Origin of the sequence: Haladaptatus sp. T7 (assembly GCF_026008575.1) — an archaeon.
Taxonomy (GTDB): Archaea; Halobacteriota; Halobacteria; order Halobacteriales; family Haladaptataceae; genus Haladaptatus; species Haladaptatus paucihalophilus.
In genome coordinates this window covers 926,012-981,472 of sequence record NZ_BROP01000001.1, presented here as the reverse complement: position 1 = coordinate 981,472, position 55,461 = coordinate 926,012, and the positions used below count along the sequence as shown (strand labels likewise).

Below are 55,461 nucleotides of genomic sequence, written 5' to 3'. Positions count from 1 at the left end.
TCGCGTTCCTCGCCGTCGCGGTTCAGCGTCACCGACACGGACCGACTCTGGATGTCGGCGAGTTTGTCGTTGAGGTCGCCGTTGCTCTCCACGGCCGTCCCGTTGACGGCGACGATTCGGTCGCCGCGCTGGACGTTCGCGGTGTCCGCCGCGGACCCCGGGAACACCCCGCCGACCGCCGCGCCCGAGGCGACGGAAATCGAGGCCATCACCGGGCCGAACAGGAGCAGGAAGGCGACGATGGTTATCGCGAAGTTGTTCGTCACGCCCGCCGCGAACATGCGGCTTTGACTTCCCCTGTCCGCGTCCTTTCTGCTCTCCTCGTCCGGTTCGACGAACGCGCCCACCGGGAGGAACGCGAGGAGCGCCAGTCCCATCGACCGGATTTCGATGTCCTCGACGCGGCAGAAGATGCCGTGGCCCCCCTCATGGACCACGAGTCCGATGAGGAGGCCGAGCAGGATTTCGGGGGCGACCGACAGCGGCAGGAACTCGTTGACGCCCGGGATGACGAGCACGTTCCGGGGCTGAGTAACCGCCGACGGTGCGGGTGGATTTTGCACCACGACGATGGCCTGCACGACGAGCAGGAGGAAGGTCCCGACCATCACGACGAGCGCGATTCCGAGACCGAAGTTCCCCCACGCCCGCCAGAACCGTTTCGGCCGTGCGAGGCGGTCGATGAGTTTCTTTCCTCGTTGCGTGTGAAGGGTCAGCACCGGCCCCTGCATGCCGATATAGGAGGGCAGCATATCGTTCGCCCGTAGTCCAAGCAGGATGAACCAGTAGGCGGCGAGTCCGAGGAGGACCCAGAGGAGCGTATCCATTGGTGAAACGAAGGGGGCCGTCGCTCAAAGGCGTTTGGGAACGAACGTGAAAAAATTCCGGACGGTACTCCGTTATTCCGCGGTCTGCCAGTCTTCTTCGAGTTCCTGCTGCTCTTCGTCCGTACCGCCCCGTTTCTGCCGGAGCTTTCGGACCGCGGCGAGTCCGGCGGCGGTGCCACCGAGGACGGCCGCGCGGCGGGCGAAGGTGCGGACTTTGCTGCCGCCCTTCGTCTCCTCGACGTCCGTCTCTTCCGCTTCCGCTGTTTCGGTTTCCGTTTCTGGTTCCTCGGCCGTCTCGACCTCGGATTCTTCGACGAGTTCGGTTCGCTTCAACGCTGGCTTCTCTAGATTGAGTTCTATCAGGGCCATGATATTATATCGGTTTAGTCGTTGACGTGATTGGTCGTCAATCCGACTCTACATTGTTTCGTACGACTGGGAGGTACTTTGTTATGTCCTTGTTAGTCGGACGTAATAGGGTACTACCTGCCAATCAACTTAACTCTGTTGGCAGCTAGCGTTCGCGTCGCAGACGCCCTAAGACGAACTCCTCGTCCAGATTCGAGAGGAACGGACCGAGTTTCGGACCCTGTTCCTCGCCGAAAAAGAGCTGATATCCCACGCCGAAGAAGTCGCCGATGTCGATGTCGTGGCGCTTTGCGGTCTCGTAGATTTCGCCCTGAATCTCCTCGCCGTCGTGGCCCGCTTCGATGAAATCCGCCAGTTCCGACAGCGCGGCGTCGGTCTCGGTATCGAGGTCCACGTTCGGCATCTCGGTTCGCTTCAGGTCGTAGTCGTACTCGTTGCCCGTTCGCTTCGCCCACGCCTCCGCCTGTTCGACGCGTGCGAGGGCGGCCTCGACGGCCCACTCCGGCGCGTCGTCCGGGATGTGGCCTTCGCGCCGCGCGATTTCCTCGCGGAGTTCGGGGTCGTCCGTCATACCCAAGATGGCGGCGAATGTGTACGGGATGCGAATCCGCTCTTCCCGCGGGTCCGCCACGACCATCGGGTACACCCGCTCGGCGAGCGCCTGCTCGCGCTCGTCGGCGTCCTCTTCGCCGAAGTAAATCCGCTCGAAGCGGTCGAACTCGTCCACCAGCAGGTCGAGGCGGCCGATGTCGAAGTCGCGCGCCTTGCTCGGGTCCTTGGTGAAGAAGTAACGCAACACCTCGGGTTCGAGCAGTTCCAGCACTTCCGAGACGAGCACGATGTTCCCTTCGGAGGAGGAAAACGGCTTCCCGTTCAGCGTGAACCACTCGTAGGTCATCGGCACCGGCGGTTCGAAGTCCATCACGTTGCGGGCGATGTCCTCGCCGCTCGGCCACGAGCCTTCAGCGTGGTCCTTACCGAACGGTTCGAAGTCCACGCCGAGCGTCTTCCACTGGGCTGGCCACTCGAAGCGCCACGGGAGTTTCCCGTCGCGGAGGGTCGCCGTCCCCTCGTGTCCGCAGCCGTCGATAACGTTGTCGCCCGCCTTCAGGTCGGTGCAGACGTACTCGACGGTGCCCGCGTCCACGTCGAACGCCGTCACCGTCTCCGTCACCTTGCCACACTCCTCACAGATGGGGTTGAACGGGATGTACTCCTCGTCCACCTTGTCCTGATACTCCGCGAGCACCTCGCGCGCGGTCTCGGCGTTGTCGAGGAGGTCGCGAGTCACGTCCTCCAACTCCCCGGACGTGTACATCTCGGTGTTCGACATCACGTCGATGGGGACGCCCAGTAGGTCCGCGCTCTGCTGGATGAGGTTCGAGAAGTGCTTCCCGTAGGAGTCACAGCAGTCGAACGGGTCGGGGATGTCCGTGTACGGTTTTCCGAGATTGCGCCCGAGCGCTCCGGCGTTCACGTCGCCCAACTCGACGATGTTGCCGTCCAAGTCGGCGAGTTTCCGCGGGAGCTTTCGGAGCGGGTCGCGGTCGTCGGCGGTGAACACCTGTCGAACTTCGTGTCCCCTGTCGCGGAGCACTTCGGCGACGAAGTAGCCGCGCATAATCTCGTTGACGTTGCCCAGATGGGGAACGCCGGACGGAGAGATACCTCCCTTGATCGTGATGGGGTCCTCGGGGTCCCGCGCCTCGATTCGGTCGGCCACCTCGTCGGCCCAGAAGACGTGGTGGTTTTCCTCGTCCACCTCGTCGCGGTCGTCGGTCGGTGCCGTCCCGGCGCTCATTCTTGTACCCAGTAGGTCATCTCGTCTTCCGCTCCCTCGGGGATGATGTCCGTACCGGTGTGGTCCCCGTTGAGGACGGCATCGGCGATTCGCTCCGGTTCAGTTCCGTCGAGGACGATGGTTCGAACGCCGGAGCGCCCGATGAGTTTCGCGGCCAGCAGGTCCACGGGTGCGGAACTGCCCGCGGTCATCTCGAGGTCGGCGATGACGTCCACGAGTTCGCTCGCGGAGAGTTCGTCGTACTTCGTCGCGTCCGCGACCTCGTTCGGGTCGTCGCTGTACACGCCGTTCACGCTCGTCGCGTAGACGAGCAGGTCGGCGTTGGTGTACTCGGCCAGCGCGGCGCTCACGGCGTCCGTCGTCTGACCGGGCATCACGCCGCCCATGACGGCGATGTCGCCGCGATGCATCGCGGTCCCCGCCTCTTCGTACGTCTCGGCCGGACTCGGCGCGGCTTGCTCGCCGAGCGCCGCGATGAGCAAGCGAGCGTTGAGTCGCGTCACGTCGATTCCGATATCGTCCAGTTCTATCTCGTTCGCGCCGAGGTTCCGCGCGGTTCCGATGTACTCTCGGGCGACGCCGCCGCCCCCGACGACCGCGCCGATAGTACACCCCTCCGTTGCGAGCGATTCGATGACTTCGGCGTGTCCGCGCACTCGTTGGGACTCCAGGTCCGGCGCGAGCACACTACCGCCGATAGAAACGACCACCTTCATTCTATCGCCGTCTTACCCGGACGCGGCCTTAAGCGTTCTCAACTTCCGACCGAAGGCTAAAAGCGACTCGCTCCCGCCTGTACGTTCATGAAGGTAGTGGGTGTCGTCGGCGACGAGGCGGATGCCGTCGCCGACCGACTTGCCGACCGATTCGCGGACCGAGGAAGAGTGGGAACCGTCCAGCACGAATCGCACGACTCGGAGGTTCCCGAGCCATCGGACGCTTCGAGCGCCGAGACCGCGTTCGAACTCGATGCCGACGGCTGGCGAGCACGCGGGGAAGACAAATCCGTGACCGACGTTCTCGATACGCTCGCACCGACACACGATTACGCCGTCGTCACCGGATTTCCGAACGCCGACCTGCCGACCGTCGTCCTCGGCGATGCGGACCACGCGGGAACGACCCTCGTCCGCGCGGACGGTTCCGCGGAACTCGACGTCGAAGCGGTCGTGGACGAACTCGAAGCGACCGAACCCTACGAGACGCTCGAATCGCTGGTCGCGCGGGCGAAACGCGACCCGAAGGCGGAGCGCTCGGGTGCCATCGCCACGTTCACCGGACGCGTTCGGGCGAAGGACTCGGACGACGACACGCCGACCGAATTCCTCGACTTCGAGATGTACGAGGGCGTCGCGGACGCCAAGTTGGACGCGATTCGCTCCGACCTCGAAGCACGAAACGGCGTTTTTCGGGTTCTCATGCACCACCGAACCGGTCGTATCGACTACGGTGAAGACATCGTGTTCGTCGTCGTGCTGGCCGGGCACCGCGACGAGGCGTTTCGGACCGTCGAGGACGGCATCAATCGGTTGAAAGCCGAGGTACCGATTTTCAAAAAAGAGGTGACGCTCGACGAGCAGTTCTGGGTTCACGAGCGATAACGGCGGAAAATTGTCCCTATTCTGTCCACTTTCCTCCCTTTCGGATAGCGATCTCTCTTCTCGGAAATAAAACGCGAGAAGCGATTTTAAACATTTAGAAGAGATTAGAGGCGTCCGTAAAACGTCGTTTTTACCCGCGTTCACGCTACTTTGCGTTCAATTCTCCTAAAGATTCCCGAAACTACCCTAAGCTTCCTCCCTTTATAACATATCCCCGCTCCATGGTGAAACCGGAGTCAGCACATGAGCGCTACCACCCAAGCCGCCACCGAAAGCCCTGAACCGGAATCCAAGGAAGCCCGCCTCAAGCAGTACCTCTGCGAGAAAGCGAGCGATGGCGAGCTCTACTTCAAGAGCAAGTTCATCGCGGACGAAGTCGGTCTCTCCTCCAAGGAGATCGGCGCGCTGATGGTCAAACTGACCGACTGTGCCGAACTCGAAGTCGAGAAGTGGTCGTACACGAGCGCGACCACGTGGCGCATCGCTCCCGCGTAACTTCGGCTCGCCGCTCCCCGCGTGCGCCCCGCAATCTCTGACCGCCCTCCGAATCTCACACCCACGACCCCCGACCTGAATCAACCCCGAACTCCACCACAGCCACACCCTCCACCCCAGAACACCCGTCACAACGACGCTCCGTCACCCCACATCGCAACCTGCTCAAAAACCCCGCACCCCCGAAACACTCCACACCCGCCGAATCGCTCCCCGAACTCGCAACCTCCCCCACCGTCCCCCGAACCGATTGCCCCTCGGTTCACGACCTGAAACGGTCCCCGTCCGCTGTCCCGAGTCTGCCACGCACGCCCTCCCTCTTACTCGTCCCCTTCACCCCGCTCTCCTCCGTTCCCTGCATTCCCTCCCGCCCGTTCCGTTCTCGTCATCTCTCCTCGTTATCTTCCCCCTGCCGCCCCTCGATGTTCCACCTCTTGCCGCCTCCCGCTTTTCCGCCTTCGACGCTTTTGTAGTCGCTCGTTGTTTTCGTTCGACCAGTGTCACTCCTCTCCGCGTTGACGTCCGCGATTTTGCCAGTTCTCGCCGTTGCCGCCGTCGGATTTCTCCTCGGAACCGTGCGCGACATCGAGGTGAGCGCCCTCGGAACGGTCACGATTTACGTTTTGACGCCCGCGCTGGTGTTCCACAGCCTCACGACCTCCTCGCTCGGCGGGGAAACGGTACTCACGCTCGCCGCGGGTGTGTTGGTCTTCACGGTCGGCATGGCCGTCGTCGCGGAACTGGTCGGCCGTGCGCTCGGCGAGACGGAACCCGTCCTCGGCGCACTCGTCCTGTCGAGCACGTTCCCCAACGCGGGTAACTACGGGATTCCGCTCTCGCAGTTCGCCTTCGATGGCGTCGGGCGGAGTACCGCGATTCTCTACATCGCCGCCCAGTCGGTCTTGACCTACACCCTCGGCGTCTACATCGCTTCGCGCGGCGACGAAACCTCGAACCTCGCCGCCGTTCGGGAGGTGTTCAAACTCCCGCTCGTCTACGCCGTCCTCGCGGCCGGGGTCGTCCGGTTCCTCGGCGTCGTCCCGCCCGCCGACTCGGCGATGATGAGCACGCTGAAACTGACCGGCGACGCCGCGATTCCCATCATGTTGCTCATGCTCGGGATTCAACTGGCGAACACCGATTCGGGGGCGGCCGTGGCACGCGTCGGCGTTTCGAACGTCTTGAAGCTCGTCGTGGCCCCGGTCTTTGCCGTCGGCGTGGTCTACCTGCTCGGGTTTTCGGACGCCACCGTCGCACGCGTGTTCGTCCTCGAATGTGCGATGCCCGCCGCCGTGACGCCGCTCATTCTCTGCATCGAATACGACCACGGGTCGAGCGGGGGGCTTTCCGGCCCGGAGTACGTAAGCACCGCCATCTTCGTGAGCACGCTCGCGAGCGTCCCGGTCCTGACGCTCCTCATCGCCGTCCTGCAGTCCGGCACCGTCGTCTAGGGGTTTATACCCATTCGTTCCGTAGTAGGACCGAATGGCTTCAACGGAGCCGCCCGAGGCAGGCCCCTCGCTAGAACGGTTACGCTCGGTGTTTCGGGTGTACGACGTTCGAACTGATGGCGAGCAGTTGGTTTATTACGGGGAACCCCTCGTCACCCAAGAGCGGCTGATGCAGACCGTCTGGCCGCTCTTTCGTGAACAGGGATACGAGGTCTCGCTTTCGACGCGGATGGGTGAGTACGTCCTCGTCGCCGAACCCGTGCACCTCGGCCCGAACGGAGTTCCGTGGAAGAACGTCGTCCTGTTTCTCGCCACCGTTCTCTCGACGCTGTGGGCGGGGACGCTATGGTACCACGTCAATCCCGTCTCGAACCCGGTCGGGGCCGTGATGACCGCGTGGCCGTTCACGTTCGCCGTCATGGGCGTGCTCGGGACTCACGAACTGGGTCACTACGTCATGAGTCGCTACCACGGCGTGGAGGCGAGTCTCCCGTATTTCATCCCCGTTCCGCTTTCTATCATCGGAACGATGGGTGCCGTCATCCGGATGAAGGGCCAGATGCCCAACCGGAAGGCGCTCTTCGACATCGGCGTCGCTGGCCCCATCGCGGGCCTCGTTGCGACCGTCGTCGTCACCGCGGTCGGTTTGACGCTCGACCCCGTGACCGTCCCGCAGTCGGTCATCAACAGCGCGAACACCATGGAAGTGCAGTTCGGCTACCCGCCCCTGCTCAAGGGCATCGCCGCCGTGATGGGGCAACCGCTCACCTTCGCCGACCCGTCGCGGTCGGTCAATCCGGTCGTCATCGGCGGGTGGGTCGGCATGTTCGTCACCTTCCTCAACCTCATCCCGGTCGGCCAACTCGACGGTGGCCACATCGTTCGCGCGATGATCGGCGAGCGCCAGGAAAGTATCGCGGCCCTCGTCCCCGCGATGCTGTTCGGCCTCGCCGCCTACGTCTTCTACGTCCTCGACGTGAGCAACGCGACCGTGCTGTGGGTCATCTGGGGCTTCCTGTCGATGTTCTTCGCGTACGTCGGCCCGGCGAACCCCGTCAACGAGGACGGCCTCGATGCAAAACGGATGGCGATCGGAATCCTGACCTTCATCGTCGGAGTCCTCTGTTTCACGCCGGTTCCCATCGAGATAATCGGTCCGTAGACCGAATCAGATAATCTGTCCGGTGACTGAATCGTTCACTCCCCGTGCGTGTAGCCGCGGTCGGGAAGCGCCTCGTCGTCCAGTTGAATCCCGTCCTCCGTCACCGACCCGACGACGGAAATCGGCGTCGGCGATGCCTCCCGCGCGTCCTCTACGGTCGCCTTCGGAACGGTGAACACCAGTTCGAAATCCTCGCCGAAAAAGAGGCTCAAGTCGCGCTCGTCGTCGGCGTCAGTTGCGACTTCCCGGACGCTCTCCGCGACGGGAATCGATTCGCCGTCGAGTTCGAACCCGCACTCGCTCGCCTCCGCGAGTTGGTGAACCGAGCGAGCGAGACCGTCGCTCGAATCCATCATCGCGGTTGCGAACGGCGCGAGCGCTCGTCCGGCGGCCACCCGCGGTTCGAACCGGAACAGTTCGTTCGCCCGCTCGATTTCTCCCGTTTCGAACAGTCGGAGCGCCGCCCCGCTCCGTCCGAGCGTGCCGGTTACGCACAGCGCGTCTCCCGGTTTCGCACCCGAGCGTAACACCGGGTCGTCGGTTTCCCCGAGCACCGTCGTCGACGCCGTGAACTCCTCGAAGGTGTCGAGGTCGCCGCCGACGTACCGCGCGCCGACCGACTCGCACACGTCGCTCGCACCCGCGACGAACGATTCGAGGTCGTCGGGGTCGAACTCCGGTGCGGCGTAGACGGCGACGCTCGCGACTGCGTTCGCACCCATCGCGGCGACGTCGGAGAGCGAGGCACCGACCGACCGCCAGCCAGCGGTGTACCGCGTCGTCCCGTCGGGGAAATCCGTCGTCTCGTGGAGCATGTCCGTCGTCAGCACGTGTCCATCGATGACTGCTGCGTCGTCCCCCGCGTCGGAGAGGGTTCCTTCGAGCAGACGGAGCGCGGCCCGTTCGTCCATACCCGACGTTTTCTCACGGTGGGGAAAAAGACGAACGGTCTTCGTTGGCTTCAAGCCACCCGGGCGTTATTGGAAAGTTGATGCGTCTCGACCTGGGTGACGTGCAGACGATTCTCGTCGGCTTCGTAGCCGCGCTTGCCGTCCTGCTCGTCATCTTCTTTCTCGCCGGTATCGACGAGGTGATGGCCACGCTCTCGATGGCCGACGGTCGCGTTATCGTGCTCGTCGCCGTCGTCGCCCTCGGTTGGCTCTTCGCGTGGTCGATGTCGCTTCGGACCGTCCTCGGCGTCCTCGGCATTCGTATCACCGTCCTCCGCTCGTTTTTCCTCTACGCGGGGGCGACGTTCGCTAACAACGTCACGCCGTTCGGGCAAGCGGGCGGCGAACCGTTCGCCGCGCTCCTCATCTCGCGGACGACGAACGCCGATTACGAGTCGAGCCTCGGTGCCATCGCCAGCGTGGACTCCATCAACTTCGTTCCGTCCATCTCGTTCGCGCTGGTCGGCGTGGCCTACTACACGACGGTGCTCACGCTCGGCGATACGGCGGTGATAATCGCGCTGTCCATCGTCGCACTCGCCGTCGCGGTTCCGACGGTCGCGGTCATCGGGTGGCGAAAGCGGGACACCGTCGAGTTGACCATCGCAACGGGCGTCGTTCGGGTCGTCGGCTTTTTCGCTCGGTTCGTGCCGCCGGTTTCCCCGACGACGAAACCCGCGGTGGTCCACCGACTCCGCGGGTTCTTCGACGCCATCGAACGGGTCGCCGGAGACCGCCGTAAACTCGCGCTCTCGGTCTTCTTCTCCGCGCTCGGGTGGCTCCTGTCCTCGGTCTCGCTGTGGCTGTCGTTCTACGCGCTCGGCTACACCGTCCCGTTCGCCGCCGTGTTGTTCGTCGTCCCCATCGGGAGCATCGCGGGTGTCGCACCGCTTCCGGGCGGTCTCGGCGCGCTCGACGCCGCGTTAGTCCTCTTGCTCGTCCCCATCGCCGGAGTTTCGGTGGCGACGGCGAGCGCGGCGGCGGTCATCCACCGCGGCGCGACCTACCTGCTCCCCATCCTCATCGGCGGCTCTACCACCGCGATGCTGGAAGCCGACAACGCGAGTACCGGCAGCGTCAGGAGCGATTGACGGGGAGACGCCCGCTCCCGTTTGAACTCCGTAACGATGGCTTTAAACGCCGCCGCACGGAAATCAGTCGTATGACGACGCTCTACGACGTTCCGGCGGATGCGCTTATCGAGGCGCTCGCCGACGAACTTGAGGATCGATTCGACCGACCGGACTGGGCCGAATTCACCAAAACCGGTTCCCAGCGCGAACTTCCCCCCGAACAGGAGAACTTCTGGCACATCCGTGCGGGGAGCCTCCTCCGAAAGGTCGCCATGAACGGCCCGATCGGCGTCGAGCGCCTCTCGACCGAATACGGCGGCAGCAAGGGCGGTTCGAACCGCTACGCCGTCGCACCGAACCACCGCTCGGACGGCAGCAAGAAGGTCATCCGCACCATCCTCCAGCAGCTCGAAGAGGAAGACCTCATCCAGTCCAACGAGCACCGCGGCCGCGAAATTACGGCGGACGGTCGAAGCCTCCTCGACGACACGGCTGGCGAAGTCCTCTCGGACCTCGACCGACCGGAACTCGAACGCTACGCATAAACTGAGTACCGTCTTTTTCGGTTGCCGTTTCTCCCCGGCCAACCACTCGTTTTCCGACGAGTCGTGCGTCCGCTCTCGGTCCTCCGCGGGACGGACGCCTCCGTAATTGTTTTTGGTCGTGCGCGGTAAACAACCGATAAGGCATGAGTGGAAGTCCCGACGATGACCGACTCGAAGAGCTTCGAAAACAGAAGATGGAGGAGCTACAGGACCAAAAACAGCAGGAGGAGGCCCAACAACAGGCCCAACAGCAGGCCGACGCACAGAAACAGGCGCTTCTCCGCCAGTACCTCACCGACGGTGCGCGAAAGCGACTGAACTCGGTTCGGATGAGCAAACCGCAGTTCGCGGATCAAGTCGAACAGCAGATACTCGCCATCGCACAGAGCGGCCGTATCAACGGCAAAATCGACGACCAGAAGATGAAGGAGTTGCTCCGAGAGCTGAAGCCCGACAAGAAGAGCTTCAACATCAAGCGCCGCTGAGATGGACCTCGGACTCCTCTACAGCGGCGGCAAGGATTCGACGCTCGCCGCCCTTTTGCTCGCCGACTTCTACGACGTCACCCTCGTCACCGCCCACTTCGGCATCACTGACGACTGGAAAAACGCCCGTGACACCGCCGAAGCGACCGGATTCGACTTCGAAGCGGTCGAACTCGACCACGACGCCGCGGTGACGGCGGTCGAACGGATGGTCGAGGACGGCTACCCGCGGAACGGCATCCAACACGTTCACCTCCACGCGCTGGAAACCGTCGCCGCGATGGGCTTCGACGCGATAGCGGACGGTACCCGCCGCGACGACCGGGTTCCGACCGTCTCGCGCGCGCAAGCCCAAAGTCTCGAAGACCGACACGACATCGACTACATCGTTCCACTCTCCGGCTTCGGTCGCGGGGCGGTCGACCGCCTCGTCGCGGCGACGCTCGACGTCGAATCCGGGCCGAGCGACGAGATTCGAAAGGCCGACTACGAGGCCGAACTCCGGACGCTCCTGGCACGCGAACACGGCGCGGAAACCATCGACGAGGTGTTCCCTGCCCACGAACAGACGTACGTTACGGGATTTACCGAGCGGCGTTAACTCGGGTTTCTGACTATATTTTGTCGATACGCCGCTCGAACGTCGGTCCTGTGTTTCGGTACGCGTTCTCAACGAGTTCGTGAACGCGCGGTAACATCCGACGAACTATACCCTCGGATTGTGTATAGATTGGCGATGCGTGCCTTTCGAGTCGCCTATGACGGCCGCCCGTTCTACGGATTTCAGCGCCAGCCGGACGTCCCGACGGTCGAGGATTCGCTGTTCGAGTCGCTTCGCGCCCTCGGCGTCGCGGACAGGGTGCCGGACGGCTACGCCGCCGCCGGACGGACGGATTCGGGGGTGTCCGCCCTCGCACAGACGGTCGCGTTCGAGTGTCCCGAGTGGCTCACGCCGTCGGCGTTCAACAGCGAACTTCCGGCCGAGATTCGCGTCTGGGCCAGCGCCGACGTCGTTCCCGCGTTCCACGCAACTCACGACGCCTACTATCGGGAGTACGTCTATCACTGCTATGCACCTCGTGCGAACCTCGGATTGGCGAAGGAGGCGTCCGACCGCCTCTCGGGGGAACACGACTTTCACAACCTGACGTCGGACACCGAGGGGACGGTCCGGGACCTCGGCATCGACGTGGTACAGGATGGCGAGTACCTCGTCTTCACGTTCCGGGCGGGCGGTTTCGCCAGAAACCTCGTTCGACGGGTCGTCTCCTTGATTCACTCGATTGCGACCGGCGACGCCGAGATGGCGAAAATCGACACCGTTCTCGCACCGGAACCGCTCGACGGGAGAGCGGGCGTCCCGTGTGCGTCGGCACACCCCCTCTATCTAGCCGACGTGGGGTACGACTGCGAGTTCTCGGTCGACGGCGCGGCGGTAAAAAGCGTCCGCGACGTGTTCGGCGACCTCCGCGTCGAGCGGCGGACGCGGAGTCGTGTAACGCGTGATATTTGTCGCGGCGTGGAATAATTTTATACTTCCTTTCGTCTTTTCTATCTCCATGGTTAACGATGAGCTGCTGTGGGAGGTAACGACGGATATCGTGCTCGGGATGGTGGCCGTCCTTCTCGGACAGACACTCGGCGGCATCGCGGCGAGCGTGTTCGGATTCCTCGGTATCCTTCTCTACGCGCTGTTCGCCCTCGGTTCGCTCATCGTCGGCGTCTATCTCGTCGTCCGCGGACTCGGAAAGCTCGTCGAGGAAATCGTCCGGCGCGAAGTCAGGTTCTGCGCTTAGTTCCAGCCCTCCGGCCAGATTCCCGCCGCCCGCATCCCCTCCTCGTACTCCTGTTCTCTGAGGTTCGCAACGATGTCCTCGGGTGTCGGTCTCGGAATCTCCTCGCGTGCGGCCACCTCTTGGACCAGCAGCGCCGCCAGCATGGCGTGTTCGCGGAGGTTGCGGTCGTCCACCTTGTCCCGCGTGTCGGCGTGGGTGTGGCCCCAGCCACGGCCGCGTTCGCCGGGTGCACTGCCGTCCGGTTCGCTGTGCAGTTGCAGCGCCGGAACGCCCGCCTTCAGGAACGGCCAGTGGTCGCTGAAGGGGTGGACCCCTTCCTGGAGCAGTATCGGCTGATTCGCCTCCTCGGAGACGGTCTCGACGACCGACCGCATCGTCTCGGAGCCGTGGAGGTAGGCGCGCATGTCGCGGAACCGTCCCGCGCCATCGACGTTGACGACCGCTCGGACTCGTCCGGTATCGAGCGACTCGACCAACGCCTCGCTTCCCAGCAGGCCGGTTTCCTCACAGCCGACGCCCGCGACTCGGACGCGCGTGTCGAGGTCCAGTTTCGAGAGCAGGTGTGCCATGGCGACGACGACGGTGATGCCACACCCGTTGTCGAGCGCCCCTTCCGCGATGTCGTGTGCGTCCAAGTGGGCGACGACCACGACCTCCTCGTCCGTCTCGGGACCGAGTTCGGCGACCGCGTTGTGGCTCGTTCCCGGTTCGGTGTTCGCGTCCACGACCAGTCGCGCCGTCGCACCTTTTTCCGCGTACTCGGTCAACCACGCGCCCGACTCCTTGCTGACGCCGACTGACGGAACCGCGGCCTCGTCGCCGAAGGTGAGCGAACCGGTCGGCGGTAGCTGTCCCGGCACGTGATTGTGGAAGACGAACCCCTCCGCACCCGCGGCGGCGGCGTGGCCGAACTTCTCCATCCGATGGATGAACCGACTGCCTTTCGGCGTCGTCGTGCTGGCGACCGCTATCTTCCCGGCGACGTCCTTTTCGTCTATCTCCTCGGGCATGCCGTGACCAACGTCCACCAGTTCGCCCCGCACGTCTCCCGCGAGCGAGTACGGAAGCGCGATGGTTTCGAAGGACCGTTCGACCGGTTCGGTCAGGGCGAGTTCCGCAGACCCGCGAGTCCAGCAGTTCATGTCGAACGGTTCGATGTGTGGGTTGCGCGCCCCGGCCCGCTCGAACCCCTCGACGACCAACTCCGCCGCTCGTCGCTCGCCGGGATGACCGCCCATCCTGTTTTCGAGTTCGGTCAGTTTCGTCAGGAATTCCCACGGGTAGTCATCGGTCCACGCATCGCCAAGCGCACGTTCGACGTCGCTCATACGACGAGACGTGTTGCCACGGGTCAAAAAGGTACGCTACCGCTCACGTCTCGTCCCCGTTCGCTCCGCCCCGACCGATATTTGCGCGGGTACCCCCTCGCCGCTCCCGGGAACGAAGTCGGCCACGAGTCCTTCCTCCGAGATATCCACTATCGGACAATGGCCCGTCGGTTTGATTCCCACCCTCACACCGAGTCCAACAGTCACTGTCCCGTAGAGGAAATAATCACGTTTGAATGTTTTGTTATTGGGTTGTTTTATCTCCGTCTTCCGAACAAATATATGCTTTATAATGTTATATTGGAATAATTCACACAAACTGGCATCAAAAGTCGAAGTTCACTGTTCTGACTTCACACCACTCGACCAGCGCGACGGGTGAGGACTTCCGAAAGCGACGACGGTTCCGAACCCTGACCGAGAACGCCCTCGTTTTTCGGTTCCGTCCCGGAATCGAATTCCGAATAACAAAGCCTTACAGTCTCGGTTTTCGTACATCGGACTATGAGTTCTGTTCCCGAACGGAGCGATATTGATGCCCAATACAAGTGGGATTTGGAAAGTATCTACGCGACCGACGAGGAGTGGGAGGAGGCGTACGAGGACGTCGAAGAGCGACTGAGCGAGTTGGAGGCGTACGAGGGACAGGTGACGGACGACGGCGAGACGTTGCTCACCGTGCTTCAACTCTCCGACGAACTCGGACGCGAAGTCTCCATGGTCGCCTCCTACGCTCGGATGCGGAGCGACGAGGACACGTCCGATCAGGAGTATCAGGCGCTCGCCTCGCGTGCCCAGTCGCTCGCTTCGCGCGCCGGGAGCGCGACGAGTTTCATCGAACCCGAAATCCAGTCGTTGGACCGCGAGGAACTCGACCGGATGATAGCGGAGACGGACGGGTTGGAGACGTACGAACACGCCTTGGACGACGTGATTCGGATGAAAGAACACACCCGTTCGGCCGAAATAGAGAATTTGCTCGCGGAGTTCGGGGAGGTCACGGGCGCGCCGAACGACATCTACAGCATGCTCTCGAACGCCGACATGACGTTCCCGACGGTCGAGGACCCCGACGGGGAGTCGGTCGAAATCACCCAGAGCAACTTCGTCAACCTCCTCAAAAACCCCGACCGAGAGTTCCGCCAGACGGTCTACGAGAACTACTTCGACGAGTGGAGCGACGTCCGCAACGCGGTCGGCGCGGCGTACAAAAACAGCGTCAAAGCGGACGTGAAATACGCCCGCGCTCGGAACTACGACACCGCACGAGAGGCGGCGCTCGACGGGCCGAACGTCCCCGTCGACGTGTACGATAACCTCCTCGACACCGTTCGGGACAACCTCGACAAACTCCACCGACACGCGGAACTCAAGCGTCGGAGCCTCGGCGTGGACGAACTCCGGATGTGGGACGTGTACATGCCGATGACCGACACCGAGAGTCCCGACCTCGACTACGACCAAGCGGTCGAGTACGTCGTGGACGCGGTGGGTGCGCTCGGCGACGATTACCAGTCGCGCGTCGCGGAGGGTATCGAGTCCCGCTGGATAGACGTGTACGAAACCCAAGACAAGCGGAGCGGTGCCTACAGCGGTGGGACGTACGACACCCAGCCGTTCATCCTGATGAATTATCAGGACGACATCTCCTCGATGTACACGCTGGCCCACGAACTCGGGCACTCGCTTCACTCGCAGTTGACGAGCGAGTCCCAACCGTACACGTACAGCAGTTACGAGATATTCGTCGCCGAAGTCGCCAGTACGGTCAACGAGGCGCTGTTGACCCACCATCTCCTCGAAACGGTCGAGGACCCCGACTTCCGACGACACGTTCTGAACGAGTACCTCGAACGGTTCCGCTCGACCCTGTACCGGCAGACGCTGTTCGCCGACTTCGAGTATCGGGCCCACAAACTCGCGGAGGACAACGAGGCGCTCACCCCCGACCGGTTGGACGGTATCTACGGCGACCTGAAACGCGAGTTCTACGACCCCGCCGTCGTCGACGACCGAATCGAGCGCGAATGGATGCGGATTCCGCACTTCTACCGCGCGTACTACGTCTATCAGTACAGTACGGGCATCAGCGCCGCCGTCGCGCTGGCGGACAAGATTCTGGAGGAGGGCGAACCCGCCGCCGAACGGTACCTCGACTTCCTCAGCAACGGGTCGCGCGAGTATCCGCTCACCCTGCTCCAAGGCGCGGGCGTCGATATGAGTTCGCCGGAGCCGATTCAGCGCGCGCTCGACGTGTACGGAAAACGGCTCGACGAGATGGAAGAACTCATCTAACCGCCGCGGAATCTCGGTTTTTCATCGCTCGGCTTCTCGTCACGCGTACGTCTCTCGGCGAGGCACGCCGATTTTCCAACCGATACCAATCTTCTGTATCGCCCGCGACCCAAAGGCACTTTTAATGTGGTCCCATACGCTTGAACAAGAAATGTCACGCAGCCCATCCGTCCCGGACCGACCAACGCTCGAACTGGACCCCGAGATGTCCGACGAGGAGCGCCTGTCCGCGCTCAAGGAACATTTCACGGACATCACGAAGGTCAACCAGAAACTGCGTGAGCGCGTCGATGCCGCGGCCGAGCGACGAGACGATCTCGCAAACGAGGTCGACCAACTCCAGCGTGAAAACGAGATGCTGAAGACGACCTCCCTGTACGTCGCGACCGTCGAGGACGTGACCGAGGACGGGGTTATCATCAAGCAACACGGCAACAATCAGGAGGTGCTGACAGACGTGGCGGTGCAACTTCGGGAGGACATCGAGGCTGGTGACCGCGTCGCCGTCAACGATTCGTTCACCATTCAACGGTTGTTGGACACGGAAAAGGACGCACGAGCGCAGGCGATGGAAGTGGACGCATCGCCGACCGTCTCGTACGAGGACATCGGCGGCATCGACGAGCAGATTCGGGAGGTCCGCGAAGCCGTCGAGGAACCCCTCGTCAACCCCGAGCAGTTCGAAGCGGCGGGTATCGAGCCGCCGAGCGGCGTTCTGCTCCACGGCCCGCCGGGAACCGGGAAGACGATGCTGGCGAAAGCGGTCGCCAACCGGACCGACGCCACGTTCATCAAGATGGCCGGGTCCGAACTCGTCCAGAAGTTCATCGGTGAGGGCGCGAAACTCGTCCGCGACCTCTTCTCCCTCGCGGCGGAACGCGAACCCGCGGTCATCTTCATCGACGAAATCGACGCCGTGGCGTCCCGGCGAACCGACTCGAAGACGTCCGGTGACGCGGAGGTCCAACGCACGATGATGCAGTTGCTCTCGGAGATGGACGGCTTCGAGGACCGCGGCAACATCCGCATCATCGCGGCGACCAACCGCTTCGACATGCTCGACAGCGCCATCCTCCGCCCGGGCCGCTTCGACCGCCTCATCGAAGTCCCGAACCCGACCGTGGAGGGTCGCCACCGCATCCTCGAAATCCACACCGGCGACATGAACCTCGCCGACGACGTGGACTTCGACCGCCTCGCCGACGAGACGGAGGGCTTCAGCGGTGCGGAAATCGAGAGTCTGACGACCGAATCCGGCATGTTCGCCATCCGCGACGACCGGTCCGAGGTGACCATGGCGGACTTCGAGGGTGCGCTCGAAAAGATGGAAGCGGGTGACAAGTCGTCGGTCCCGAACCTGCGGTACGCGTACTAACACCCACCTTTTGCTGCACGAGAAATCGCGGCACCGTCGCGATTTCTCGCTGGCAAAATCTGGACCAAAACCTCGGTGCTCCCTTCGAGGCACTTCGTGCCTCTCCGGTCCGCGCCGAGTCCGTTCGCTTCACTCACGGGGAACAACGAAGAACCCGCGGTTGTGTCGTCGGCCTATTTCTGACGGTTGTGAAAATACGGGTTTCTGGCGGTCGTGTCGGTGGCTGACTCTGGCGGTTGTGAAAATTCGAGAAACGACGACGTTGGTCGACGATTCCTTCTCGACGGAAAATCGACCTGCCATCCGAGAACTATTTTCCCGCGTCGAAGGAGGTGTCTTTTTCACGTCCGACGGTGCGGAGTTTCGTATGCGAGTAGACCTCGGCAACGCCCTCGACTCCGTTGCCTCGCCCGGCGTCTCGCGCGATGCACTCTCCCGTTTGGACGAGCGCGTCGCCGACGCCCACGAGCGAATCGAAACCGGACGAGCGAACGACGAACACGGCTACGCGGCGCTGAATCTCCCGGAAACGACGGATACCGACGAAATCCGCTCCGCGGTCGAACCGTTCGCCGACGCCGAGACGGTTTTGACGGTCGGTATCGGCGGCAGCGCGCTCGGTGCGGCGACGCTGGCCAACGGTCTCGACTCCGACGTGGACGCCTACTTCCTCGATAACGTCGACCCGGAACACGTCTCGGCCCTCCTCGACCGACTCTCGCTTTCGGACACGGCCGTCAACGTCGTCTCGCGCTCGGGCACGACGGCCGAGACGTTGGCCAACTTCCTCGTCGTCCGCGACGCGATGGAGTCCGCGAACGTGGACTGGACGGACCGCACCTTCGTCACGACGGGCGAGGAAGGGAACCTCAGGAATCTCGCCGACCGACACGACCTGCCCGCGCTCGACGTTCCCGACGGCGTTCCGGGTCGCTTTTCGATGCTCTCGACGGTCGGCTTGGCGTGTGCCGCCATTCAAGGTCACGACATCGACGCCGTTCTCGACGGGGCGCACGCCGAGGCGGACCGGCTTGCGGGGTCGCTGTTCGAGTCGCCAGCCTACGCCTACGGTGCGGCCACCTACGCGCTCGACGAACGCGGTGCGGGCATCAACGCGATGATGCCCTACGCGGAATCGCTCGAAACGTTCGCGGAGTGGTTCGCGCAGTTGTGGGCCGAGAGCCTCGGGAAGGACGGACTGGGCCAGACGCCGGTGCGGGCGCTCGGTGCGACCGACCAGCACTCGCAACTCCAACTGTACCGCGCCGGACCCAGCGACAAGATGGTGACGTTCGTCCGACCGACGGAGCGCGCCGACCGGTCGATTCCGGAAACCGACCTGCCCGGCCTCGAATATCTCGGCGCCGGCAGTTTGGGTTCGCTCCTCTCGGCCGAGTTCGAGGCGACCGAAGCGAGCCTCGCGGCGTCGGGACAACCGAACGTCCGCCTCGAAATCGACCGCGTAGACGAGTACGGACTCGGCGAACTCTGTTACTGTCTGGAAGCGGCGTGCGTCCTCGCGGGGGAACTCTACAGCGTCGAGACGTTCGTCCAACCGGCGGTCGAGTGGGGTAAGCGCGCCGCTCGCGGCCTTCTCGGTGGCGGCGACTTCGAGGAAGCGGACGAAGTTGCAGAAAAATCGACCCTTACCGTGGAATAGCGGCGTTCACAAAGCATTTACCGACCCGCAAACTTTCATTCTATATCCCTTGCGTCGAACCCTGAACGGCGCATTTTCAGTATGAACAGGCGACATTTAATTCGGATGGTGATTGTGGCAATCGTCGCTCTCTCGACCGTCTCGGGCGTGACGAGCGCACGCGGCGGTACCGCTCTCGACGCGACGGGAAAAACCCCGCTTAGCCACGACCAAACGACCGCGAACAACAGTTCGGTTTCGATTTATCACGAGGATGTTCCTCTCGTTCTCAATGCTGCAGGCAATCAGTCTATCCGTGGAAACACGACGCTCGACCCCGGCACGGAGCTCGAAATGCAGATTCACGCCACGAATCGGTTCTTCATGTCCCGATTGGTGACCGTGGCGTCCAACGGCACCTTCGCCGCGACGTTCAACTTCTCCGAGTACGAACCCGGCACGAAGTTCGGCGTCATCGTCGGCCGTCCGCAAAACAACTCGACGGACGTCGACGCGCTGACCGTCGTCGATGGCGTCCTCCGAAACCGGACGAACGAGTCGGTACAGCGTTCGACGACCACGGCGACGACGACCGAAGCCGCGACGATGACCTCGACGACCGCCGCGACGGACGGATCTGACGCGGCCGCCAGCACAACTCGGACGACGAGCACCGAAACCGAGATGGCGGCCGAGGCACCGACCGAGAGTGAAGGACAACCCGGATTCGACGTCTTCGTCGCCGTCGTCGCCCTCGTGGGCCTCGTCGGACTCGGTTTCGCCCGCCGAATCGACTGACCGGTCGGAGCACATTTACCGCCGGGGATACATTTTTTCGGTATGGAAGACGGTACCGCGGCGGGGGTCGGCGAGTCGTCTCCCCCGCGCTCGTTCGAGGGGATGGTGCGTGCAGTGCTCCAAAGCGGCGCGCTCGGATTCTCCGGATTGCTCGCCATCTCCATCTGGGCGTCGATACTCGTCTCGCTGGCGGGCGGTGAGAGCGTCGGCGTGATGGTACGCTCCGCGCTCAGCATCGTTTCGCTCGGCCTCGGAACCGGCACCGTCGCGCTCGTATTCCTCCGCGTACGGGGAATCGGTCGCTCGTATCTCGATTTCAAACTTCCGACCCGGCGCGACGTCGGCTACATCGTCGTGGGGATACTCTCCATCTTCGTCCTGATGTTCATCCTCTCGTTCCTGCTGACCGAACTCGGCATTCGGACGGCCAGTCACAGCGTCGAGCAACAGGCGAAAAGCGGCAACCCGGACATCCTGTTGCTCTTCGTCCCCCTCTCGTGGCTCGTCATCGGGCCGTGCGAGGAACTGCTGTATCGAAACATCATCCAAAAGTCGCTGTACGATTCGTTCTCGGACTACGGAGCGGTCGTGGTTGCGAGCGTCGTGTTCGCGCTGGCGCACGTGCTCGCCTACGCGACGGGTTCGACGCCGCTCGAACTGGCGGGGACGCTCGTCGTCATCTTCTTCCTCTCGCTCGTCCTCGGAACGGTGTATCTAAAAACGGACAACCTCACGGCGTCGGCGCTCGTCCACGGGACGTTCGACGCCATCGTGTTCGGCGTGATGTATCTCCAGTTTGCAGGATAAATCCGGTTACTCGTGGTCTCCGCTCGGTCAGTTGGGATTCTTCCGTGAGAGCGGGCTGCCACAAATCGGGCACCGGTCTTTCTTCTCGTCGAACTCCCGACCGCATCCCGAGCACTGGAACGACCAGTCGCGCTGTTCCTCGATACCGTCCTGCGCGATGACTTCGACGGAAACGTCCAGTCGGTCGGCGACGTTCTGCATCGCGTAGTCGTCGGTGACGAGGGTCCCATCCAGTTCGAACGCGGACGCGACGAGTCGGATGTCGGTGTCCGAAAGCACGTCCAAGTCGCCCGTGTGGTCCGCCGCTCGGCGTACCTTCTCGACGGCATCGTCGCGGGGGATGTGAATGTGCATTCCCGAACCCTCCATGGCGTCGAACCGGAAGGCGTGTTCGCCTTCGAGTTCCTCCTGAACCATCGGAATCGACGCTGTCTGTTGGGTGGTGTGATACTCGTTGATGAAGGCTGAGGAGTCTAAAACGTACATTTACCGCTGAACGACGATGTAGTCTTTAACCGCTTGCACTCGGTTTACGGGTAGTTCGAAATGACCGTCCTCGTTCGTTTCGAGGTCGACGGTGTCGGTATCGAGCTGTTCGTCGGGTTCGACGACGAGGCTGGACAGCCCCCCCGTCTTCAGGTTCATGGTGATGTTGTAGAGCATTCCCAGTTCCGTACCGTCCGAACCCATGACGGCCTTTCCCGAGAGATTTTCCGCGAGTATGCTCGGCATACGAGGTGATTACCGACCGCTACTACATAAACTCCACGGGGAGTAGCCGCCCGCTTCGAATGAATTCGAGGCGAATCGGTGGACGGCCGGACGAGCGTGGCGATGGAGTTAAATGCCGTGCGGGGCTGTTCTGTGATAAGAACTTCTCCCGGGTGGTAGGTATGTCGGACACAGATACACACGAAACGGAAACTCGATCCCTCAGGACTCCCATCGTCGCAGTCCTCGGTCACGTCGACCACGGCAAGACCAGCCTGCTCGACAAGATCCGAGGCTCGACGGTCATCGAGGGCGAGGCGGGAGCGATTACACAACATATCGGCGCGACGGCCGTGCCGCTCGACGTGGTGTCGAAGGTCGCCGGGAAACTGGTCAACCCGGACGACTTCGACCTGCCGGGGCTGCTTTTCATCGACACCCCGGGTCACCATTCGTTTACGACCCTTCGGTCGCGTGGTGGCGCGCTGGCGGACATCGCCATCCTCGTGGTGGACGTCAACGACGGCTTCCAGCCACAGACGGTGGAGGCCATCAACATCCTCAAACAGTCACAGACGCCGTTCATCGTCGCCGCGAACAAGATAGACACGACGCCGGGGTGGAACCCCGAGATGGACGCCCCGGTCCAGCAGACGTACGAGGCCCAGAGCGACCGCGCGCGCTCGACGCTCGACAGCAGTCTGTACGAACTCATCGGCGAACTCAGCGACGCGGGCTTCTCGGCGGACCTCTACTGGCGCGTCCAGAACTTCCAGAACAACATCGGCGTCGTCCCCGTCAGCGCCGAGACGGGCGAGGGCGTCCCCGACGTGCTGACCGTGTTGATGGGTCTGGCCCAGCGCTACATGCGCGAGGACATGGAAATCGACGTGGCCGGGCCGGGTGCCGGAACCGTCCTCGAAGTCAAAGAGGAGAAGGGCTTCGGGACGACCCTCGACGTGGTGCTGTACGACGGCACCGTCCGTGCGGACGAAACCATCGTCGTCGGCGGGATGAACGAGCCCATCGTGACGGACGTTCGCGCCCTGCTGAAACCGCGACCGCTCGCCGAAATCCGAACCGAAGACCGGTTCGAGAAGGTCGATTCCATCGCGGCGGCGGCCGGGGTGAAAATCGCGGCACCGAATTTGGACGAGGCGATGGCGGGTGCGCCCGTCCGCGTCGTCCGTGACCGCGAAATCGAAGACGTCATCGAGGAGGTCCAAGCCGAACTCGCGGAAGTCGAGGTCAGCACGCAGGAGGAGGGCATCGTCGTGAAAGCCGACACCCTCGGAAGCCTCGAAGCCATCGTGAGCACGCTCGAAGAGGAGGAAATACCGGTCATGCGCGCGGAGGTCGGCGACGTCGCCCCGCGCGACATCCGCTTTGCGACGACCGCGGAGGAGCCGAAACACCGGACCATTCTGGCGTTCAACGTGGACGTGCTCGCCGACGCCGCGGACGAAGCGGAACAGCGCGACATCCGACTGTTCGACAGCGACGTCATCTACCAGCTCATCGAGGAGTACGAGGAGTACGTGGACGAGATGGAGCGCGCCCAACAGCAGACCGTCCTCGACAATATCACCCGTCCGGCCCGCTTCCGCATCCTCGAAGACCACGTGTTCCGACAGAACGACCCCGCCGTCGTCGGCGTCGAGATAATGTCGGGAACGGTACGGAACAACTCCTTCGTCGCCAAGTTCGAGGCGAACGAACCGAAACGCGTCGGCACCCTCAAGGGGATTCAAGAACAGGGCGACGACGTGGACGAAGCCCGCGCGGGAAGCCGCGTCAGCGTCGCCATCGACGGGCCGACGGTCGGCAGGCAGATCGACGAGGGCGACGAGTTGTGGATCGAACTCCCCGAGAAACACGCCAAGATTCTGGAACAGGAGCTTTCCGAGGACATCCCCGGCGACGAACTCGAAGCGCTCCGGATGTATCTCGACAAACAGCGCAAACGCGACCCGTTCTGGGGCAAGTAATTCCGCACAGTCACCACGAGGTGAGGGAGTTACGTTTTAGTTTTTCGCGGTAATAGTATCCGTCGGAGGTATCAATCGTGCGTGTGAGAAACCGATTCGGTAGCCGTATCGCTCGCGTCCCGGTTTCGTACTACGACTTCGTTCTGTTCGCCGTTCCGCTCGTGTTACTCGCGGGGTTGGTCGCGGCGGCAACTCTTTCGATTCCGCTTCACGTCGGCATCACCGTCTCCGGCATCGTGTCGGTGGTCGTCCTCGCCGACGCGATGTTCGTTCGACCGCCGTCCAATCGCCCACCTAACGGGCGGTCGGCGTGATTTTGTTCTCGACCGCCTGTTTGACTTGGAGGGCAGCACTGGCGGCGAGGCCGCGGGCTACCTCGTCGCGCTCCTCGGCGTCGATGAGTTCGTCGTCGTCGAGTTCGTGTTTCTCCGGTTCGAACCCGGCGCTGACGATGTGGCCGACGGGGGGTTGCACCGAGACGGACGCCTGCGGACCGGTGAGACTGTTCGTCACCTGCGAACCGATAACGTACTCCTCGGGGAGGTATTTGCGAGTCAACGTCGCAATATCGGCGACGCTATCCCGGAGATGGCGCCGCTGCTCGGGGGTAAGTTCGTCGACATCGACGGACGCGCGCTGTCCGGCCTGCGTCACGTCGGGAATGCCAGCGTAGGGAGTATTTCCATTCATGCGGTCTGCTACCCTTCGATAAGGGCGAGCGAGGTATAAACCCGTCGTCCCCGGAAACTAACAAATCGGCTCGCTCTCGCCGTACACCGCGAGGACGAGGGCGGTAACGTACGTCCCGGATTCGGCGTCCGCGGTGACGATTTTCGTCTCCTCGCCGGAGAAGTCCCAGTCGCGTAGCTCCCGGCCTGCTTCCAATCCGGCCCGAACCCGTTCCTCGATTTCCGCCGCGTCGGTTTCGCCCGACGCCTCGTAGAACAGTCCCGCGCCGTCGCTCTCGCTCCATCCGAGTCCGGCGGAGACGTGTCCCGGTCCGGCGCGCGTCGCCCGGGCTTCCACCACGGTCAGTCGATTTCCGGCGGGACCGAGGTCGGGCGCGGTGCCGACCGTCTCGACCGGCGTGTCGGCGGGGATGACCGACGAGACGGAGACGAGGTTGTAGTTGTGGACGTTCGCGTCCGCCAGCGCGGCGTCGTAGGACGACATCTTCGTCGGCCCGCTCGCGGTTCCCCAGACGACCCGAATCGTGCTCATGTTCGGTGGTCGGTTCGTCGCGCGAAAGGGTCTGTCGATTACCGTTGGACCTCGACCGAACTCCCGAGGTATTTCGAGACGACTTCCGACACCGAATCCGCCTTGAACGCCGCCAAATCATCGCCGATTTCGCCCTTCAGCGCGTCGTAGTACTCCTCGTCCGTCTCGAACGCGCGGTACTCGACGCTCGTCACGGGAACCCCGAGCGCTTCGCTCGTCAACTTCCGGAAATAGCGCTCGTCGCCGATATCGCCGCGCCAGAGGTTGTCCCGGAAGAACTGCCAGCCTTCTTCCCCGGGTGGGTCGGCGCGCCGGTAGAGGCGCGTCTCGAACTCCCGCGGTTCGAGCGTCACGCCCGACGCGTCGGGGTCGAGTCGGAATCGAACCGCGAAGACGTAGCGGGCGTCCATCAGCGCACGTCGTCGAAGCGCTCGGCCATCTCCACGTCGGTATCCGTGATGCCGCCCTCCTCGTGACTCGTCAACCGAACTTCGACTTCCTTGTATCCGATGATGATTTCGGGGTGGTGGAACTCCTCTTCGGCGACTTCGCCGACTTCGGAGGCGAACGCGACCCCCTTCAGGTAGTCGTCGAACTTGTAGGTTCGAACGATTTCGTCGCCGTCGCGCTCCCAGTCGTCCGGTTTCTGCTGTTCTATCTCCTCGTCCGAGAGCAAACTCGCCATAGGCTCCCGGACGGCGGGGATGCAAATAAAGGCATTCGCCAGCACCCACCTTTTGCTGCGGTCGGGAGCCGAAATCCGCGCCGTTTGGCGCGGATTTCGGCCTACCTCCCTGGCAAAAGCTGGACCAAAAGCACGGCGTCATCCCGCTTCCGTCGCTCCTTTCAGTCGCTCCGTCGGGGATTCCTTGGCCCGGAAATCTCCGATTTTCCGGTTGGGTTACTAGCGACTGACGGTTGTGTCACTGGCCGCTCTTAGCGGTTGTGTCGCCTGCCGTCCCGGAGAAAATCCTCTGTCGAGCGCTAAGCGGTCGTGAAAATGCGCGTCGCAATCGTCAATCGTCCGCGGTCGATTCGAGGTGTTCGGCCACGAACGCGGGCGGGTCGTCGCGGAACTCGGGGTCGAACAATTGGAGCGCGGTGTTGATGGTCGTCCAGTCGTCGTTCGCGGCGGCGTCGCGGAGGCTCTTGGTCGGCGGCGCGAGGAGTTGCGAGACCAGCGCGTCGGCCAGCGACTCGACGATGGCCCGCTGCTCCTCGTCGAAGTCCTCCGATTCGAGGCGCGAGAGCGCGGTCTGCAGTTCGCGCTCCTTGACCTGTTCCGCTCCCGCGTACATCTCGGCGATCACTTCGTCGGCCCGCTTTCGCTTGTACTGTTCGAGCAAGTTCTCGAATTCGCGGTCCACCATCGCCTCGACCGCTTGTGCGGCGGCGCGTCGTCGCTCGCGGGTTTCGTCCGTCACCGATTCGAGCGCCTGCATGTCGTGGACGATGATGTCGTCGAGCGCTGAGACGGCGGGGGACACGTCGCGCGGTTGGGCGATGTCCACGACCAGCGTCTCGCCGCAGTCGTCGAGCAGGTCCGCATCGAGGACGTGTCCGTCGCGTCCGGTCGCGGTGATGACGACATCTGCGCGCGGCAGACAGGCCGGAAGCGCGTCCAATCCGACGGCGCGGGTGTCGGGAAGGTACACTGCATCCGCGACCTCCTCCGCGCGCTCGATGGAGCGGTTGGCGACGATGAGCGTCTCGACCCCGGCCTCGGCGAACGCGTGGGCCGCGATGGTGCCCATCTCCCCGGCACCGATGACGAGCGCGGTCGCGCCCTCCAACTCCGAGTGGTCGCTCACGAGCGTCACGGCGGCGCTGCCCACCGAGACGACGCCCTCGTTGATGGCCGTCTCGGTTCGTGCGCGCTCGCCGACGTGGATGGCCTTCGTCAGCGCCTCCTCCAACATCGGGCCGACCGCACCGATTGCGCGCGCCGACGAGTAGGCGTCGCGTACCTGGCCGATTATCTGGTCCTCGCCGAGGACGAGCGATTCCAGTCCCGCAGCGACGCGGAGGAGGTGCCGAAGGCTCTCCTCGTGGCTCATCTCGATGACCGCCGAGCCGGTCACGTCGGTGACGAAATCGGCGAGCACCGTTCGTCCCGTTGCCGGTGCGTCCGTGACGACGTAGGCTTCGAAGCGGTTGCACGTCTGTAGGACGAACGCCTCCGAGACCTCCGGCTCCTCGGCGAGTCGCGCAACGGTGTCCTGCTGGTCGGTGTGACAAGCCGCCGCCACGTCGTCCAAACTGGCCCGGTCGTGGGAGACGCGGATGCCCGAAATAACACCAGTGCTCGGCGTCACAGGTTTTGCCTCCGGTGAATAGAAAACATACAGTTCATACGAAACACTCCGGACGTTCTTATCACGTGGTTAGGAAGGCGCGTACGTAAAGCCTTCTAACTCGTCCCGCTCTTCACTCCTCACTCGTCCCGCCCTTTACCCTTCGACGCCCGTTACCTCGAAGCCGAGGTCGCGGATGTCCTCCAGTATCGCGTCCTGGTCGGCGCTGGCTTCGTAGTAAAACACGATGTCGAACGTTCCGTCGCGGAGCAACTGCTGGCACTCCCAGACGAACTCCTCGTCGTCGAGCGTCAGTCCTTGGTGTTGGTTCGACGCGAAGTTCGTGTCGTCGCTTCCGGAGTAGACGTAGGTGTCGCGCGGGTCGTGGCCCGCGTGCTCCGCGATGATGTCGCCGACGTCCACCGACGCTTGGTGCATCTCGATGTCCTCGTCGCTCCCGAGGTCGGTGTGGACGATGGCTCCGTTGAGTTCTATCTCTCCGGGTTCGAGCAGTCGCTTCGTGCGCTCGTAGAGGTCGTCGTCGATAACGCTGTCCATACTCACGGATACGTGGCTGCCGTTATACGACCTACGGTTACCGCCGCGGCTCAAAAATCGTTGTTTTCGCGCGGCAGCGTGAACTCCCGCGAGAATCAGTTTCTACTGATACCGTTTACAGGCGCTGGACGTTGGTCGCCCGCGGTCCTTTGTCTGCCTGTTCGATGTCGAATTCGACTTCCTGCCCTTCCTCGAGGTCCGGGCCACCGACGTCTTCCATGTGGAAGAACACGTCTTCGTCAGAGTCCTCAGTGTCGATAAAGCCGTAGCCGCCGGTGTCGTTGAAGAAGTCAACCGTACCTTTCGCCATTGCGTTCTACCAAAGTAATCCCATACTTAAAAAGCTATGCAACTCCCAACGATCATTGTGAGCACATACCACGATACTCGGAGGACAAGGCTGATACTCGTCGGGTGAGTGGAAGGGAACAAGACGATGTTGAGGTGGGTTCGGCGACAACTGGAAACGGCCTACGAGCGGCAGTTACGGCGAAGCGTCTCGGGCGCACCCGCGCACGTCGCGGTCATTCAGGACGGCAACCGACGCTACGCCAGCAAACAGGGCGGGGAAGCGTCCGACGGGCACCGCGAAGGGGCGAAGACGACCGAGCGCGTCCTCGACTGGTGCGACGAAATCGGCGTCGAGGAACTGACGCTGTACACCTTCTCCACCGAGAACTTCGAGCGCCCCGACCACGAACGCGAGGCCCTGTTCGACCTGCTCGAAAACAAACTGTACGAGTTCGCCGACGCCGAGCGCGTCCACGACAGCGGCGTCTGCATCCGGGCTATCGGCGACGTCCAACAACTTCCGCCCCGCGTCAGGGAGGCAATCGACTACGCCGAACGGCAAACCGGCGACTACGACAACTTCGTCCTCAACATCGCGCTCGCTTACGGCGGCAGAAACGAACTCCTCGGCGCGGCGCGCGACGTGGCCCGCGAAGTCGAGTCGGACAACCTTGACCCGGCCGATATCTCCGTCGAAACCATCGAGTCGCGCCTCTACGCCCGACCGCTCCGCGACGTGGACCTCATCATCCGCACCGGCGGCGACGAGCGGACCAGTAACTTCCTGCCGTGGCACGCGAACGGCAACGAGGCCGCCGTGTTCTTCTGTACGCCCTACTGGCCCGAGTTCTCCAAAATCGACTTCCTCCGGGCGGTCAGAACCTACGAGTCGCGCGCACAATCGTTCAGGCAGGCGAAAGTCCAGCGCGCGCTGGCGCTCGTCCGTGCCGTCGGCGGCGTGGAGTTGGACGAAGCACGCTCCGTCTTGCACAAGTTCGCCGAGTACGTCCCCGACAGTGCGACGGTCGAGGAGATAGAGGGCGGCGACGAACGCCAAACGACAAAATAAGACTGCTTTCTACATCGAGTCCAACAACGAGTCGCCCAACCGTCTCAGCGAACCGATTCCACCCGTCTCGACGTTCTTCGTTAGCGGCGTCGTCCCTGACGCGACGATTGGGGTGCCGCTCACCCGGAGGTGCGCGTCGTGAATCTCCGTCCGTCGGCCGCTCTCGATGGTGATGCCGTCTCGACTGCCGAAATGGTGTTGAACGGTGACGTCCGACAATCGGCATCCGTCCCGTCCCGCGAGCAGGATGGCGGTCCCCTTCGGGGCGGCACCGTAAATCGAGACGTTCTCACAGGTGACTTCGTGGTTCGCCGGAAGGTGGTCCATGCTCGGCATCGTGGTCGGGTCGTATTCGGTGGTCGGCGTCCGGACGTGAATGGCCGGAACGCTGTGGTTAGTCTGAATCGCGGTGTTCGTGATTCGGGCGGTCCCGAACTGCTTTTCGACGACGATTCCCCCGGAGCTGTACGTGCCCGTCAGGTCCGTAATCTCGACGGTACAGTTGTCCACCCTCGCGTTCGTCCCTTCTTCCAACCAGATTCCCCGCATGTTCGGCTTCACCTCCGGGTTCCGCGGGCCGTCGATACGGACGGTTGCGCCTTCGACCCGCGCGCCGCTCGTCCCGCCGCCGATGCGTATCTGGTCGATGCCGTTGTTCGCGTACGTTCCGCCCCGCACGAGAAGCGGGCCGGAGTGCGGTGACGCGTACAGCCCTTCCGCCCAGTGTTCGACCCGACAATCGACGAACTGAAGCGACCCGTCGCCGCTGTGAGTGAAGATGGCGTTTCCCTTCTTCGACCCGCCACGCATGCGGACGCGCTCGACGAGCAGCGACGCGGCGCGCTTCGGAACTTCGAGTTCGAGACCGCTCCGCGGGGTCGTCCCGTGGTGCCCCTCGAACGCGAGGTCCCGGAGGACGTTTCGCTTCCCCGCGACGGAGAACGCGACGACTGGGGCCGCCGCGGGGTCCGCGTAGTCGAACGTGAACCCGTCGAACAGGAGGTTCCGAACCCGCTCGCCGTAGATCCAGTTCCCCTGCTCTTCCGGTGGAACGAGCAGCGTGGCGTCGTTGCCAACGAACCCACAGTTCGAGCGGCCGGAAAGGTCGAGCTCCGTGAGTCGATACGTTCCGGGCGGAAAGTAGAACAGCGCGCCGTCGCGCATCGACCGGTTCAGGACGTCATCGACTGGCTCGGTTCCAGTCCCGTCCGCGCCCAGTTCACCGACGTCGATGACCGCCTCGAATCGGTCGCGGTACGGACCCACGACGGACTCCTTGCTCGGGGGAGACCGTCCGCCACAGCCCGCGACCGCCGTCGAGAGCGCGACACCGGCCGCTCGGAGATACGCTCGTCTCCTCGGCCCGTCGCTCGGAGTCCCCATCCCAGTCGGTTTGACCGTCGGATTCCATTTGAGAATTGGGGACGTAACGGATGCGGACGAAGCTGTCGGGAATATAAGCAGACCCTGCAACGCCAAAATCTGAGGTGCACCGCAGCCTGAGTGACCCTACCGTCCGAACCGCCGCTGTCGATTCTTGTAATCGAAAATCGCGCGCAGATAGTCCCGTTTGCGGAAATCGCGCCAGTTCACGTCGGTGAAGTACAGCTCGGAGTACACCGACTGCCAGATCATGAAGTCAGAGAGGCGCTCCGCACCGGTTTTGATAACGAGGTCGGGGTCGGTCGGGAAGACCAGTCGGGACTCGATTTCCGACTCGTCGATGTCGGCGGCGGAAACCGTCCCGGCCTCCACGTCCTCTGCGACTGCGCGGACCGCCTCGGCGAACTCGTGTTTGCCGCCGAGTCCGATACTTATCTGAATCGGCGCGTCAGCAGGCGTGAGGTCGTCGGGTCCGCGAACGGCGATGGATCGGGGTGCGCGGACGTTCTCCAGTTCGCGTTCGAGGGTCGGCACCGCGCCCGAATCCAGCACGCTCACGTAGACCGTGATGCGTTCTGCCCCGTAGTCGAACGCCCACTGGAAGAACGATTCGAGCGTCTCGTACGCGCCCTGTTCCAGCAGGTCGCGTTCCGTGATGACGACGGCGACGTGGCTCGGCGGGTCGGCGTCGTGTCGTCGCACGCGGGCCGTGAGGTACTGGTCGTAAAGTCCCACTGCGGTTAGGTTGCCGCTATCGACGCTTAAACGTCACGCCCTGCGCCGTTCGGGAAGATTAAGTGCCCGTCCGCGAAAACGAAACTCGTGACTTCGAGCATTCGGCGGGCGGCGGCGTTCGCGGCTATCGCCACGCTATCCCTCGCCGCATCGGTGCTGGTTGCGGGTGTGGCGGCGCTGTTCGCCGCGGTGGGTGCGGTCGCGCTCGTCATCGACGACGGCCCGTTGTTCGACCTCTTCGCACGGCCGAGCGACCGCAGTGAAGGACGATTGCGCGGACTCGCCGCGTTCTCCTTTGCGACCGCCGGACTCGCCATGCTCGTCATGCTCGTCGATTTACCGACGAGCGTCTTCGCCGCCGCCGTCTGTCTGCTCGCCTACGGAAATCTGACGGAACAGCTCGTCAGAACTCGGAGCAACGCGACTATCACCGCGACGGCCGGGTTCACGGTCGGCGGGTTCTTCGCGGCCGCAGTCGCACAGGTATTCGTCCGAAGCGTCCAAGGCAGTCCCGTCGAACCGGCGATTCCCGAAATCGTCTTCCTCGCCGCGAGCGGCGCGCTGTTGGCCGGGCTGCTTCGGTCGGTCCTCTTCGAGCGCGACGACCCGTTGGTGATGTTCTCCGTAGCGCTCCTGCTGTGGCTCTTTACCGACCTCACGATGACCGTGACGGAACTCGACATCGTGCTCGCCATCGCCATCACGGTCGGCTTCGGCTACGTCTCGTGGGCGCTCGATACGGCGTCCGTGACCGGCATGCTCACCGGCATCCTCCTCGCGTTGCTCACCATCGTCCTCGGCGGCTACCCGTGGTTTGCCGTCCTCATCTCCTTTTTCGCGCTGGGGGGACTGTCGACGAAGTTCAGGTACGAGCAGAAGCGAGAGAACGGCGTCGCGGAAGCCAACGAGGGCGCGCGCGGCGGCGGCAACGTCCTCGGGAACGCTGCCGTTGCGCTGGTCGCCGTCCTCGCGTTCGCCGCCAGCGACCGGCTTCCCGTTTCGGAAGCCGTCTTCCTCTTCGCCTTCGCGGGGAGCATCGCAGCCGCCATGAGCGACACTCTGTCGAGCGAAATCGGCGGCGTCTTCGACAATCCGCGACTCATCACGACGTGGCAACCGGTCGAACCCGGAACCGACGGCGGCGTGACGTGGCAAGGCGAGGTGGCCGGGGCGTCCGGCGCGACAATCGTCGCGCTCATCGCCGTCGCGCTGTTCGGGTCCATCGGTCCGCTCGGCGGTGCCGTCATCGCGCTGGCCGGTATCGGCGGCATGACGGTCGATAGCCTTCTCGGCGCGACGGTCGAAGGTGAGGGACTCGGCAACCAGAGCGTCAACTTCCTCGCGACCCTCTCGGGGGCGCTCCTCGGTGCCGGACTCGCGTTGCTGGTGGGTCTGGCGGCGTGATTCGACCCGCCACACCGGACGACCGTCCGCGGCTACAACGGATTCGGACGTGGCTTCCCGAACCGACGCCGGGACTCCTCGAAACGGCGATTTCCGGGGTCGGGTCGGTCCTCGTCTCGACGGCCGACGGCGTGCCGGTCGGCTACGTTCTCACCATGGTCGCGGACGACGCCTACGTCGCCGAACTCGTCGTGGAACCCGCACACCGCGGAGAGGGGCGGGCGACGCGACTCCTCGGCGCGACGGTGGACATGGCCCGCGACCGAGGTTGTGATCGCGTTTCGCTGACGGTGCACGAAGAAAACGACGTCGCACGGTCGCTCTACGAGTCGCTGGGATTCGAACGCCGCGGGCGGGAACCGGACTACTACGCCGACGGCGGCGATGGATTGCTGTTCGAAAAGCGGTTGTGAGGATTACTCGTTCAGGAGGTCGTCCGCGATGATGATGCGGACGGTCGTCGGCTTTTTGACGAACTCGCCCTCCTCTCGGGCGATAATCTGTTCGACGCCGCGCTGGGCGGACACGTCGAGGATTCGCTGGCTCAGACTGCCGTCGATGACGACGGCGTGCGGGACGGTCGCCGAGTCTTCGATGGTTGCAAACGCTTCGTCCACCGGTGCGTCCGCGAGGACGCCGAAATCGTCGTCCAGCAGGCGCACGGTGTCCGTTTTGCCGCCGATGACCGCTTTCGCGTGCCCGCGAAGCGTCATCGGTTCGCGTTCGGCGCGCGATTCGGCGACGGTTTCGGACGCATCGAGTTCGTCAGCGTGCTCCGCGGCGTCCGACTCGGAATCGTCGGCCGTCGATTCCGAGTCGGCTGTCGAAGCGTCGATTTCGTCGGCCGAGTCGGGTTCTTCCGGCGCGTCGGCTTCCTCGACGCGTCCGCTCTCGCCGTCTTCACTCTCGCGTTCGGGTTCGTCGCGGTCCGCCTCGCCCGACGGTTTCATCGGGTGGGGCACCGTTTCGCTCTCGGTTTCGGGTGCGGGGAGCGTGCTGCCGTCGGTCGCGGCCATCACGGTCCCGTCGGAGTCGAACCGCTCGAACCGTCGTTTCTGTCGGAGGGACGCCATCACCTCGTCGCGCGAAAGGTCCTCGACGGACGTCCCCCGGGGCGCGACGGCGACGTAATCGATGTCGCCCACTTGGTCGAGTTCCTTCAGAATCAGGTCTCCGCCTCGGTCGGCGTCGAGGAACGCCGTGGTCGTCCGCTCCTGCGTGAGGTCCGCGACGGTGTCGGGGACGTTCGTCCCCTCCACCGCGATGGCGTTCTTGATGCCGTATCGGAGGAGCGTCAGGACGTCGGCCCGGCCTTCCACGACGATGATGGCGTCGCTGTCGGTGACGTTCGGTCCCGCGGGAAACCCTTCGTATTCGGTGATGTCCTCGACGCGGATGCTCTGGCGAACTTCGTCCAGAATCTCCTGGCTGGTCATCACGCTATCGTCGAACGAAGAGGAAAGCAGGTCCTTGGCGCGGTCGACCACTTCGCGGCGTTTCGCGGCCCGGACGTCTTCGATGCTGGCGATGCTCACGCTGGCCCGACACGGGCCGACGCGCTCGATGGTTTCGAGCGAGGCCGCCAGAATCGCCGTCTCTACTTTATCGAGGCTGCTGGCGATGGTGATGGTGCCAAACGACTGTCCATGTTCGCTCTCGATGTGAACGTCGATACGGCCGACTTTGGATGACTGTTGGAGGTCGCGTAAATCGAGGTCGTCGCCGAGTAGACCTTCGGTCTGGCCGAAGATCGCCCCAACGACGTCACTGCGTTCTACCACCCCGTCGGCGGTAATGTCTGCGTGAATGAGGTATTTCGCTGTATCGTCCATGAGTGATGAACTGCCCTCGGGGAGGGCGTGATTGTGATGCGTCCATGAGCGTTGCCATGGATACGTCTCATTGTGGCGCTCCGACGCCCAAATACCTGTCGTCACGGGGGTTCTGTCCGGTGATTTTACCACATTATTCCAACTAAATTCATCGATGGTTGGAATTTGACCGATGGGGGGTTCGTTACCCGTTCAATTCCCGAAGGCGTTCCGCACCGTGGGCGAGTGACGCGAGCGGGTCGGCCGGGTTATCGTGTTCGTAGACGAGCCAATCCGCTCCGACTTCCTTCGCCGTATCCACACACGCGGTCAGGTCCACGTCGCCGTCCCCGAGTTCGACCGGCTCCCCGTCGTGTGTGTCCTTGACGTGGACGAGCGGAACGCGGTCGCCCAGCGACCGGAGGAGCGAACGCGGGTCCGCCCCCGCCGCGACGGCCCATCCGATGTCGAGTTCGATTTCGACCTCCGACTCCGAGAGGAATATCTCGAAGCCGGTTTCGCCGTCCACCGACGCGAACTCGTGGTCGTGGTTGTGGTAGCCGAGCGAGGTGCTGTGTCCCTCCATCCGCGCCGCGAGTTCGTCCAATCGGCGGGCCGTTCGAGTCGCCGCCTCCCGGCTCTCGAAGTGTGCGGCCTCGAGGTAGGGAACGACTACCCACTCGCAGCCGAGTCGATGGTATTCGCGTGCGACCCGTCCGGGGTCGTCCTCCAACTCGCCGATAGGGACATGGGCGGCGGCGGCTTCCAATCCCGCGTCGTCCAGCGCGTCGGCGACGGCCGCCGGGTCCGCATCGCCCAACCCCGCAAACTCCACGCCGTCGAAGCCAGCCTCGCCGACCCGCGCGAGCAGGTCGGGGAGCGGTTCGTTCAGTTCACGGAGCGTGTACAGTTGAATCGCGGTTCGCGTCATGGGTTCCACGTGCTACCCCGACGGCTTTAGTGGTTGTTCTCCCTGTAACGCTCGTTCCCCGTCTCGATTTCATTCCGTCGAAACCGCATCAACGGGACGGGTACGAACCCGGGTTTCGAAGAGGAATTCTCTTCGAAATCGACCTCCGAACATTTTTGGCAACTCTTATCACCGTCGGTTCATACGTTCGGATAATGATTAGCAATCTCGGGCGAATAGGTTGGGCGGTCGTGTTCGCGGTGCTCATCGCGCTCACCATCCCGTGGTTCCTCTGGGGCGACGGGCGGGTCGCGTACGGGTTGCCGGTGTGGCTCTGGTGGCACATCGGTTGGATGATCGTGGTGTCGCTCGTCTTCACGCTGTTTGCGAACCGCGCGTGGGGCATCGGCATCGAGGAGGGAGCATGAGCGACACGACGCTCCAGTTGGGCATCATCGGCGGCTATCTCGTCCTCTCGCTGTTGATCGGCCTGCTCGCGTATCGGCTGACCGACCGAACCGCGGAGGATTACTACCTCGCCAGTCGGACCTTCGGGACCGTCGTCCTGCTGTTCACGACCTTTGCGACGCTCCTGTCGGCGTTCACGTTCTTCGGCGGGCCGAACGTCGCCTACGGGTCCGGCCCGGAGTGGATTCTCGTCATGGGATTGATGGACGGCGTGCTGTTCGCCGTCCTCTGGTACGTCGTCGGCTACAAGCAGTGGCTCCTCGGGCGCGAACACGGCTACGTCACGCTCGGCGAGATGCTCGGCGACCGGTTCGGTTCGTCCGCACTCCGCGGCCTCGTCGCCGCAATCAGTCTCTTCTGGCTGTTCCCCTACGTCATGCTCCAGCAGGTCGGGGCCGGAACCGCGCTTGAAGCGCTGACCGGCGGCGACATCTCTTACGCCGTCGGCGCGGGTCTCGTGACGGTGTTTATCATCGCCTACGTCGTCCTCTCGGGCATGCGCGGCATCGCGTGGACCGACACATTACAGGGTGCGTTCATGCTCGTCATGGTCTGGGCCGCCACGCTCTGGGCGCTCACCGAGTTCGGCGGCATGAGCGCCGCGACCGCCGGAATGGCGAAATCGAATCCCGAATTTCTCTCGCTCGGCGGCGTGCCGTACTCCCCGCAGTGGATGCTCTCGCAGGCCATCGGCATCGCCTTCGGCGTGGCGATGTTCCCGCAGGTCAACCAGCGCTTCTTCGTCGCCCGGTCGAAGAAAGTCCTGAAGCGCACGTTCTCGCTGTGGCCCATCCTCGTCGTCCTGCTGTTCGTCCCCGCGTTCATGCTCGGCGCGTGGGCGCGCGGCCTGCCCATCGACGTGCCGGAGAACGGCAACGTCCTTCCCATCGTGCTCTCCGAGTACGCTCCCGCGTGGTTCGCCGCGCTGGTCATCGCGGGTGCCATGGCCGCGATGATGTCTTCGTCGGACTCGATGCTCCTCTCCGGGTCGTCGTACTTCACCCGCGACCTCTACCGCCCGTTCGTCAATCCGAACGCCAGCGATAGCTGGGAGGACACCCTCGGACGCATCGGCGTCGCCGTCTTCGCAATCGCCGCGTTCGTCGCCAGCCTGTACACCCCCGGCACCATCATGACCATCGGTTCGACGGCCTTCGGCGGATTCGCCCAACTCGCGCTCCCCGTCATCGTCGCCCTCTACTGGAAGCGGGTGACGCGAACTGGGATGTTCGTCGGACTTCTCGGCAGTCAAGTATTCTACCTCGCCAGCGTGTTCCTGCCGTTCGTGCCGGACACCTACGGCGGGTGGCTCGCGTCCGTCGTCGGCATGCTCCTCGGTCTGGTGCTGACCGTCTCCGTTTCCGCCGTGACCGCGGCCGCTCCGAGCGAGGAGACGGACCTCTACTTCGACCTCCACGCCGACTAGCATCCGGTGTCTTTTGTCGATGCAAATCGGCGACTCTCGCTTTTCCTGTTTCTGAACGGTCTCCCGTCTTGGTTTCCACACGGCCGACAATAGTTGGATGGCTGATGCCTCGAAAGCCCCCGCCCGCTCGCGGTCGATGTGCGAGATATTCTGGCCTCTCCGCCACGTTCGGCCAGAATAGTTGCCCGCACACCGACCACGCAGACGCGAGCGGGCGGCCCCTTTCAATCCAACCACACAGACAGCACCGCGACACCCACACCCTCCCCAACCGATTGCGTTCCTCACTTCGTTGCGGTACTCATCCCTCGCGTGATAACCCGCAAGCCTTCGGCCCCAATAGCCGAAGGCTTGCTGTCGCACACGCCGAGGTGGACTGCCCAGATTCGAGCAAATCTCGTCTTTTACTCTGGCGCGCGCTGTCGGGGCGACGTGGCCAGCGGTCGGCCACGTCGTTCCGTCGTAGCGTGTGAGGGATGACTGAGCGAATGCGAAGGAATCGGCTGGGGAGGGAGTGGCTGATGCGGTTGCGGTGCTGTGGGAGGACTTCTGAAAACCTCCGCCGTTCAACTCCCCGCTCGTTCCTCGCGGGGATGAAAGAGGCCGCCCAGTCAGCGGGAGGCCGCCCGGTCAGCGGGAACTTCTCGTCGGCCCGAACGGGGAACGATTTCGAAAAATCTCCCACGCATCCCCCAAACGCGTTGACGACGACTTTAAACCCGTTTCGTGAGAATTTCCGCGCATGCAGACACACATCGTCCCGGTCGGCTTCGACTACGACCGGCTCATCGCGCCGCTCGTGCGCGACCAACTCGACGTGGACCGCGTCATCCTCCTGGAGGGCGCGGTGGGCAGCGAGGCCAACGTCGAATACTCGCGGAACCTCTCCCGCAAACTCGGCAAGGACTTCGAGAACCTGCTCGGCGCGGAAACTGAACGCGTCGTCATCGAGGACGTGTACGACTACGACACCGCGTTCGAACAGGCCTACGACCGCATCAACGCCGAACTCGACGGCGGCGGCGAGGTGTGGGTGAACGTCAGCGCCATGCCCCGAACGGTCAGCTTCGCGTTCGCCACCGCCGCTCACTCCATCATGGTCGAACGGCAGGAGGACCGCGAGCGGATTCACACCTACTACACCGCCCCGGAGAAGTATCTGGAGACGGAACTCGCCGAGGAACTCCGCGAGGAGACCGATCTGCTCGAATCCGTCTTGAACGGCGAAGTGGACGAAGGGAGCATCGAAACCCACCTCGAACGCGCCCGCGACCTGCTCTCGGAGTTCGACGAGCGCGGGACGACCATCGGCGCGAAGCGCGTCGGCTCGGGACACATCGTGGAACTGCCGGTCGCCTCGTTCTCGAACGTCAAGCCGTTCGAGGAACTCATCCTGTTCACGCTCGGCGACCACGGTCAGTTCGAGAGCGTGAGCGAACTCGCCCAGACCTTGGCCCGCGATCTGAACGAGGAGTACACCGACAGCTTCCGCTCGAAAGTCATCTACAACGTTGACCGCCTCGGACCGGGCGGAAAGGGCTACATCGAACAGGAAGAGGAGGGCAAATCCTACCGCACCCGACTCTCACGAATCGGGGAGCTGTGGGTGCGGGCACACACGAACGGGGACGCGTAGGGCGGAGGACAGACGCGTAGGGCGGAGGGCGGTCCAATCGGCTGTTTTCCCTTCTACAGGTACTCTTTCCACTGCTCGCGGAGGTCTTCGAGGAACCCCTCTTCGCCCGCCGCCTCCAACTGCTCCGTCGCGAGCGTCCAGTACTGGCCGCGGTGTTCGACCAGTTCGTCGTCGGCCAACTGGCTCAACACCGGGCCGACGCTACCATCCGGGATGTCCGTGCCGTCGCGCACCTCGGACCGAGTGAACGCCTGCTGGTCGTTCACGGCGAGAAACGACATCACGCGGTGGGCGTTGGTTCCTTGTCGAATATCGAGCGCGGCGTCCGGCAGGTGTCGAAACTCGTCTCTGTCGATGGGCATGGCACGGATTTCGACGGGATTATACTAAAATATACTGGGTAGTACTGAATGCCATCGAATACTACTAGAACAGCTGTTTCGATACTGATTCCTCTCCTGTTTCACTGATTCCTCCGGTTTTCAACTGGAACGTCCCGAGAACACCGAACGCTGGTCGTGACTTTTCGCCTCGTTTTTATCATCCCGTCTCTCTCGCTCCGCTTCTATCGTCCAGTTCCTATCGCTCCGCTTCTATCGTCCCCGCCTCCAACTTCTCCACCCGCGTCGTGAGCGCCAGGAACGTCGCCAGCAGAGTGATGACGACCGCACCGGCCGCCGCGATTTCGTGGGTCGGCGACGGATGGCTGTATCCCGCGGCGAGGATTTGTTGGGCCGGAAGGCCGGTGTGGTGGGGTGTACCGACGATGGGAACGAAGTAGTCAACGAAGTCGTTGAAGCCGTACCAGACGACGGCGACGAAGACGGCACCGACCGGAAAGTCGCTGTAGCGGTGGATGAGAAACGCCTCGACGACCATGGCGAGGTGGCTACAGAACAGAAAGGCGTACATCGGCCAGCCGACGCCGATGAATCCCGAGAAGAACGCGGCCAGCACGAACGGCGTCCACAGGCCGAGTTTGATGCACCCGAAGAAGGCGAGCATGTTCACCCACTCGTTGTTCCGTCCGAGTTTCCACAGGGCGAGCGACAGCGCGATGAACAGCGTCGCCATCGGGCTGTCGGGGACGAAGGGCCACATGACGGCCGGTTCGACGCCGAACTGCCACGTCATTAGCGGGTCGGAAAACGGGTACGGGTGAAAGCCGTAGTACCAGAAGCCGAACGCGGTGCCGACGAGGTTGATTATCACGATGGGCCACGCCATTCGCAAGCCGAAATCCTCCAGCCATTGGGGAAGCGGTGCGACGTACCACGGGAGGTCCTCAAGCGGCGGGAGGGTCGTCATACCCACGGCGAGGAATTGTCGGGGCAAAGAGGCTTCGGTTGGCGTGTCACCGCATTAGCCGTTCCGCAATCGGTACGTCTTAACCCTCCCCTTCGTTAGGGGCATGCATGGCAGAGCCAACCGACATCGAGGAACTGAAGCGCGGCACGGAACTGGTCAAGCGCGGGTTCGCCCGCATGCAGAAAGGCGGCGTCATCATGGACGTCGTGAACCCAGAACAGGCTCGCATCGCGGAGGACGCGGGCGCGGTCGCCGTCATGGCGCTCGAAGCCGTCCCGGCGGACATCCGAAAGCGCGGCGGCGTGGCGCGGATGGCCGACCCCGCCGACGTCGAGGAGATCATCGACGAAGTGTCCATCCCGGTGATGGGAAAGGCGCGAATCGGTCACACGACCGAGGCCCAAATCCTCGAATCCATCGGCGTGGACATGATAGACGAGTCCGAGGTGCTCACCCCGGCGGACGAGAAGTACCACATCGACAAGCGCGAGTTCACCTCGCCGTTCGTCTGCGGCGCGCGCAACCTCGGCGAGGCGCTTCGCCGCATCAACGAGGGCGCGGCGATGATCCGAACCAAGGGCGAGGCCGGTACGGGCGACGTGAACCAGGCCGTCCACCACCAGCGCACCATCAAGGGCGCGATTCGAGAACTGCAGGGCAAGACCCACGAGGAACGCGAGATGCTCGCCCGCGAACTCGAAGCCCCCGCGGAACTCGTCCACGAAACCGCCGAAGCGGGCCGTCTCCCCGTCGTCAACTTCGCGGCGGGCGGCATCGCCACGCCCGCCGACGCGGCGCTGATGATGCACCACGGCTGCGACGGCATCTTCGTCGGGTCGGGTATCTTCGGTGCGGAGGACCCCGTGCTGATGGGCAACGCCATCGTGGAAGCGACGAACAACTGGGACGACCCGGAGCGCCTCGCCGAGATTAGTAAGGACATCGGCTCGGGCATGAAGGGAGAGGCCAACGTGGACCTGCCCGAAGAAGAGAAGATGCAGGGCCGCGGAAATTAATCAAGATCCCTTTTCGCCGCGCGTTAACGCGCTTTCGATTCGAGACGGAGTGGCAACCGCGTCAGTCGGTTCGTGCGTCCATCAGTCGGTTCGTGCGTCCATCAGTCGGTCTGCCGGTACGTCATTCGAACCAGCGTCTCGACGCCGCCTTCGGGGACTTCCATCTCGGGGTCGAACAGCTCGAAGCCGACCGACTCGTAGTAGGGCACCAGTCCACGGCGACAGAGCAGCGAGAGACCGACGACGCTCTGTAGGTCGGGGTGGTCCACGACGGCTTCCATGAGTATCTTACCGAACCCTTCGCCGCGGCGGTCGGTGGCCACTATCACGTCGAAGACGTTCGCGTAGTACGTGTAGTCGGTCAGGATACGTGCTGCAGCGACGAGAGTACCATTCTCCTCGACGCCGACCGCGACTTCGGTTTCGGCGAGGGCGGTTCGGACATCTGCGGCCTCGCGGTCCTCCCACCACTCGTATTCCTCGTACAGGTCGGTCAACTCTCCTGCGTCGTCGAGTTCGATGTCGCGTGTGAGTACCATCCATTAGTTCGTTTCCTTTTCTTAAATAATGGTTTTTCGAGAGTATGGGAATGTGTGTCGTGGTGGTTCGTAGAATTTGCCAGCGATGGTGGCCGCATCGATCACTTCCGCAGTTCGACCTGTATCGACTTCGCCGTACTGATCACCTGACCGGTTATGTCCTCCTGGAGGTAGCGACCGGACAGTTGACCTCTGGGTCCACAGATTCCGATCGCGGCGGCTGGCGCGCGCTCGTCGAGACCGAATGAGATTCCGATGCCGACGACTCCCTCGAACTGTTCTTCTCTGGAAAACGCGATCCCCTTATCTCGAATCGACCGCAACTCCGTTTCGAGCGACTGTCGGTCTGAAATAGTGTGGTCTGTCACCGATGGCAGGCCGTGTCGCGCGACAATCTCGTCGATTCGGTCTGTTTCGAGCGCAGCGAGAATCGCCTTTCCGGGCGCGGAGACGTGTAACGGGAACGCATCGCCACAAACGTAGTCCGGTGACCAGATGTCGGTACCCGCCATGTACGTGCAGATGCCGAGTCCGTCTTCCTCGACGAGGAGCGTCACGACTTCGCCGGTCGTCGTGGCGAGGTTGTCGACGTGTGATCGTGCGACGCGGTAGGCCTCGTGGTTCGAGCGCGTCTGCTCGCCGGGCGATAGCAAGCGGAGTGACGGACAGTATTTTCGGTTTTCTCTCCGGACGTAGCCGAGTTCCGAGAGTGTCCCCAAGTGGTTGTAGGTCACCCCTTTCGAGAGTCCGACCGCGTTGGACAGTTCCGTGACTCCCATCGGTCGATCTGCCTCGACGAGCGTCTCTAAAATTTCGAACGAATGTGTCGTTGCTTCGACGATCTTCGGGCTTTGGCTCGACATCACTCGATTCCCGATAGGAGCTAGAAATCCATATCAGTTGTTCTTCAGAGGAAAACAACTCCCTCGAAAGAGTCGATTGATAACTGGCCGAGACGTACATAATCGTTCATTATTTGGGTTTTCACCTACTATTTTTACGTTGAATGGAATCCTGTTTTCCAGAGAAGAACGATTCTGAAATGCAGATATCGTGGTTCTCGACGCGTGAAAGGCGATATTTGGTTTTTGAGGGGAAACATTTAACAGTGACTTCTGAATGGGGTTGGGCAGTTAGTTCGATGAAGGCAGCAACATTCACGGACGTAAACTCGGTGGAAATCGACGACCGGCAACGACCGGAGCCGGACAGCGATGAACTGCTCGTAGAAGTCACTGCCTGCGGCGTCTGTACGACGGACGTGCACATGTACAGCGGGTCACTCACCGTCGATTACCCGATGACCCCTGGCCACGAGAGCGCCGGGGAGATAGTGGCAGTGGGCGACGACATAGACGACTACGAGGTGGGTGACCGCGTCGCGATCAACCCCTCGATCCCGTGCAACGAGTGTTCGGCGTGTAAATCCGGACGGGAAAACCTCTGCAAGGATCTCACCTCGCTCGGCGGCGCGGCCGAACATATCATCGAGGGTGCGTTCTCGGAGTACGTAACGGCCCCTGCCAGCAACGTCGAAGACATCGGCGACATGGATTACCGGACGGCGGCCTTCGCGGAACCCCTTGGTTGCTGTATCAACGGCGTCGATCAGATCGGTCTCACCAGCGGTGAGACGGTCGTCATCGTCGGCGCTGGTGCAATCGGGCTGTTGCTCACGCAACTGCTCCGGGCGAGTGCTACTGGGCCCCTCGTCGTCTCCGAACCCGTCACGGAGCGACGTGAGGCGGCGCTCGACATCGGTGCGGACTACGTCATCGACCCGACCGAGGAGGACCCGACGACGGTGATCCCGGACCTCGTCGGTTCCGTCGATGTGGCCATCGAAGCCGTTGGACTGCCAGACACCATCGAGCAAGCCCACGAACTCACCGGACCTGGCGGTCGAACCCTCGTGTTCGGCGTTCCGCCGGAGGATGCGACGGTCGAAATCTCACCGTTCGACGTGTTCTACGAGGAACGAGAGATTGTCGGTACCTACTCGTTGACTCCGGACTCGTTCGCCCGTGCGGTCACGCTTCTCCAGAACGGTCGCATCGATACTGACACGCTCGTCACTGACGAGTTCTCACTCGACGACATCGAACTGGCGTTTGAACAGATGGAGGCTCGAGAAGGGCTGAAAAAGATAGTCTACCCCAATCGGTAGTGCAGTAACCACGAACACCACAGAGATACACACAGATCTGACATAATTATGAACGGAAAACACAATCGACGGACGTTTCTGACGGCGACCAGTGCAGGATTGCTCACCAGCATCGCGGGCTGCACACGCGGTGGAACCGGTTCCGATGACAGCGCTAATACCGACTCCAAATCGGACGGTGGTGCGGATATTCCACTCAAAAAGTACCAACAGTCTGACATAGACTGGAAACAGTTCGAGGACTCGAAGATCAACATCGGTGCCGTCCAGCACCCGTGGGTCGATGCAATCAAGCCCGCCGTTCCGATCTTTGAGAAACTCACCGGAATCGATGTCGTCTGGAACATCCTGCCGGAAAATCAATTCCGGACCAAGCGACAAACCGATGCCAGTACCGGTGCTGGACAGTTCGACGTATTCTTCATGGATCAAGTCGTCAACCAGTATCGCCACGAAGGGTGGCTACAACCCCTCGATCCGTACTTCGATGACAGCAGCTTGTACGACGAGAGTTGGTATCAGCCGGGCGATATGTTCGACGCGTCGAAATGGCAGGCCCACGGCGGTGGCTATAGCGACAAGTGGACCGGACTCCCGATCACCGTCGAGGTCCAGACCCAGTTCTACCGGACAGACCTATACGAGAAACACGGATTAACAGTCGCGGAGACCCTCGACCAATTCCGACAGAACGCAAAGACGATCCACGAAGCGGAGTCCGACATCGCCGGGACGGTCGGACGCGGACAGAAAGGCTACGGGATGAACATCTACATCCTGAACACGTTCCTCCGCGAGTTCGGCACATCACTCTGGACCGACTTCCCGAACAACTCCGGTCTCGATACGGACGGCACCATCGACGCCGCAAAGTGGTACGTCAACCTGCTGAAAGACTACGGTCCACAGGACGCGTCAACCCAGACCTGGTCCGACGTGCTCACGACGATGCAAGAGGGGCGCGCCGGTCACATCGTCGCGGACGCCAATCTGTTCTGGCCGGACCTGACCGGATCCGACTCCAAAGTAGGTGATAAGATCGGTATCGCGAAAGCACCGAAGCCGGCCGATGGTCAGTTCTCCCCTAACGCATACAACTGGCAGATATCGACGTCGAAGAATGCGAAGAACTCGAAGCAGGGTTTCCTCTTCATGCTGTGGGCGACGTCTAAACCGACCAACACGTGGATGCATCTCAATAACGACGCCGCATTTTCGGTTCGCCAGTCGGTTTGGAAGAACGACGAGTTCCGGTCGCGTGTCGGCGAGGACTTCGCCCAGATCACGCTCGATTCGCTGAAGGCAGCGAAACCGGACCCGTTCGACCGGAAGTATCCCCAGTGGGGCCAGCAGTACTCCGAAGAACTACAGCGAGCCATCGCCGGGCAGAAATCGGCCGAGGCAGCGATGAAAAAGGCCGCCACCGTCGCCGAAAACATTTACAGCGGGTGAGTTAGCCGTTCGGACACAGATAAAATCATGAGTACACCAACACAGACGCAATCGGAAACGCGAACAAAGCCCGAGGGAAAGATCGCGAGGGTCCGGAGACTGTGGAACGACCATCTCCCGATCTGGTTCATCGCACCGATGGCGATGGTAATGGTTCTGATTACCTTCTTCCCCGGCGCCTACGATCTCTATCTCAGCTTGATTAAAGAGCCGACGCTGAACGTATTCGCGGCCGATTTCGTCGGTCTGAGTAACTTCTCGACGGCGTTTTCCCGTGGTGGTGCGCTGCATTCGCTCATCATCACCATCACTGTCGTCGTCAGTGCGTTGATCCTCGAGAGTGTCCTTGGGTTCGTCTTGGCAGCGCTCGTTGCCGGTGTCGGCTCCGGCCGGCTCAAGTCGTTCTATCGGGTTCTGTTCATTATTCCGATGGCAGTCGCACCCGTGTCGCTCGCGACGATCGGACGAATCATGTTGAACAGCGAGGTTGGAATCATTCCGTACGTGATCAACTCGGCGACCCCGTTCACCGCACCGGCGTTCCTCTCGAAGATGCCGCTGCTAACGGTGATTCTCATGGATACGTGGAATTGGACGCCGTTCATGTTCATCATCTTCTACGCGGGCTTATCCTCGGTACCCGACACGCTGGTCGAGGCATCGCGAGTCGATGGAGCGCCACTCTGGCGTCGCTACGTCCACGTCATCATCCCGTACATGAAGCCGGTGGTGTTCGTTGCGACCCTCATCCGGATGATCGATCTGTTCCGGACGTTCGGTGTCGTGTACGGGCTGACCCAAGGTGGGCCGGGGACAGCGACGCAGCTAGTGAGCATCAATATCTACGAACAGATGTTCGTCAACAACCAGGTTACCGTCGCCGCAGCCATCGCCGTCGTCTACCTAATCATGGTCGTCGCGCTGTGTAATATCGTCATCGCAAAAGTCGGCTTTGACGGGGTGTGGGACTGATGGCGACGACAAAAGCCGAACCCGGTTCGTCCCAACGCTTCGAAAAAGACACGCGCGAGAAGATCGTTTCGGTGGTCCGACACGCCATCCTGTTAACGTGGTCATTCGTTGTGCTGTTCCCCCTCTACTGGCTCGCGTCCATGTCACTGAAGCCTCCGGGACAGGCGAACACGCTCCCGCCGGACTGGGTTTTCTTGCCGACGGTGTACAACTACCTGCAGCTCTTCCAGCGGTCGAAGTTCGTCACGGCGTTCGGTAATAGCCTGATCATGGTGGCGGCATCGGTGGTGCTCGTCCTGCTGATCGGTGTACCGGCGGCGTACGTGCTCTCTCGATACGACATCCCCATGGAACGGGACGTACTCGTGTGGATCCTCTCCTCACGGATGCTCCCGCCGATCGCCGTTGTGCTCCCGTTTTTCTTCATCTTCCGGAAGCTCAACTTGTTCGACACCAGGATCGGGATGGTCCTCATGTACGTCAGCATCAACCTCTCGTTGGTGGTCTGGGTGATGAAGGCGTTCTTCGATGGTATCCCCGTGACCTTGGAGGAAGCAGCGCGGGTCGACGGCGCAACGCGATTTCAGGGGTTCCGAAAAGTCGTCCTTCCGGCGGCAAAACCCGGAATCTACTCGGTCGCCATTATCAGTTTCATCTTCGCATGGATCGAGTTGCTGTTCGGGCTCGTGCTGACCAACTCCAAAGCAGTCCCGGTGACGTTGTACGTCTACTCGTTCATCGGCTCGCGCTCGATCGAGTGGTCGATGCTTGCAGCTGCTTCGATGGCGATGATCATCCCTGTCGCGGTCTTCCTCATCTTGGTCAACAAGTACCTGGCTGCTGGACTCAGCTTCGGTGTGGTGCTAAAAGAATGAACGAAACTACGACTGTACACGGACGACACGCATCGCTCGCAAACGACACCCATGCAGCGTGGACAGACTGCTGCACAATGGCGGTACGATAATGGCAAGAATCACAATCGACGACGTTACCAAACGATTCGGTGGAGACAACAACTCAGTAGTGGCGGTCGACGACGTATCGCTCGAAATCGACGACGGTGAATTCGTCGTGTTTGTCGGACCGTCGGGCAGCGGGAAATCGACACTCATGCGGATGGTCGCAGGGCTGGAAACCCAGACGGAAGGTGACATCACGATCGGTGACACGGTCGTCAACCAGTTCGGACCACGCGCGCGCGACATCGCGATGGTATTCCAGAACTACGCGCTGTACCCGAATATGACCGTTCAAGAGAACATGTCGTTCGGGCTGAAGATGTCGACGAACATGTCTGCGAGTGAGATAGAACGGAATGTCACGTCGACGGCGGAGATGATGGGTATCGCGAACCTGCTGGACAACAAACCAGGGGAGCTCTCCGGCGGGCAGCAACAGCGCGTCGCGCTCGGCCGGGCGATCGTTCGCGACCCGAACGTCTTCCTGATGGACGAGCCACTGTCGAATCTGGACGCGAAGCTTCGGACGGAGATGCGAACGGAGATCAACCGGCTCCAGAACGACCTCGGAGTCACCACGCTGTACGTTACGCACGACCAGACCGAGGCGATGACCATGGGCGACCGCCTGGTCGTTCTCAACTACGGTGAACTCCAACAGGTCGGCACGCCACTGGAATGTTTCTACCGCCCCGCCAATCGATTCGTCGCGGGGTTCATCGGGTCGCCGTCGATGAACTTCTTCGCCGGGACCGCGCGAGGGGGAACACTCCAGTGTGACGGGTTCGGGTACGACCTCTCGGAACGAATGCAGGAAAGCGTCGGGAGCTACGGAGATTTGGAACTCGGAATCCGCCCCGAGGACGTAGCCCTACACGACGAGGCCGTCGATCGGAACAGTTTCGAGGTCGTCATCGATGTGGTCGAGCCGATGGGTAGTATCTCGTACGTCTACTGCCGGGTTGCGGACCAGGAATCCGAGGACACGTTCGTCGTCGAAGTCGGCGGACAGCGGCCAATCAGTGAAGAACAGACGCTCTACGCGCATATCCCCCCCGAAGATGCGCACCTCTTCGACGGCGCTACCGGCGAAACGCTCCACCAGCGCAAACTCGACAGCGACATTGGGACGTCCGCCGCCGGACAGTCACAGAATGCAGGCGCGAGTTCCGGCACGCTATAAGTTTTCACATGAATGGATACATTCGAAGAGGCGGGTGCTGCTCGGCCGGTTCCCCGAACGCAGCTGGCGCGACTTGTCGGCCTAGTTGTTGGGCGACCTCCGTCGGGGTTTGAACCCTGTCCAGAAAAGTCAATCATTCTTACCGTTGTTCGTCCCGCTCTCTCATCTTTGTCAGTTTTAACAACTGTATCGGAACTCTTTCCGTCTATTCGAGCGGGGAAGATATCGTCGTCGTTCGCGGCTGTCCCAGCATCAGTTCGGTTCGACGGCGACTGTCCCGAGAATCGCGCGTTCTAAAAATCATCGAATACTCCGTGTCTTGAAGTAGTAGTCGTCACAACGTGTAGCATGCGCATCACTGACTACGAACTCTTCGCTGTTCCACCGCGATGGCTCTTTCTCAAACTGGAGACGAGCAACGGCCTCGTGGGCTGGGGTGAACCGACCATCCAGGGACGACTCGAAACAGTCCAAACTGCTGTCGACGAACTCGTCAGTGCGTATCTCCTCGGTGAAGACCCGTTAGAGGTTGAACGTCACTGGCGGACGATGTACCAGGGAGGGTACTATCGCGGTGGGCCGATCCTGATGAGCGCCCTAGCCGGGATCGACCACGCTCTGTGGGACATCAAGGGGAAACACTACGGGGCACCGGTTCACGAACTACTCGGCGGGCAGGTTCGGGACCGGGTGCTGGTCCACCAGTGGATCGGCGGCGAGGACAGGGAGGCGATCGCGAAAGAGGCGATTTCCCGTCGCAATCAGGGATACAAGGCGATCAAGATGAACGCAACCGCCGAGTTCCGTGCGCTCGAACCACCGGGTACTGTTGAACGGGTGCGAAAGCGCGTCGCTACCGTCAGGGACGCCGTTGGTGACGATCTCTATCTCGGCGTTGACTTTCACGGGCGCGTCTCGAAGCCGATGGTCCGTCGGCTCGTCGAGACGCTGGAATCGTATGGTCTAATGTTCATCGACCAACCAGTGTTGCCGGAACACTCGGGGTTCCTCTCGACGCTCACGGAACAGACAAGCGTCCCCATTGCGACAGGTGAGCGATTCTACTCGCGGTACGATTTCAAACCGCTCCTCGTAGAGGGCGCAGTCACGGTCATCCAACCCGACGTGACACACGTCGGCGGGATTACAGAGCTGCGGAAGATTGCGACGATGGCAGAGGCGTTCGACGTAGCCGTCATTCCACATTGTCCGTTGAGTCCGATCGCCTTCGCAGCGACCCTACAAGTGGTCCTCTGTTCGCACAACGGCGTCATGCAGGAACAGGATTTATCCTTTCACGACCCAGCAGAGAGCGTCGGACTCCAGTATCTCGACGACCCCGAGACGTTCGAATTCGATGACGGCTACGTCAGTTGCCCGACTGAACCAGGTTTGGGAATCGAGGTGGACGAGTCGTACGTGCGTGAACAATCACGCGCTGACGTGAAGTGGTACAACCCGGTCTGGCGTCACGAAGACGGTGGGATAGCCGAGTGGTGAACCTGTCGTGGTTGAGCGATTCGTCTGTGATCGTTGAAAGGGTATATCGAATCACAAAATCATCGAGCATTGGTGCGGTAGGCCACTATTCGACAGACTACTTCCACGAAATTAATCGAAAAAACGACACAACAGGCTCTTGCGAAAGTCGCTATTCGAAATCTCGTCGCATGGCGATTTCGAACCACGGACACAGGCGAAGCTGACGGTACCAGCGCGGGTTCTCGTGCAGGCGCTCGTAGGGAACCCACATCACGCCGCCGACTTCTTCCTCAACGGGGTCGAGCGATTTGTCCGTCAGGGTGAGTTTGAGGACGGAACAGACCTCGTGTTCGACGCCCTCCTGCGGGTAGTAGCGCTTGTACTCGAACTTATCCGTCACGCGCAGATCGTCGTACTGGTCGGGCGAGATGCCGAGTTCTTCTTCGAGGCGCTGGCGCGTGGCCTCCTCTTGGGATTGGCCGGGTTCGGGGTGGGACGCGACGGTACCGTCCCAGTAGGTGTCCCAGAGGCGCTTCGTCGGCGAACGCTGTGCGAGGAGGATGTTGTCGTCCTCGTCGAAGATGAGCGCGGTGAACGCTCGATGGCGGATGCCGTCACCCATGTGGGCGTCGAGCCGGTTCACGATTTCGAGTTCGTTGTCGTCGCCGTCCACGGCGACGACGTTCTGGCGAGCGTTCTTGTGTCGCTCGTCGGTTTCGGCGCTCTCGTTGGCGGCTCCGCCCGACGAGTTGGCGGCGTTGTCAGTGCTCATACCGCTATAGAGAACCATCCGTTTCAAACGTTCTTCGGAAATCGTTCGACACGAAATCGTACTGTCGGTCCTCCCGACTCGAAGTCGCGCCATTTACCTTCGCGCGAGTCCGAGTGTCGGGTGATGACCGACGCCGCTACCGCCGGTGAGGACGACTACTCCGGGTTGCTTGGCGCGTTCCGCTACAGTTTCCGCGTCTCCGACTCGCTCGTTTTCCGGCTGTACGTCCTTCTCAGCTTCGTTCTCGGGGTCATCCTCGGGTTCGCGTTCGTCCTCGCACTGGTTCGCTGGTTCTACCTCACGCTCGGTCACTCCGCGCTGGAGACGACCTCGAACGCCTTCCTCGGCGTCATCGCGCTCTTCGTCCTCGGACCGCTGTTCGCGCCCGTCCTGTTCGTGGCGCGTCGTCACCGACGCGACGAAGGCGAAGACGCCCGCTACGACACGATTCTCGCGCTCTCGGGCGTCCTCTTCCTGCTCTCGCTGTACGTCGGGGTCATCATCTCCGTTCCGGCACAGTACCAGTCGGCGAACGCCGGTGTCCTCGGGAGCTTTCTCTACTCGCTCCCGCAACTGTCCGGCCTCGTCCCGCCCATCGTCTCGGCGCTGTTCATCTACGCCCTCCATCGGTTCCTCAAGTAGCGAACGGGAGCGCAACCCGGAAAAGGAACCGCGACGTACCACCTGCCATGACCGAGAAGACGAGCACGTTCCTCGTCACCCACGCCGAAGACGACTCGGCGGTGCTCAAGGACGTTCACGACGGACAGGTACACACGCTTTCGAGCAACCCCGGCGTCGAAGCGGACGACGCCATCGAGGCCACGGTCGAACCCGAACCCCCGATGGAGGTGACGTGGACCGCCGTCGAAATCGACGAACGACGGTCCCTCACGGTCCACGAGAGCGACGAACCGCCGACGAGTCACGAGCGAGACATCGCCGACGAACAGGAGGTTGGCGACTTGGAACGCACCGAACGCGCCGGAATCGGCGAGATTCACGTTCTATCTGTTCCGCCGGAGGAAACCGAAGACGCCGTGGCCGACGTGCTGGACGACGAGGGAACGCTCTCGCGTGCGGCTCGACTCGGCGTGAACCGCGTCGAAGTCAGGTCCGAGGACGGAACGGTGAGCGTTCGGTATCTGCCCTGACAACCGAATAAACTATTCTCGTCGGAATAGACTATTTCGACAATGAAAAAGCGCTACGACGTCCCCAAACTCCCCGAAAACAGCGTCCTCGACTTGGAGGACTACCTCGCCATGCAACGTGCAATCGGCGAAGAATCGCGCTATCGAATCTTCGCGGAACTCCTCCGAGAGGGCGAGCAGAGTGCCACGGAACTCGTGGACGCGCTCGACATCAAATCGAACTCGCTTCACTACCATCTGGACGAACTCGTGGACATCGGATTGGTGGCGAACCGGAAACGAAAGGAGCGCGGTGCTGACGGTCTGTACTCGTACTACGTCGCCACCTCGCTCGGAAAAGCAGTGATGAAACACGGTATCGGCGAACTCATCCGCGAGGAACACGACATCCTGACGCGTTACAGCTACTCTTTTCTACCTCACCCCAAAACCCCTCGTCCATGGCAATGCAACCGCACCTACTCGTTGACGAGGGCGACCTGAACGATATCGCGCTGATTCCCGGCGACCCGGGGCGCGTGGACCGAATCGCGGCGCAGTGTGACTCCTCGGAGGTCGTCTCCGAGAACCGCGAGTACAAGGTCGTCAACGCGGAGTACGAGGGGACGCCGCTGACCATCTGTTCGACCGGAATCGGCTGTCCGTCCGCGACTATCGCCATCGAGGAGATGCACGCCGTCGGCGTCGAAACCGTCATCCGCGTCGGGACGACGGGTGCGCTCCAGACGGACATCGAAATCGGCGATATGGTCGTCGCCACGGGCGCGGCGAAAGACGAGGGGACGACCCGTCGCTACGAGAAGGACACCTACCCGGCGGTGCCGGACTATCACGTCCTCTCGGCGCTGGTCGATTCCGCGGAATCGAACGACGAGGACGTTCACGTCGGCCCGATTGCGTCCGACGACGCGTTCTACGCGGAAACCGACGAGTACGTTCGGTCGTGGGAAGAGGCGAACATCCTCTCCGTCGAGATGGAAGCGGCCGCGGTCTTCTCCGTCGCGCGACGCAAGGGCATGCGCTCGGGGGCCATCTGCACCGTGGACGGCAACCTCGTGAAGGGAACCCAGAAGGGTACCGACACCGAGGACGACGAACTGCCCGAGAAGGCGAAGAACAACGTCGAGCGCGCGATTCGCATCACGCTCGATGCCGTCGTCTCGTTGGCGTAACCGAGAGCTGATACGGGGGTGATTTTCGTAAAACCGACCACAAGAGTGTAGCGGCTCCCGGTCGTGATGCTCTCTATGGGTGGAGGGGACGGGAGCGAGGAGGCGGCGAGCGACGAGTCCATGTTAGGGAAGGTTCGTTCGCCCCTCTCCCCGCATTCCCTCCGGTCGCTTCCAGCGGACAGCGACCTTCGAATGGTGGTGTTGGCGCTCGCAATCGGGATTATCGCCGGACTCGGCGCAGTGTTCTTCCGGTTCGCCATCTGGGTCGTCCAAGAGGTCTTCTACGGCCCGGCGCTCAATCCGGGGAGCGTCGAGTTCGCACTCGTCCCGGTTCCGAACGCCTTTTCGATACTGTCGGCGCTCGGTCCGGTTAGACTCCTCCTCCTTCCCGCCGTCGGCGGCCTCATCGTGGGCGTCATCATCAAACTGACGACGCCGGAAGTGAAGGGCCACGGCGTCCCGAAGGTTCTCGAATCCATCCTCGTCCGAGGCGGCGAGATAGACCCGAAGATATCGGTGTACAAGACGGTCGCTTCGTCCATCGCAATCGGGAGCGGCGGGTCGCTGGGTCGTGAAGGCCCCATCGTCCAAATCGGGAGCGCGGCGGGGTCCTTCTTCGGCCGGTACGTGGACCGAAGCGCCTACACCCGGACGCTGGTGGCGGCGGGTGCGGCGGCGGGTATCGCCGGGACGTTCAACGCGCCGCTGGCGGGCGTCATGTTCTCGTTGGAAATCCTCCTGGCGGAGTACTACCTGCAGAACGTCATCGCCATCGTCTTGAGTGCGGTAATGGCGACGGCCGTCGCGCGGTCGTTGCTCGATTTCACTCCCAACCCCGGCGTCCGCGAGTTCCTCGTTCCCATTCAGTACCACCTCGTCTCGCCGGTGGTCGAATATCCGCTGTACGTCCTGCTCGGCGTGCTCGTCGCGCTCGTCGGCGCGGGCGTCGTGAAACTCCTCTACCGCACCGAACACGTCTTCGAGGGGTTCGACCTTCCCCCCGTGACGAAACCCGCGCTCGGCGGGGCGCTCCTCGGTCTTTCAGCCCTCGTCACGGCGGTCGCGTTCGGCGTCTCCCCGCTCCGCGGTGCGACGTGGCTGTTCGGCGTTGGGTACGGCACGATTCGCCACAGCATCCTCGGCGATTTCGGATTCGTCCTGTTGTTGGTGCTCGCGCTGATGAAGGCCGTCGGGTTCTCGCTGTCGGTCGGGAGCGGCAGTTCCGGCGGGGTGTTCTCGCCGTCGCTGTACATCGGCGCGATGCTCGGCGGCGCGTACGGGGCCGTCGTCCACGCGCTCGTGCCCGGCACCGCGGGACCGGGCGCATACGCGCTCGTCGGCATGGGCGGCATCTTCGCCACCTCCGCCCGCGCGCCGCTGACGGCGACGCTCATCATCTTCGAGTTGACCGGCCAGTACACCATCATCCTCCCGCTCTTGCTCGTCTGCGTCCTCGGCAACGAACTTTCGAACCGCCTCCTCCGCGGGAGCACCATCTACATCGAAAAACTCCGGGAGCGCGGAATCACAGTACAGGAGCGTCGCATCGGCAGTCTGGAGGACCTGACCGCGAGCGACGTGATGACGACGACCGTCGATACGCTCCCCGCGGAACTGTCGGTCGAGGACGCGATTCCGACGATTCGAACCAGCGACCACGGCGGCTTTCCGGTCGTCGATTCCGAGGGGAATCTCGCCGGAATCGTCACGCTCACCGACCTCGAACCGTTCATGTCCGGTCGCGCCGGGGGAGAAACCGAGCGTCCCGAGGCGGAACAGACCGTCGGTGACGTGTGCACGACGGACGTCCGTACCGTGACGCCCGGCGAGAACTTGCTGTCGGTCGTGGACAAGATGGAATCGTTCGATATCGGACGGTTACCGGTGGTCGAAGACGGCGGGGTGGTCGGAATCGTCACCCGGAGCGACGTGTTGGATGCGTACGACCGAATGCCGTCTTTCGTTTAAGAACGTCCACTTTTTCGGTCGTCTGCATATCGAAAGGGAAATCCCCCCTCGCTCAGTATAGGCACACAAATGGGGTTATTGAGTTCATTACCTATCCTATCAGGGTCACAATCAACTACCGGTGATAGCTCTCGGGGGTTATCACTCGGTGACGAAGAAATACAGATGAACCTTATTGCGATCGTCATCGGAATCATTGCGGGACTCGGGGCGGTCGTTTTTCGGTTGACGATTTGGGGGGCACAGGAGGTCTTTTTCGGAACGACACTCAACCCGGGAAACGTCGAGTTCGAACTGATAGACTTTCCGAACGTGTTCGGCGCGCTGTCGTTCCTCGGTAACGCGCGGTTCCTTTTGCTTCCCGCCATCGGCGGCCTTCTCGTCGGCGTCATCGTCGTGCTGACGACGCCGGAGGTGAAGGGTCACGGCGTGCCGAAAGTCATGGAATCGATGCTCGTTCGCGGCGGGAAGATAGACCCGAAGATTTCGGTGTACAAGACGGTCGCCTCCTCGCTCGCGATCGGCAGTGGTGGGTCGCTGGGTCGTGAAGGTCCCATCATCCAGATCGGAAGCGCGGCGGGGTCCTTCTTCGGTCGCTTCATGGACCAGAAG

At 62.4% G+C, this 55,461-nt stretch carries 60 protein-coding genes (2 of these 60 only partly in view); 36 read left to right on the top strand and 24 right to left on the bottom strand.

The features are described 5' to 3' along the window. The 4 genes from OPC11_RS05400 to pyrH all read right to left on the bottom strand — a co-directional run. Positions 1-827: the 5' portion of a site-2 protease family protein gene (locus tag OPC11_RS05400; RefSeq protein WP_264781240.1), read on the bottom strand. The gene continues 985 nt to the left of window position 1, outside the view; only the first 827 of its 1,812 coding nucleotides appear in the window; the start codon lies at positions 825-827; the stop codon falls past the left edge of the window. Between the two features lie 72 nt (positions 828-899). Beyond that, positions 900-1,196: a hypothetical protein gene (locus OPC11_RS05395; RefSeq protein WP_264781239.1), complete on the bottom strand. Its 297-nt coding sequence runs from the start codon at positions 1,194-1,196 to the stop codon at positions 900-902. A gap of 145 nt (positions 1,197-1,341) precedes the next feature. Next, on the bottom strand, positions 1,342-2,997 hold the full coding sequence (gene lysS / locus OPC11_RS05390; protein WP_264781238.1) for a lysine--tRNA ligase: 1,656 nt from the start codon (positions 2,995-2,997) through the stop codon (positions 1,342-1,344). Then, positions 2,994-3,713: a UMP kinase gene (pyrH, locus tag OPC11_RS05385; protein ID WP_007976704.1), complete on the bottom strand. Its 720-nt coding sequence runs from the start codon at positions 3,711-3,713 to the stop codon at positions 2,994-2,996. Before pyrH ends, lysS begins: the two co-directional genes overlap by 4 nt. Positions 3,714-3,800: 87 nt before the next feature. Between pyrH and OPC11_RS05380 the strand changes: the two genes are divergently transcribed. The 4 genes from OPC11_RS05380 (at position 3,801) to OPC11_RS05365 (ending at position 7,706) form a co-directional block, all read left to right on the top strand. Then, a complete protein-coding gene (locus tag OPC11_RS05380) occupies positions 3,801-4,598 on the top strand; it encodes a molybdopterin synthase (protein WP_264781237.1) in 798 nt (265 codons plus the stop codon). Between the two features lie 243 nt (positions 4,599-4,841). Next, positions 4,842-5,093, top strand: coding sequence for a hypothetical protein (locus tag OPC11_RS05375; protein WP_007976710.1), 252 nt, complete (start codon positions 4,842-4,844; stop codon positions 5,091-5,093). A 497-nt stretch (positions 5,094-5,590) separates the two neighbouring features. After that, positions 5,591-6,544, top strand: a complete 954-nt coding sequence (locus tag OPC11_RS05370) for an AEC family transporter (protein ID WP_264781236.1) — start codon at positions 5,591-5,593, stop codon at positions 6,542-6,544. Between the two features lie 34 nt (positions 6,545-6,578). Beyond that, on the top strand, positions 6,579-7,706 hold the full coding sequence (locus tag OPC11_RS05365) for a site-2 protease family protein (protein ID WP_264781235.1): 1,128 nt from the start codon (positions 6,579-6,581) through the stop codon (positions 7,704-7,706). A 35-nt stretch (positions 7,707-7,741) separates the two neighbouring features. Here the strand turns inward: OPC11_RS05365 and thiL are convergent, their stop codons facing one another. Beyond that, on the bottom strand, positions 7,742-8,617 hold the full coding sequence (gene thiL / locus OPC11_RS05360; protein WP_264781234.1) for a thiamine-phosphate kinase: 876 nt from the start codon (positions 8,615-8,617) through the stop codon (positions 7,742-7,744). Positions 8,618-8,697: 80 nt separating this feature from the next. On the opposite strand from thiL, the gene OPC11_RS05355 reads away from it, so the two are divergent. From OPC11_RS05355 to OPC11_RS05330, 6 genes are all read left to right on the top strand, one after another. Next, a complete protein-coding gene (locus tag OPC11_RS05355; RefSeq protein ID WP_264781233.1) occupies positions 8,698-9,747 on the top strand; it encodes a flippase-like domain-containing protein in 1,050 nt (349 codons plus the stop codon). 71 nt (positions 9,748-9,818) lie between these two features. Continuing rightward, positions 9,819-10,274, top strand: coding sequence for a 30S ribosomal protein S19e (locus OPC11_RS05350; protein ID WP_007976723.1), 456 nt, complete (start codon positions 9,819-9,821; stop codon positions 10,272-10,274). Positions 10,275-10,417: 143 nt separating this feature from the next. Then, positions 10,418-10,759, top strand: coding sequence for a DNA-binding protein (locus OPC11_RS05345; RefSeq protein WP_007976725.1), 342 nt, complete (start codon positions 10,418-10,420; stop codon positions 10,757-10,759). Between the two features lies 1 nt (position 10,760). Then, positions 10,761-11,360: an alpha hydrolase gene (locus OPC11_RS05340; RefSeq protein ID WP_007976728.1), complete on the top strand. Its 600-nt coding sequence runs from the start codon at positions 10,761-10,763 to the stop codon at positions 11,358-11,360. Between the two features lie 135 nt (positions 11,361-11,495). Next, on the top strand, positions 11,496-12,287 hold the full coding sequence (gene truA / locus OPC11_RS05335; protein ID WP_264781232.1) for a tRNA pseudouridine(38-40) synthase TruA: 792 nt from the start codon (positions 11,496-11,498) through the stop codon (positions 12,285-12,287). A gap of 31 nt (positions 12,288-12,318) precedes the next feature. Beyond that, positions 12,319-12,555, top strand: coding sequence for a hypothetical protein (locus OPC11_RS05330; RefSeq protein WP_264781231.1), 237 nt, complete (start codon positions 12,319-12,321; stop codon positions 12,553-12,555). On the opposite strand, the gene OPC11_RS05325 is transcribed toward OPC11_RS05330, so the two are convergent. Then, positions 12,552-13,883 carry a M28 family metallopeptidase gene (locus OPC11_RS05325; protein ID WP_007976734.1) on the bottom strand — a complete coding sequence of 444 codons (1,332 nt, stop codon included), beginning with the start codon at positions 13,881-13,883 and terminating at the stop codon, positions 12,552-12,554. The two genes, OPC11_RS05330 and OPC11_RS05325, sit on opposite strands and share 4 nt — an antisense overlap. 504 nt (positions 13,884-14,387) lie before the next feature. On the opposite strand from OPC11_RS05325, the gene pepF reads away from it, so the two are divergent. The 5 genes from pepF (at position 14,388) to OPC11_RS05300 (ending at position 20,797) form a co-directional block, all read left to right on the top strand. Continuing rightward, positions 14,388-16,178 (top strand): oligoendopeptidase F, encoded by a 1,791-nt coding sequence (gene pepF / locus OPC11_RS05320; protein ID WP_264781230.1) that lies wholly within the window; start codon positions 14,388-14,390, stop codon positions 16,176-16,178. 151 nt (positions 16,179-16,329) lie between these two features. Continuing rightward, positions 16,330-17,553 carry a proteasome-activating nucleotidase gene (locus OPC11_RS05315; protein WP_007976744.1) on the top strand — a complete coding sequence of 408 codons (1,224 nt, stop codon included), beginning with the start codon at positions 16,330-16,332 and terminating at the stop codon, positions 17,551-17,553. A gap of 367 nt (positions 17,554-17,920) precedes the next feature. Next, complete coding sequence (locus OPC11_RS05310; RefSeq protein WP_264781229.1) at positions 17,921-19,213, top strand: glucose-6-phosphate isomerase; 1,293 nt, start codon at positions 17,921-17,923, stop codon at positions 19,211-19,213. Between the two features lie 105 nt (positions 19,214-19,318). After that, entirely contained in the window at positions 19,319-19,990 is a 672-nt protein-coding gene (locus OPC11_RS05305; RefSeq protein ID WP_264781228.1) for a BGTF surface domain-containing protein, read from the top strand. A 42-nt stretch (positions 19,991-20,032) separates the two neighbouring features. Continuing rightward, positions 20,033-20,797 carry a type II CAAX endopeptidase family protein gene (locus OPC11_RS05300; protein ID WP_007976753.1) on the top strand — a complete coding sequence of 255 codons (765 nt, stop codon included), beginning with the start codon at positions 20,033-20,035 and terminating at the stop codon, positions 20,795-20,797. 27 nt (positions 20,798-20,824) lie between these two features. On the opposite strand, the gene OPC11_RS05295 is transcribed toward OPC11_RS05300, so the two are convergent. Together OPC11_RS05295 and OPC11_RS05290 are read right to left on the bottom strand one after the other, a co-directional pair. Further along, the gene (locus OPC11_RS05295; protein ID WP_007976755.1) at positions 20,825-21,283 is read right to left on the bottom strand and encodes an NOB1 family endonuclease; all 459 of its coding nucleotides are present in this window, start codon (positions 21,281-21,283) and stop codon (positions 20,825-20,827) included. After that, the gene (locus tag OPC11_RS05290) at positions 21,284-21,529 is read right to left on the bottom strand and encodes a PRC-barrel domain-containing protein (RefSeq protein ID WP_007976757.1); all 246 of its coding nucleotides are present in this window, start codon (positions 21,527-21,529) and stop codon (positions 21,284-21,286) included. It abuts the gene before it with no gap. Positions 21,530-21,690: 161 nt separating this feature from the next. On the opposite strand from OPC11_RS05290, the gene infB reads away from it, so the two are divergent. Then, positions 21,691-23,496 (top strand): translation initiation factor IF-2, encoded by a 1,806-nt coding sequence (gene infB / locus OPC11_RS05285; RefSeq protein ID WP_007976759.1) that lies wholly within the window; start codon positions 21,691-21,693, stop codon positions 23,494-23,496. A gap of 83 nt (positions 23,497-23,579) precedes the next feature. Then, positions 23,580-23,810, top strand: coding sequence for a hypothetical protein (locus OPC11_RS05280; RefSeq protein WP_264781227.1), 231 nt, complete (start codon positions 23,580-23,582; stop codon positions 23,808-23,810). Here OPC11_RS05280 and OPC11_RS05275 read toward each other — a convergent pair. The 7 genes from OPC11_RS05275 to OPC11_RS05245 form a co-directional block, all read right to left on the bottom strand. Then, complete coding sequence (locus tag OPC11_RS05275; RefSeq protein WP_007976763.1) at positions 23,791-24,186, bottom strand: DUF5811 family protein; 396 nt, start codon at positions 24,184-24,186, stop codon at positions 23,791-23,793. The genes OPC11_RS05280 and OPC11_RS05275 overlap by 20 nt on opposite strands. Before the next feature lie 57 nt (positions 24,187-24,243). Further along, positions 24,244-24,717 (bottom strand): pyruvoyl-dependent arginine decarboxylase, encoded by a 474-nt coding sequence (locus tag OPC11_RS05270; RefSeq protein WP_007976767.1) that lies wholly within the window; start codon positions 24,715-24,717, stop codon positions 24,244-24,246. A 38-nt stretch (positions 24,718-24,755) separates the two neighbouring features. Then, positions 24,756-25,127 carry an LWR-salt protein gene (lwrS, locus tag OPC11_RS05265; protein WP_264781226.1) on the bottom strand — a complete coding sequence of 124 codons (372 nt, stop codon included), beginning with the start codon at positions 25,125-25,127 and terminating at the stop codon, positions 24,756-24,758. Continuing rightward, complete coding sequence (locus OPC11_RS05260) at positions 25,127-25,402, bottom strand: 4a-hydroxytetrahydrobiopterin dehydratase (protein ID WP_264781225.1); 276 nt, start codon at positions 25,400-25,402, stop codon at positions 25,127-25,129. Before OPC11_RS05260 ends, lwrS begins: the two co-directional genes overlap by 1 nt. Before the next feature lie 331 nt (positions 25,403-25,733). After that, a complete protein-coding gene (gene hemA / locus OPC11_RS05255; protein ID WP_264781224.1) occupies positions 25,734-27,032 on the bottom strand; it encodes a glutamyl-tRNA reductase in 1,299 nt (432 codons plus the stop codon). 135 nt (positions 27,033-27,167) lie between these two features. After that, positions 27,168-27,569 carry a DUF5778 family protein gene (locus OPC11_RS05250; RefSeq protein WP_007976775.1) on the bottom strand — a complete coding sequence of 134 codons (402 nt, stop codon included), beginning with the start codon at positions 27,567-27,569 and terminating at the stop codon, positions 27,168-27,170. Between the two features lie 115 nt (positions 27,570-27,684). Next, on the bottom strand, positions 27,685-27,879 hold the full coding sequence (locus OPC11_RS05245) for a cold-shock protein (protein WP_007976778.1): 195 nt from the start codon (positions 27,877-27,879) through the stop codon (positions 27,685-27,687). Positions 27,880-28,005: 126 nt separating this feature from the next. Between OPC11_RS05245 and uppS the strand changes: the two genes are divergently transcribed. Continuing rightward, the gene (uppS, locus tag OPC11_RS05240) at positions 28,006-28,929 is read left to right on the top strand and encodes a polyprenyl diphosphate synthase (RefSeq protein WP_264781223.1); all 924 of its coding nucleotides are present in this window, start codon (positions 28,006-28,008) and stop codon (positions 28,927-28,929) included. A gap of 9 nt (positions 28,930-28,938) precedes the next feature. On the opposite strand, the gene OPC11_RS05235 is transcribed toward uppS, so the two are convergent. Then, the gene (locus OPC11_RS05235; protein WP_264781222.1) at positions 28,939-30,312 is read right to left on the bottom strand and encodes a glycoside hydrolase family 55 protein; all 1,374 of its coding nucleotides are present in this window, start codon (positions 30,310-30,312) and stop codon (positions 28,939-28,941) included. A gap of 126 nt (positions 30,313-30,438) precedes the next feature. Then, positions 30,439-31,047, bottom strand: a complete 609-nt coding sequence (locus OPC11_RS05230; RefSeq protein ID WP_007976785.1) for an undecaprenyl diphosphate synthase family protein — start codon at positions 31,045-31,047, stop codon at positions 30,439-30,441. 87 nt (positions 31,048-31,134) lie between these two features. On the opposite strand from OPC11_RS05230, the gene OPC11_RS05225 reads away from it, so the two are divergent. Together OPC11_RS05225 and OPC11_RS05220 are read left to right on the top strand one after the other, a co-directional pair. Next, positions 31,135-32,451: a DUF92 domain-containing protein gene (locus tag OPC11_RS05225; protein ID WP_069450010.1), complete on the top strand. Its 1,317-nt coding sequence runs from the start codon at positions 31,135-31,137 to the stop codon at positions 32,449-32,451. After that, positions 32,448-32,864, top strand: coding sequence for an N-acetyltransferase (locus tag OPC11_RS05220; protein WP_264781221.1), 417 nt, complete (start codon positions 32,448-32,450; stop codon positions 32,862-32,864). The genes OPC11_RS05225 and OPC11_RS05220 overlap by 4 nt, the downstream gene beginning before the upstream one ends. A 3-nt stretch (positions 32,865-32,867) precedes the next feature. Here OPC11_RS05220 and dnaG read toward each other — a convergent pair whose 3' ends face one another. Continuing rightward, positions 32,868-34,283: a DNA primase DnaG gene (dnaG, locus tag OPC11_RS05215; RefSeq protein WP_264781220.1), complete on the bottom strand. Its 1,416-nt coding sequence runs from the start codon at positions 34,281-34,283 to the stop codon at positions 32,868-32,870. 184 nt (positions 34,284-34,467) lie between these two features. Then, positions 34,468-35,193: a sugar phosphate isomerase/epimerase gene (locus tag OPC11_RS05210; RefSeq protein ID WP_264781219.1), complete on the bottom strand. Its 726-nt coding sequence runs from the start codon at positions 35,191-35,193 to the stop codon at positions 34,468-34,470. Between the two features lie 194 nt (positions 35,194-35,387). Here OPC11_RS05210 and OPC11_RS05205 point away from each other — a divergent pair, with 194 nt between their 5' ends. The 3 genes from OPC11_RS05205 (at position 35,388) to OPC11_RS05195 (ending at position 38,702) form a co-directional block, all read left to right on the top strand. Next, complete coding sequence (locus tag OPC11_RS05205) at positions 35,388-35,600, top strand: DUF3311 domain-containing protein (RefSeq protein ID WP_264781218.1); 213 nt, start codon at positions 35,388-35,390, stop codon at positions 35,598-35,600. After that, on the top strand, positions 35,597-37,066 hold the full coding sequence (locus tag OPC11_RS05200; protein ID WP_264781217.1) for a sodium:solute symporter family protein: 1,470 nt from the start codon (positions 35,597-35,599) through the stop codon (positions 37,064-37,066). Before OPC11_RS05205 ends, OPC11_RS05200 begins: the two co-directional genes overlap by 4 nt. 742 nt (positions 37,067-37,808) lie before the next feature. Beyond that, a complete protein-coding gene (locus tag OPC11_RS05195; protein ID WP_264781216.1) occupies positions 37,809-38,702 on the top strand; it encodes a DUF6293 family protein in 894 nt (297 codons plus the stop codon). Between the two features lie 53 nt (positions 38,703-38,755). Here the strand turns inward: OPC11_RS05195 and OPC11_RS05190 are convergent, their stop codons facing one another. Both OPC11_RS05190 and OPC11_RS05185 read right to left on the bottom strand, forming a co-directional pair. Then, positions 38,756-39,064: a hypothetical protein gene (locus OPC11_RS05190; protein WP_007976799.1), complete on the bottom strand. Its 309-nt coding sequence runs from the start codon at positions 39,062-39,064 to the stop codon at positions 38,756-38,758. 217 nt (positions 39,065-39,281) lie between these two features. Beyond that, positions 39,282-40,010, bottom strand: coding sequence for a DUF1405 domain-containing protein (locus OPC11_RS05185; RefSeq protein WP_264781215.1), 729 nt, complete (start codon positions 40,008-40,010; stop codon positions 39,282-39,284). A 107-nt stretch (positions 40,011-40,117) separates the two neighbouring features. Here OPC11_RS05185 and pdxS point away from each other — a divergent pair, with 107 nt between their 5' ends. Then, the gene (gene pdxS / locus OPC11_RS05180; protein WP_007976801.1) at positions 40,118-41,026 is read left to right on the top strand and encodes a pyridoxal 5'-phosphate synthase lyase subunit PdxS; all 909 of its coding nucleotides are present in this window, start codon (positions 40,118-40,120) and stop codon (positions 41,024-41,026) included. Between the two features lie 101 nt (positions 41,027-41,127). Here pdxS and OPC11_RS05175 read toward each other — a convergent pair whose 3' ends face one another. Continuing rightward, positions 41,128-41,565, bottom strand: a complete 438-nt coding sequence (locus tag OPC11_RS05175) for a GNAT family N-acetyltransferase (RefSeq protein ID WP_264781214.1) — start codon at positions 41,563-41,565, stop codon at positions 41,128-41,130. Between the two features lie 101 nt (positions 41,566-41,666). Continuing rightward, positions 41,667-42,428, bottom strand: coding sequence for an IclR family transcriptional regulator (locus OPC11_RS05170; RefSeq protein ID WP_264781213.1), 762 nt, complete (start codon positions 42,426-42,428; stop codon positions 41,667-41,669). A 278-nt stretch (positions 42,429-42,706) separates the two neighbouring features. On the opposite strand from OPC11_RS05170, the gene OPC11_RS05165 reads away from it, so the two are divergent. From OPC11_RS05165 to dgoD, 6 genes are all read left to right on the top strand, one after another. Further along, positions 42,707-43,732 carry a zinc-dependent alcohol dehydrogenase family protein gene (locus OPC11_RS05165; RefSeq protein ID WP_264781212.1) on the top strand — a complete coding sequence of 342 codons (1,026 nt, stop codon included), beginning with the start codon at positions 42,707-42,709 and terminating at the stop codon, positions 43,730-43,732. Positions 43,733-43,780: 48 nt separating this feature from the next. Next, positions 43,781-45,184, top strand: coding sequence for a sugar ABC transporter substrate-binding protein (locus tag OPC11_RS05160; protein WP_264781211.1), 1,404 nt, complete (start codon positions 43,781-43,783; stop codon positions 45,182-45,184). A gap of 27 nt (positions 45,185-45,211) precedes the next feature. Beyond that, a complete protein-coding gene (locus OPC11_RS05155) occupies positions 45,212-46,156 on the top strand; it encodes a sugar ABC transporter permease (protein WP_306421003.1) in 945 nt (314 codons plus the stop codon). Beyond that, positions 46,156-47,031, top strand: a complete 876-nt coding sequence (locus OPC11_RS05150) for a carbohydrate ABC transporter permease (protein ID WP_264781209.1) — start codon at positions 46,156-46,158, stop codon at positions 47,029-47,031. Before OPC11_RS05155 ends, OPC11_RS05150 begins: the two co-directional genes overlap by 1 nt. A gap of 91 nt (positions 47,032-47,122) precedes the next feature. Then, the gene (ugpC, locus tag OPC11_RS05145; protein ID WP_264781208.1) at positions 47,123-48,301 is read left to right on the top strand and encodes a sn-glycerol-3-phosphate ABC transporter ATP-binding protein UgpC; all 1,179 of its coding nucleotides are present in this window, start codon (positions 47,123-47,125) and stop codon (positions 48,299-48,301) included. Positions 48,302-48,649: 348 nt separating this feature from the next. Then, on the top strand, positions 48,650-49,801 hold the full coding sequence (dgoD, locus tag OPC11_RS05140; RefSeq protein ID WP_007976809.1) for a galactonate dehydratase: 1,152 nt from the start codon (positions 48,650-48,652) through the stop codon (positions 49,799-49,801). A 151-nt stretch (positions 49,802-49,952) separates the two neighbouring features. On the opposite strand, the gene OPC11_RS05135 is transcribed toward dgoD, so the two are convergent. Beyond that, positions 49,953-50,555 (bottom strand): NUDIX domain-containing protein, encoded by a 603-nt coding sequence (locus tag OPC11_RS05135; RefSeq protein ID WP_049805654.1) that lies wholly within the window; start codon positions 50,553-50,555, stop codon positions 49,953-49,955. A gap of 123 nt (positions 50,556-50,678) precedes the next feature. Between OPC11_RS05135 and OPC11_RS05130 the strand changes: the two genes are divergently transcribed. The 6 genes from OPC11_RS05130 to OPC11_RS05105 form a co-directional block, all read left to right on the top strand. Further along, positions 50,679-51,197 carry a hypothetical protein gene (locus OPC11_RS05130; RefSeq protein WP_264781207.1) on the top strand — a complete coding sequence of 173 codons (519 nt, stop codon included), beginning with the start codon at positions 50,679-50,681 and terminating at the stop codon, positions 51,195-51,197. A 47-nt stretch (positions 51,198-51,244) separates the two neighbouring features. Continuing rightward, positions 51,245-51,709, top strand: a complete 465-nt coding sequence (locus OPC11_RS05125; protein WP_069450020.1) for a DUF5812 family protein — start codon at positions 51,245-51,247, stop codon at positions 51,707-51,709. 42 nt (positions 51,710-51,751) lie between these two features. Next, a complete protein-coding gene (locus OPC11_RS05120) occupies positions 51,752-52,192 on the top strand; it encodes a helix-turn-helix domain-containing protein (RefSeq protein WP_264781206.1) in 441 nt (146 codons plus the stop codon). Continuing rightward, positions 52,150-52,881 carry a nucleoside phosphorylase gene (locus tag OPC11_RS05115; protein ID WP_026177784.1) on the top strand — a complete coding sequence of 244 codons (732 nt, stop codon included), beginning with the start codon at positions 52,150-52,152 and terminating at the stop codon, positions 52,879-52,881. The genes OPC11_RS05120 and OPC11_RS05115 overlap by 43 nt, the downstream gene beginning before the upstream one ends. Positions 52,882-52,956: 75 nt before the next feature. Next, a complete protein-coding gene (locus tag OPC11_RS05110) occupies positions 52,957-54,849 on the top strand; it encodes a chloride channel protein (RefSeq protein ID WP_264781205.1) in 1,893 nt (630 codons plus the stop codon). A 165-nt stretch (positions 54,850-55,014) separates the two neighbouring features. Then, positions 55,015-55,461, top strand: the 5' portion of a protein-coding gene (locus tag OPC11_RS05105) for a chloride channel protein (RefSeq protein WP_264781204.1). Its footprint extends 1,422 nt past the window's final position; the window shows 447 of its 1,869 coding nt (coding positions 1-447); the start codon lies at positions 55,015-55,017; its stop codon lies off the right edge, out of view.

Coding starts and splice junctions, on each gene's coding strand:
- OPC11_RS05165 (WP_264781212.1), top strand. CDS start 42,707: ATGAAGGCAGCAACATTCACGGACGTAAACTCGGTGGAAATCGACGAC.
- thiL (WP_264781234.1), bottom strand. CDS start 8,617: ATGGACGAACGGGCCGCGCTCCGTCTGCTCGAAGGAACCCTCTCCGAC.
- OPC11_RS05250 (WP_007976775.1), bottom strand. CDS start 27,569: ATGGACAGCGTTATCGACGACGACCTCTACGAGCGCACGAAGCGACTG.
- OPC11_RS05200 (WP_264781217.1), top strand. CDS start 35,597: ATGAGCGACACGACGCTCCAGTTGGGCATCATCGGCGGCTATCTCGTC.
- OPC11_RS05380 (WP_264781237.1), top strand. CDS start 3,801: ATGAAGGTAGTGGGTGTCGTCGGCGACGAGGCGGATGCCGTCGCCGAC.
- OPC11_RS05345 (WP_007976725.1), top strand. CDS start 10,418: ATGAGTGGAAGTCCCGACGATGACCGACTCGAAGAGCTTCGAAAACAG.
- OPC11_RS05150 (WP_264781209.1), top strand. CDS start 46,156: ATGGCGACGACAAAAGCCGAACCCGGTTCGTCCCAACGCTTCGAAAAA.
- OPC11_RS05195 (WP_264781216.1), top strand. CDS start 37,809: ATGCAGACACACATCGTCCCGGTCGGCTTCGACTACGACCGGCTCATC.
- OPC11_RS05125 (WP_069450020.1), top strand. CDS start 51,245: ATGACCGAGAAGACGAGCACGTTCCTCGTCACCCACGCCGAAGACGAC.
- OPC11_RS05245 (WP_007976778.1), bottom strand. CDS start 27,879: ATGGCGAAAGGTACGGTTGACTTCTTCAACGACACCGGCGGCTACGGC.
- OPC11_RS05350 (WP_007976723.1), top strand. CDS start 9,819: ATGACGACGCTCTACGACGTTCCGGCGGATGCGCTTATCGAGGCGCTC.
- OPC11_RS05310 (WP_264781229.1), top strand. CDS start 17,921: ATGCGAGTAGACCTCGGCAACGCCCTCGACTCCGTTGCCTCGCCCGGC.
- OPC11_RS05330 (WP_264781231.1), top strand. CDS start 12,319: ATGGTTAACGATGAGCTGCTGTGGGAGGTAACGACGGATATCGTGCTC.
- OPC11_RS05135 (WP_049805654.1), bottom strand. CDS start 50,555: ATGAGCACTGACAACGCCGCCAACTCGTCGGGCGGAGCCGCCAACGAG.
- dnaG (WP_264781220.1), bottom strand. CDS start 34,283: ATGGACGATACAGCGAAATACCTCATTCACGCAGACATTACCGCCGAC.
- OPC11_RS05270 (WP_007976767.1), bottom strand. CDS start 24,717: ATGAGCACGATTCGGGTCGTCTGGGGAACCGCGAGCGGGCCGACGAAG.
- OPC11_RS05340 (WP_007976728.1), top strand. CDS start 10,761: ATGGACCTCGGACTCCTCTACAGCGGCGGCAAGGATTCGACGCTCGCC.
- lwrS (WP_264781226.1), bottom strand. CDS start 25,127: ATGGACGCCCGCTACGTCTTCGCGGTTCGATTCCGACTCGACCCCGAC.
- OPC11_RS05190 (WP_007976799.1), bottom strand. CDS start 39,064: ATGCCCATCGACAGAGACGAGTTTCGACACCTGCCGGACGCCGCGCTC.
- truA (WP_264781232.1), top strand. CDS start 11,496: ATGCGTGCCTTTCGAGTCGCCTATGACGGCCGCCCGTTCTACGGATTT.
- OPC11_RS05185 (WP_264781215.1), bottom strand. CDS start 40,010: ATGACGACCCTCCCGCCGCTTGAGGACCTCCCGTGGTACGTCGCACCG.
- lysS (WP_264781238.1), bottom strand. CDS start 2,997: ATGAGCGCCGGGACGGCACCGACCGACGACCGCGACGAGGTGGACGAG.
- OPC11_RS05295 (WP_007976755.1), bottom strand. CDS start 21,283: ATGTACGTTTTAGACTCCTCAGCCTTCATCAACGAGTATCACACCACC.
- OPC11_RS05160 (WP_264781211.1), top strand. CDS start 43,781: ATGAACGGAAAACACAATCGACGGACGTTTCTGACGGCGACCAGTGCA.
- OPC11_RS05130 (WP_264781207.1), top strand. CDS start 50,679: ATGACCGACGCCGCTACCGCCGGTGAGGACGACTACTCCGGGTTGCTT.
- ugpC (WP_264781208.1), top strand. CDS start 47,123: ATGGCAAGAATCACAATCGACGACGTTACCAAACGATTCGGTGGAGAC.
- OPC11_RS05395 (WP_264781239.1), bottom strand. CDS start 1,196: ATGGCCCTGATAGAACTCAATCTAGAGAAGCCAGCGTTGAAGCGAACC.
- OPC11_RS05290 (WP_007976757.1), bottom strand. CDS start 21,529: ATGCCGAGCATACTCGCGGAAAATCTCTCGGGAAAGGCCGTCATGGGT.
- OPC11_RS05365 (WP_264781235.1), top strand. CDS start 6,579: ATGGCTTCAACGGAGCCGCCCGAGGCAGGCCCCTCGCTAGAACGGTTA.
- OPC11_RS05325 (WP_007976734.1), bottom strand. CDS start 13,883: ATGAGCGACGTCGAACGTGCGCTTGGCGATGCGTGGACCGATGACTAC.
- OPC11_RS05275 (WP_007976763.1), bottom strand. CDS start 24,186: ATGAATGGAAATACTCCCTACGCTGGCATTCCCGACGTGACGCAGGCC.
- OPC11_RS05175 (WP_264781214.1), bottom strand. CDS start 41,565: ATGGTACTCACACGCGACATCGAACTCGACGACGCAGGAGAGTTGACC.
- OPC11_RS05375 (WP_007976710.1), top strand. CDS start 4,842: ATGAGCGCTACCACCCAAGCCGCCACCGAAAGCCCTGAACCGGAATCC.
- OPC11_RS05205 (WP_264781218.1), top strand. CDS start 35,388: ATGATTAGCAATCTCGGGCGAATAGGTTGGGCGGTCGTGTTCGCGGTG.
- OPC11_RS05355 (WP_264781233.1), top strand. CDS start 8,698: ATGCGTCTCGACCTGGGTGACGTGCAGACGATTCTCGTCGGCTTCGTA.
- OPC11_RS05235 (WP_264781222.1), bottom strand. CDS start 30,312: ATGGGGACTCCGAGCGACGGGCCGAGGAGACGAGCGTATCTCCGAGCG.
- infB (WP_007976759.1), top strand. CDS start 21,691: ATGTCGGACACAGATACACACGAAACGGAAACTCGATCCCTCAGGACT.
- OPC11_RS05110 (WP_264781205.1), top strand. CDS start 52,957: ATGGGTGGAGGGGACGGGAGCGAGGAGGCGGCGAGCGACGAGTCCATG.
- OPC11_RS05305 (WP_264781228.1), top strand. CDS start 19,319: ATGGTGATTGTGGCAATCGTCGCTCTCTCGACCGTCTCGGGCGTGACG.
- pyrH (WP_007976704.1), bottom strand. CDS start 3,713: ATGAAGGTGGTCGTTTCTATCGGCGGTAGTGTGCTCGCGCCGGACCTG.
- OPC11_RS05315 (WP_007976744.1), top strand. CDS start 16,330: ATGTCACGCAGCCCATCCGTCCCGGACCGACCAACGCTCGAACTGGAC.
- OPC11_RS05260 (WP_264781225.1), bottom strand. CDS start 25,402: ATGGCGAGTTTGCTCTCGGACGAGGAGATAGAACAGCAGAAACCGGAC.
- pepF (WP_264781230.1), top strand. CDS start 14,388: ATGAGTTCTGTTCCCGAACGGAGCGATATTGATGCCCAATACAAGTGG.
- OPC11_RS05170 (WP_264781213.1), bottom strand. CDS start 42,428: ATGTCGAGCCAAAGCCCGAAGATCGTCGAAGCAACGACACATTCGTTC.
- dgoD (WP_007976809.1), top strand. CDS start 48,650: ATGCGCATCACTGACTACGAACTCTTCGCTGTTCCACCGCGATGGCTC.
- OPC11_RS05210 (WP_264781219.1), bottom strand. CDS start 35,193: ATGACGCGAACCGCGATTCAACTGTACACGCTCCGTGAACTGAACGAA.
- OPC11_RS05115 (WP_026177784.1), top strand. CDS start 52,150: ATGGCAATGCAACCGCACCTACTCGTTGACGAGGGCGACCTGAACGAT.
- pdxS (WP_007976801.1), top strand. CDS start 40,118: ATGGCAGAGCCAACCGACATCGAGGAACTGAAGCGCGGCACGGAACTG.
- uppS (WP_264781223.1), top strand. CDS start 28,006: ATGTTGAGGTGGGTTCGGCGACAACTGGAAACGGCCTACGAGCGGCAG.
- OPC11_RS05155 (WP_306421003.1), top strand. CDS start 45,212: ATGAGTACACCAACACAGACGCAATCGGAAACGCGAACAAAGCCCGAG.
- OPC11_RS05120 (WP_264781206.1), top strand. CDS start 51,752: ATGAAAAAGCGCTACGACGTCCCCAAACTCCCCGAAAACAGCGTCCTC.
- OPC11_RS05300 (WP_007976753.1), top strand. CDS start 20,033: ATGGAAGACGGTACCGCGGCGGGGGTCGGCGAGTCGTCTCCCCCGCGC.